The organism is Undibacterium sp. GW821-FHT11B02 (assembly GCF_058808955.1).
Genome location: NZ_JBXASD010000003.1, coordinates 403,700 through 460,071, shown reverse-complemented (window position 1 = coordinate 460,071; position 56,372 = coordinate 403,700). Strand labels below are relative to the sequence as shown.

Annotated in this window: 60 protein-coding genes (1 of these 60 cut by a window edge); 40 read left to right on the top strand and 20 right to left on the bottom strand. The window is 49.9% G+C overall.

Annotation, left to right across the window (positions count from 1 at the left end; translation table 11 throughout):
* Position 1: 1 nt before the first annotated feature.
* Both AC1RVX_RS08260 and AC1RVX_RS08255 read left to right on the top strand, forming a co-directional pair.
* Positions 2–538 carry a hypothetical protein gene (locus AC1RVX_RS08260; RefSeq protein WP_493216089.1) on the top strand — a complete coding sequence of 179 codons (537 nt, stop codon included), beginning with the start codon at positions 2–4 and terminating at the stop codon, positions 536–538.
* A 3-nt stretch (positions 539–541) separates the two neighbouring features.
* On the top strand, positions 542–928 hold the full coding sequence (locus AC1RVX_RS08255) for a hypothetical protein (RefSeq protein ID WP_493216088.1): 387 nt from the start codon (positions 542–544) through the stop codon (positions 926–928).
* Positions 929–1,261: 333 nt separating this feature from the next.
* Here AC1RVX_RS08255 and AC1RVX_RS08250 read toward each other — a convergent pair whose 3' ends face one another.
* On the bottom strand, positions 1,262–1,414 hold the full coding sequence (locus AC1RVX_RS08250; protein ID WP_493216087.1) for a hypothetical protein: 153 nt from the start codon (positions 1,412–1,414) through the stop codon (positions 1,262–1,264).
* Between the two features lie 128 nt (positions 1,415–1,542).
* On the opposite strand from AC1RVX_RS08250, the gene AC1RVX_RS08245 reads away from it, so the two are divergent.
* Positions 1,543–2,040: an alpha-ketoglutarate-dependent dioxygenase AlkB gene (locus AC1RVX_RS08245; RefSeq protein WP_493216086.1), complete on the top strand. Its 498-nt coding sequence runs from the start codon at positions 1,543–1,545 to the stop codon at positions 2,038–2,040.
* A 6-nt stretch (positions 2,041–2,046) separates the two neighbouring features.
* Here the strand turns inward: AC1RVX_RS08245 and kynA are convergent, their stop codons facing one another.
* From kynA to kynB, 3 genes are read right to left on the bottom strand one after another with little or no spacing between them, the layout of a single operon-like run.
* Positions 2,047–2,898: a tryptophan 2,3-dioxygenase gene (kynA, locus tag AC1RVX_RS08240; RefSeq protein WP_493216085.1), complete on the bottom strand. Its 852-nt coding sequence runs from the start codon at positions 2,896–2,898 to the stop codon at positions 2,047–2,049.
* Positions 2,899–2,953: 55 nt separating this feature from the next.
* A complete protein-coding gene (kynU, locus tag AC1RVX_RS08235) occupies positions 2,954–4,231 on the bottom strand; it encodes a kynureninase (protein ID WP_493216084.1) in 1,278 nt (425 codons plus the stop codon).
* Positions 4,228–4,869, bottom strand: a complete 642-nt coding sequence (kynB, locus tag AC1RVX_RS08230) for an arylformamidase (protein WP_493216083.1) — start codon at positions 4,867–4,869, stop codon at positions 4,228–4,230. Before kynB ends, kynU begins: the two co-directional genes overlap by 4 nt.
* 363 nt (positions 4,870–5,232) lie before the next feature.
* Here kynB and AC1RVX_RS08225 point away from each other — a divergent pair, with 363 nt between their 5' ends.
* From AC1RVX_RS08225 to AC1RVX_RS08210, 4 genes are all read left to right on the top strand, one after another.
* The gene (locus tag AC1RVX_RS08225; RefSeq protein WP_493216082.1) at positions 5,233–5,712 is read left to right on the top strand and encodes an Lrp/AsnC family transcriptional regulator; all 480 of its coding nucleotides are present in this window, start codon (positions 5,233–5,235) and stop codon (positions 5,710–5,712) included.
* A 24-nt stretch (positions 5,713–5,736) separates the two neighbouring features.
* Positions 5,737–6,237, top strand: coding sequence for an NUDIX hydrolase (locus AC1RVX_RS08220; protein WP_493216081.1), 501 nt, complete (start codon positions 5,737–5,739; stop codon positions 6,235–6,237).
* Positions 6,238–6,272: 35 nt separating this feature from the next.
* Complete coding sequence (locus AC1RVX_RS08215) at positions 6,273–7,049, top strand: hypothetical protein (protein ID WP_493216080.1); 777 nt, start codon at positions 6,273–6,275, stop codon at positions 7,047–7,049.
* A 95-nt stretch (positions 7,050–7,144) separates the two neighbouring features.
* Positions 7,145–8,110: an MBL fold metallo-hydrolase gene (locus AC1RVX_RS08210; protein ID WP_493216079.1), complete on the top strand. Its 966-nt coding sequence runs from the start codon at positions 7,145–7,147 to the stop codon at positions 8,108–8,110.
* A 50-nt stretch (positions 8,111–8,160) separates the two neighbouring features.
* On the opposite strand, the gene AC1RVX_RS08205 is transcribed toward AC1RVX_RS08210, so the two are convergent.
* Entirely contained in the window at positions 8,161–9,159 is a 999-nt protein-coding gene (locus AC1RVX_RS08205; RefSeq protein WP_493216078.1) for a type II secretion system F family protein, read from the bottom strand.
* A gap of 561 nt (positions 9,160–9,720) precedes the next feature.
* On the opposite strand from AC1RVX_RS08205, the gene AC1RVX_RS08200 reads away from it, so the two are divergent.
* The 3 genes from AC1RVX_RS08200 (at position 9,721) to AC1RVX_RS08190 (ending at position 12,114) form a co-directional block, all read left to right on the top strand.
* On the top strand, positions 9,721–10,245 hold the full coding sequence (locus AC1RVX_RS08200; protein WP_493216077.1) for a glycine zipper 2TM domain-containing protein: 525 nt from the start codon (positions 9,721–9,723) through the stop codon (positions 10,243–10,245).
* A 101-nt stretch (positions 10,246–10,346) separates the two neighbouring features.
* Complete coding sequence (locus AC1RVX_RS08195) at positions 10,347–11,108, top strand: polysaccharide deacetylase family protein (RefSeq protein WP_493216076.1); 762 nt, start codon at positions 10,347–10,349, stop codon at positions 11,106–11,108.
* A 175-nt stretch (positions 11,109–11,283) separates the two neighbouring features.
* On the top strand, positions 11,284–12,114 hold the full coding sequence (locus AC1RVX_RS08190; RefSeq protein WP_493216075.1) for a M50 family metallopeptidase: 831 nt from the start codon (positions 11,284–11,286) through the stop codon (positions 12,112–12,114).
* A gap of 452 nt (positions 12,115–12,566) precedes the next feature.
* Here AC1RVX_RS08190 and AC1RVX_RS08185 read toward each other — a convergent pair whose 3' ends face one another.
* Both AC1RVX_RS08185 and AC1RVX_RS08180 read right to left on the bottom strand, forming a co-directional pair.
* Positions 12,567–14,372, bottom strand: coding sequence for a redoxin family protein (locus tag AC1RVX_RS08185; RefSeq protein WP_493216074.1), 1,806 nt, complete (start codon positions 14,370–14,372; stop codon positions 12,567–12,569).
* A 77-nt stretch (positions 14,373–14,449) separates the two neighbouring features.
* Positions 14,450–17,935 (bottom strand): EAL domain-containing protein, encoded by a 3,486-nt coding sequence (locus AC1RVX_RS08180; RefSeq protein ID WP_493216073.1) that lies wholly within the window; start codon positions 17,933–17,935, stop codon positions 14,450–14,452.
* Positions 17,936–18,887: 952 nt separating this feature from the next.
* Here AC1RVX_RS08180 and AC1RVX_RS08175 point away from each other — a divergent pair.
* The 4 genes from AC1RVX_RS08175 (at position 18,888) to AC1RVX_RS08160 (ending at position 25,959) form a co-directional block, all read left to right on the top strand.
* Positions 18,888–21,200 (top strand): RHS repeat domain-containing protein, encoded by a 2,313-nt coding sequence (locus AC1RVX_RS08175; RefSeq protein WP_493216072.1) that lies wholly within the window; start codon positions 18,888–18,890, stop codon positions 21,198–21,200.
* Positions 21,197–22,663 carry a hypothetical protein gene (locus tag AC1RVX_RS08170; RefSeq protein WP_493216071.1) on the top strand — a complete coding sequence of 489 codons (1,467 nt, stop codon included), beginning with the start codon at positions 21,197–21,199 and terminating at the stop codon, positions 22,661–22,663. The genes AC1RVX_RS08175 and AC1RVX_RS08170 overlap by 4 nt, the downstream gene beginning before the upstream one ends.
* Before the next feature lie 47 nt (positions 22,664–22,710).
* A complete protein-coding gene (locus AC1RVX_RS08165; RefSeq protein ID WP_493216070.1) occupies positions 22,711–24,999 on the top strand; it encodes an RHS repeat-associated core domain-containing protein in 2,289 nt (762 codons plus the stop codon).
* A gap of 660 nt (positions 25,000–25,659) precedes the next feature.
* Positions 25,660–25,959 carry a hypothetical protein gene (locus AC1RVX_RS08160; protein ID WP_493216069.1) on the top strand — a complete coding sequence of 100 codons (300 nt, stop codon included), beginning with the start codon at positions 25,660–25,662 and terminating at the stop codon, positions 25,957–25,959.
* A 244-nt stretch (positions 25,960–26,203) separates the two neighbouring features.
* On the opposite strand, the gene AC1RVX_RS08155 is transcribed toward AC1RVX_RS08160, so the two are convergent.
* A complete protein-coding gene (locus tag AC1RVX_RS08155; protein ID WP_493216068.1) occupies positions 26,204–26,380 on the bottom strand; it encodes a hypothetical protein in 177 nt (58 codons plus the stop codon).
* On the opposite strand from AC1RVX_RS08155, the gene AC1RVX_RS08150 reads away from it, so the two are divergent.
* The 3 genes from AC1RVX_RS08150 to AC1RVX_RS08140 are packed head-to-tail and all read left to right on the top strand — an operon-like array spanning position 26,379 to position 28,085.
* On the top strand, positions 26,379–27,113 hold the full coding sequence (locus AC1RVX_RS08150) for an RHS repeat-associated core domain-containing protein (protein ID WP_493216067.1): 735 nt from the start codon (positions 26,379–26,381) through the stop codon (positions 27,111–27,113). The two genes, AC1RVX_RS08155 and AC1RVX_RS08150, sit on opposite strands and share 2 nt — an antisense overlap.
* Positions 27,114–27,132: 19 nt before the next feature.
* On the top strand, positions 27,133–27,582 hold the full coding sequence (locus AC1RVX_RS08145; RefSeq protein ID WP_493216066.1) for a DUF8616 domain-containing protein: 450 nt from the start codon (positions 27,133–27,135) through the stop codon (positions 27,580–27,582).
* A complete protein-coding gene (locus tag AC1RVX_RS08140) occupies positions 27,579–28,085 on the top strand; it encodes a tetratricopeptide repeat protein (protein WP_493216065.1) in 507 nt (168 codons plus the stop codon). The genes AC1RVX_RS08145 and AC1RVX_RS08140 overlap by 4 nt, the downstream gene beginning before the upstream one ends.
* A gap of 109 nt (positions 28,086–28,194) precedes the next feature.
* Here AC1RVX_RS08140 and AC1RVX_RS08135 read toward each other — a convergent pair whose 3' ends face one another.
* Positions 28,195–28,374, bottom strand: coding sequence for a hypothetical protein (locus AC1RVX_RS08135; protein WP_493216064.1), 180 nt, complete (start codon positions 28,372–28,374; stop codon positions 28,195–28,197).
* Between the two features lie 203 nt (positions 28,375–28,577).
* On the opposite strand from AC1RVX_RS08135, the gene AC1RVX_RS08130 reads away from it, so the two are divergent.
* From AC1RVX_RS08130 to AC1RVX_RS08090, 9 genes are all read left to right on the top strand, one after another.
* Positions 28,578–28,934 carry a DUF4279 domain-containing protein gene (locus tag AC1RVX_RS08130; RefSeq protein ID WP_493216237.1) on the top strand — a complete coding sequence of 119 codons (357 nt, stop codon included), beginning with the start codon at positions 28,578–28,580 and terminating at the stop codon, positions 28,932–28,934.
* A gap of 369 nt (positions 28,935–29,303) precedes the next feature.
* On the top strand, positions 29,304–29,651 hold the full coding sequence (locus AC1RVX_RS08125) for a hypothetical protein (protein WP_493216063.1): 348 nt from the start codon (positions 29,304–29,306) through the stop codon (positions 29,649–29,651).
* Between the two features lie 300 nt (positions 29,652–29,951).
* Positions 29,952–30,398, top strand: a complete 447-nt coding sequence (locus AC1RVX_RS08120) for a hypothetical protein (protein ID WP_493216062.1) — start codon at positions 29,952–29,954, stop codon at positions 30,396–30,398.
* A 146-nt stretch (positions 30,399–30,544) separates the two neighbouring features.
* Positions 30,545–30,955, top strand: a complete 411-nt coding sequence (locus tag AC1RVX_RS08115; protein WP_493216061.1) for a hypothetical protein — start codon at positions 30,545–30,547, stop codon at positions 30,953–30,955.
* Positions 30,956–31,080: 125 nt separating this feature from the next.
* Complete coding sequence (locus AC1RVX_RS08110; RefSeq protein ID WP_493216060.1) at positions 31,081–31,377, top strand: hypothetical protein; 297 nt, start codon at positions 31,081–31,083, stop codon at positions 31,375–31,377.
* Positions 31,378–31,630: 253 nt separating this feature from the next.
* Positions 31,631–32,206, top strand: coding sequence for a hypothetical protein (locus AC1RVX_RS08105; protein WP_493216059.1), 576 nt, complete (start codon positions 31,631–31,633; stop codon positions 32,204–32,206).
* Between the two features lie 96 nt (positions 32,207–32,302).
* Positions 32,303–32,770, top strand: a complete 468-nt coding sequence (locus AC1RVX_RS08100) for a hypothetical protein (RefSeq protein ID WP_493216058.1) — start codon at positions 32,303–32,305, stop codon at positions 32,768–32,770.
* Between the two features lie 94 nt (positions 32,771–32,864).
* Positions 32,865–33,230, top strand: coding sequence for a hypothetical protein (locus AC1RVX_RS08095; RefSeq protein ID WP_493216057.1), 366 nt, complete (start codon positions 32,865–32,867; stop codon positions 33,228–33,230).
* Between the two features lie 128 nt (positions 33,231–33,358).
* A complete protein-coding gene (locus tag AC1RVX_RS08090; RefSeq protein ID WP_493216056.1) occupies positions 33,359–33,661 on the top strand; it encodes a hypothetical protein in 303 nt (100 codons plus the stop codon).
* Positions 33,662–33,818: 157 nt separating this feature from the next.
* Here the strand turns inward: AC1RVX_RS08090 and AC1RVX_RS08085 are convergent, their stop codons facing one another.
* Complete coding sequence (locus AC1RVX_RS08085) at positions 33,819–34,187, bottom strand: VOC family protein (protein ID WP_493216055.1); 369 nt, start codon at positions 34,185–34,187, stop codon at positions 33,819–33,821.
* Positions 34,188–34,427: 240 nt separating this feature from the next.
* Between AC1RVX_RS08085 and AC1RVX_RS08080 the strand changes: the two genes are divergently transcribed.
* Positions 34,428–34,673: a hypothetical protein gene (locus AC1RVX_RS08080; RefSeq protein ID WP_493216054.1), complete on the top strand. Its 246-nt coding sequence runs from the start codon at positions 34,428–34,430 to the stop codon at positions 34,671–34,673.
* A gap of 256 nt (positions 34,674–34,929) precedes the next feature.
* The gene (locus AC1RVX_RS08075; protein WP_493216053.1) at positions 34,930–35,463 is read left to right on the top strand and encodes a hypothetical protein; all 534 of its coding nucleotides are present in this window, start codon (positions 34,930–34,932) and stop codon (positions 35,461–35,463) included.
* Between the two features lie 93 nt (positions 35,464–35,556).
* On the opposite strand, the gene AC1RVX_RS08070 is transcribed toward AC1RVX_RS08075, so the two are convergent.
* The 3 genes from AC1RVX_RS08070 to AC1RVX_RS08060 are packed head-to-tail and all read right to left on the bottom strand — an operon-like array spanning position 35,557 to position 37,092.
* Complete coding sequence (locus AC1RVX_RS08070; protein WP_493216052.1) at positions 35,557–35,832, bottom strand: hypothetical protein; 276 nt, start codon at positions 35,830–35,832, stop codon at positions 35,557–35,559.
* 38 nt (positions 35,833–35,870) lie between these two features.
* On the bottom strand, positions 35,871–36,404 hold the full coding sequence (locus AC1RVX_RS08065) for a chromate transporter (RefSeq protein ID WP_493216051.1): 534 nt from the start codon (positions 36,402–36,404) through the stop codon (positions 35,871–35,873).
* Complete coding sequence (locus AC1RVX_RS08060; protein WP_493216050.1) at positions 36,397–37,092, bottom strand: chromate transporter; 696 nt, start codon at positions 37,090–37,092, stop codon at positions 36,397–36,399. The genes AC1RVX_RS08065 and AC1RVX_RS08060 overlap by 8 nt, the downstream gene beginning before the upstream one ends.
* Positions 37,093–37,196: 104 nt before the next feature.
* Here AC1RVX_RS08060 and AC1RVX_RS08055 point away from each other — a divergent pair, with 104 nt between their 5' ends.
* Together AC1RVX_RS08055 and AC1RVX_RS08050 are read left to right on the top strand one after the other, a co-directional pair.
* Positions 37,197–38,120: a LysR family transcriptional regulator gene (locus AC1RVX_RS08055; protein ID WP_493216049.1), complete on the top strand. Its 924-nt coding sequence runs from the start codon at positions 37,197–37,199 to the stop codon at positions 38,118–38,120.
* 102 nt (positions 38,121–38,222) lie between these two features.
* Entirely contained in the window at positions 38,223–39,479 is a 1,257-nt protein-coding gene (locus AC1RVX_RS08050; RefSeq protein WP_493216048.1) for an alkaline phosphatase family protein, read from the top strand.
* A gap of 23 nt (positions 39,480–39,502) precedes the next feature.
* Here AC1RVX_RS08050 and AC1RVX_RS08045 read toward each other — a convergent pair whose 3' ends face one another.
* Positions 39,503–40,354, bottom strand: coding sequence for a YihY/virulence factor BrkB family protein (locus tag AC1RVX_RS08045; RefSeq protein ID WP_493216236.1), 852 nt, complete (start codon positions 40,352–40,354; stop codon positions 39,503–39,505).
* 77 nt (positions 40,355–40,431) lie between these two features.
* On the bottom strand, positions 40,432–40,578 hold the full coding sequence (locus AC1RVX_RS08040; protein WP_493216047.1) for a lmo0937 family membrane protein: 147 nt from the start codon (positions 40,576–40,578) through the stop codon (positions 40,432–40,434).
* Positions 40,579–41,011: 433 nt separating this feature from the next.
* On the opposite strand from AC1RVX_RS08040, the gene AC1RVX_RS08035 reads away from it, so the two are divergent.
* From AC1RVX_RS08035 to AC1RVX_RS08010, 6 genes are all read left to right on the top strand, one after another.
* Complete coding sequence (locus tag AC1RVX_RS08035) at positions 41,012–41,368, top strand: hypothetical protein (protein ID WP_493216046.1); 357 nt, start codon at positions 41,012–41,014, stop codon at positions 41,366–41,368.
* Positions 41,340–41,996 (top strand): TolC family protein, encoded by a 657-nt coding sequence (locus AC1RVX_RS08030; RefSeq protein WP_493216045.1) that lies wholly within the window; start codon positions 41,340–41,342, stop codon positions 41,994–41,996. The genes AC1RVX_RS08035 and AC1RVX_RS08030 overlap by 29 nt, the downstream gene beginning before the upstream one ends.
* A gap of 85 nt (positions 41,997–42,081) precedes the next feature.
* Positions 42,082–43,281, top strand: a complete 1,200-nt coding sequence (locus AC1RVX_RS08025) for an MlaE family ABC transporter permease (protein ID WP_493216044.1) — start codon at positions 42,082–42,084, stop codon at positions 43,279–43,281.
* 11 nt (positions 43,282–43,292) lie between these two features.
* Positions 43,293–44,144: an ABC transporter ATP-binding protein gene (locus tag AC1RVX_RS08020; protein WP_493216043.1), complete on the top strand. Its 852-nt coding sequence runs from the start codon at positions 43,293–43,295 to the stop codon at positions 44,142–44,144.
* Positions 44,129–45,073 (top strand): MlaD family protein, encoded by a 945-nt coding sequence (locus AC1RVX_RS08015; RefSeq protein WP_493216042.1) that lies wholly within the window; start codon positions 44,129–44,131, stop codon positions 45,071–45,073. The genes AC1RVX_RS08020 and AC1RVX_RS08015 overlap by 16 nt, the downstream gene beginning before the upstream one ends.
* The gene (locus AC1RVX_RS08010; protein ID WP_493216041.1) at positions 45,070–45,726 is read left to right on the top strand and encodes an ABC-type transport auxiliary lipoprotein family protein; all 657 of its coding nucleotides are present in this window, start codon (positions 45,070–45,072) and stop codon (positions 45,724–45,726) included. The genes AC1RVX_RS08015 and AC1RVX_RS08010 overlap by 4 nt, the downstream gene beginning before the upstream one ends.
* 136 nt (positions 45,727–45,862) lie before the next feature.
* Here AC1RVX_RS08010 and AC1RVX_RS08005 read toward each other — a convergent pair whose 3' ends face one another.
* The 4 genes from AC1RVX_RS08005 to AC1RVX_RS07990 all read right to left on the bottom strand — a co-directional run bounded on the left by AC1RVX_RS08005 (position 45,863) and on the right by AC1RVX_RS07990 (position 48,119).
* Complete coding sequence (locus tag AC1RVX_RS08005; RefSeq protein ID WP_493216040.1) at positions 45,863–46,165, bottom strand: ElaB/YgaM/YqjD family protein; 303 nt, start codon at positions 46,163–46,165, stop codon at positions 45,863–45,865.
* Between the two features lie 391 nt (positions 46,166–46,556).
* Positions 46,557–47,093, bottom strand: coding sequence for a ferritin-like domain-containing protein (locus tag AC1RVX_RS08000; protein WP_493216039.1), 537 nt, complete (start codon positions 47,091–47,093; stop codon positions 46,557–46,559).
* A gap of 216 nt (positions 47,094–47,309) precedes the next feature.
* Positions 47,310–47,543: a hypothetical protein gene (locus AC1RVX_RS07995; protein ID WP_493216038.1), complete on the bottom strand. Its 234-nt coding sequence runs from the start codon at positions 47,541–47,543 to the stop codon at positions 47,310–47,312.
* Positions 47,544–47,711: 168 nt separating this feature from the next.
* Complete coding sequence (locus AC1RVX_RS07990) at positions 47,712–48,119, bottom strand: PRC-barrel domain-containing protein (protein WP_493216037.1); 408 nt, start codon at positions 48,117–48,119, stop codon at positions 47,712–47,714.
* 379 nt (positions 48,120–48,498) lie between these two features.
* Here AC1RVX_RS07990 and AC1RVX_RS07985 point away from each other — a divergent pair, with 379 nt between their 5' ends.
* Positions 48,499–49,317 (top strand): hypothetical protein, encoded by an 819-nt coding sequence (locus AC1RVX_RS07985; protein WP_493216036.1) that lies wholly within the window; start codon positions 48,499–48,501, stop codon positions 49,315–49,317.
* 97 nt (positions 49,318–49,414) lie between these two features.
* On the opposite strand, the gene AC1RVX_RS07980 is transcribed toward AC1RVX_RS07985, so the two are convergent.
* On the bottom strand, positions 49,415–50,104 hold the full coding sequence (locus AC1RVX_RS07980; RefSeq protein WP_493216035.1) for an L-2-amino-thiazoline-4-carboxylic acid hydrolase: 690 nt from the start codon (positions 50,102–50,104) through the stop codon (positions 49,415–49,417).
* A gap of 301 nt (positions 50,105–50,405) precedes the next feature.
* Here AC1RVX_RS07980 and AC1RVX_RS07975 point away from each other — a divergent pair, with 301 nt between their 5' ends.
* The 3 genes from AC1RVX_RS07975 to AC1RVX_RS07965 all read left to right on the top strand — a co-directional run.
* A complete protein-coding gene (locus AC1RVX_RS07975) occupies positions 50,406–53,372 on the top strand; it encodes an eCIS core domain-containing protein (RefSeq protein ID WP_493216034.1) in 2,967 nt (988 codons plus the stop codon).
* A 114-nt stretch (positions 53,373–53,486) separates the two neighbouring features.
* Positions 53,487–55,997: a DUF4135 domain-containing protein gene (locus AC1RVX_RS07970; protein WP_493216033.1), complete on the top strand. Its 2,511-nt coding sequence runs from the start codon at positions 53,487–53,489 to the stop codon at positions 55,995–55,997.
* Positions 55,998–56,129: 132 nt separating this feature from the next.
* Positions 56,130–56,372, top strand: the 5' portion of a protein-coding gene (locus AC1RVX_RS07965) for a GNAT family N-acetyltransferase (RefSeq protein WP_493216032.1). 426 nt of this gene lie beyond the right edge of the window; the window shows 243 of its 669 coding nt (coding positions 1–243); it begins with the start codon at positions 56,130–56,132; its stop codon lies beyond the right edge, outside the window.

The window sequence follows — 56,372 nt, the reverse complement described above, 5'->3', positions numbered from 1 at the left end:
CATGGCTGCCGCAGGAGGGGCTAATGCTTGGAGTAAGGCTGGTAAAATAAGTGCTGTGCGTGATGCGGTGCAATTGGCGACCCTTGAGCAACAAGCAGCAGACTTAACTATGTTTAATCAAAAGTCTGCAGCACCGGCTAGCGGGTCTGTTCAATTTGGGCAAATTGGTGTTTCACCTGAATTCAGTAATGCCGGTCGTTTTAAAGGGGCGTTAGTTAGTGATGTCGCTAAATCCATCCGATCTGGCGAGATTGCCGTTAGCGATATTCAAATCAATACCATTCGGTGGGGTGGACAGAGGGTAGCTGTCAACAATCGCTCACTTACTGCTTTAAGTGAAGCGGGCCATTCGCCTACAAATATAGTTGATATTACGAGCGCGATCAGCAAAGATTTGGGAAATTCAGATAATATTTTTGCAGTGATGCAAAGGTTACGTGAAATGAATTTCAAACCATCCCCGCAGATTGGAGTAAGACCTCTTGGTAGTACGAGGCAAACACCTCCTGCCTATATCGTGAAAATTCTTGGAGAATAAACAATGAACGAAATCACATATCCATTTGAATTGATTCCGAGTGCTTATGGAACAAAATTGAAATTTTATGGTGAAGAAGAAGGGCGGTGGACTATTGACTTAAATGTACAAATGCAGAAAGATGTTTCCGAAAAACGGATTCAGCTTACATTTATCGGCGTGACGCAAGCGCGGATAAACGACGATTTTGATCGACATATTTCAGGTAAATATCTATTTATGCAGATTGGCAATAGCTCATGGGTGGACTGTTTTCTGGATTCTTATGTTCAAGAATTCGGAAAGAGCCTTCTTCCTGTCGTCAAGAACATGCAACACTTCATTGTACGGGGTCATGAGTCATCCATTGGTATTTTAGCTAGAAAAGTTGAGTGTACGACCATCAATTGATGGGATCTAGAATTTGAACCGATATATTTCTTTTAGGACTTACGCAAAACCGCCCCAGCTGCGTTGCAGCTCCTAGTCGTACTAAAGTACTGTCTTCGTCGCTGACGCCTTGCTGGGACAATTTTGCGTAAGTCCTATCTTTGATAGTGCAGAAGAGGTAAATCGTTTGTTGCATGAGAAATTAAATAAAAAATAAACAGCCCAAACACCCGAAGCACTGAGGTGTACTGTCAATAGCGGACACTCATGTTCTAAGCTGCCTTGATTGCCAAGACGTGTGTAACGCATTGAATTTTTGATACCTTGCATCTTGCAAAAAAAGTATTTTCATGATTACATGAAGCCCTTGTTCCCTATGCCTGCATAGTCATGGCGGGGAGCAGCAAACCTGTTCAATTTATTTTGCCCGGACTTCATGCGCCCCATCCCCCATATCAGGATTTTCCTGCCCCATTTATTCGCCAGCTTGCTGGCGGGTATCTCCATGCCATCACTCGCTGATAATAATGGCCGTGATCAAGTCAAAACATTCGCCTCAATCCAATAAGGCGATTATGCAAGCACCTTCCATTTATATAAAACACGATTTTCTTTCTGCTGCGGATGCTTTATTCATGCAACTCAAGAATGAAGTCATCTGGGATGAAAGAATGCGCGCCCGAAAGACGGCCAGCTTTGGTGTTGCCTACGACTATTCGCAAATAGAATATGAAGCCGCGGAGATGCCGGATTTCTTGCAGCCTATCTGCCAAGCGATAGAAAGCGAGTTGGGTTTCTTGCCGAATAATTGTCTGTTGAACTTTTACACCGACGGCAATTCATCCATGGGTTTTCATTCAGATTCCACCGATGATTTGGCAGAAGGAAGCGGTGTGGCCATCATTTCGCTTGGCAGCCAGCGCCATATCACTTACCGCAATAAGGCTGACAAAACCCAGGAATTTATCTGCCCGCTACCGCCGGGCAGCCTGTTGTATATGTCAGCAGCAATTCAAAACGACTGGTTGCATGCGATTCCCAAGGAGGTCGGGGCAGGTGAGAGGATCAGTATGACGTTCAGGAAAATTCTGAACAAGGCTGAGTCAAGGCTCCTGCAGAGCCTTGATCGATAAACTGGCTTACAGCGCCGTCCTCAAAGCAAACAATTCCGGGAACAGGACTACGTCCAGCATCTTGCGCAGGTAGCTGACGCCGGGGGTGCCGCCGGTGCCGGTTTTGAAGCCGATGATGCGTTCTACTGTGGTGACATGGCGGAAGCGCCAGATGCGGAAGGCGGTTTCCATGTCTACCAGTTTTTCTGCCAGTTCATACAATGACCAGTATTGCTCTGGTGTTTGATACACCTTCAGCCAGGCAGCCTTGACGGATTCATTGGCGACCACACCCTGTGACCAGTCGCCTTGCAGGCGTTCTGCGTCTATCGTAAAGCCCTGGCGTGCCATCAGCATGATGGCTTCATCGTAGATGGATGGCGTGCGCAGTGCGGCATCCAGTGTGGCATGGATCTCGGGTTTGCTTTCATGTACCGCCATCAGGGTGGCTTGTTTATTGCCCAGCAGGTATTCCAGCTCACGGTATTGATGTGACTGAAAACCGGATGATGCACCCAGGTAAGGGCGGATGGCGGTGTATTCGCTCGGTGTCATGGTGGACAAGACATCCCAGGCATGCACCAGCTGATCCATGATGCGGGCCACGCGTGACAGCATCTTGAATGCCGGTGGCAAATCATTATTGCGGATGTGCTGGCGCACGGCATGCAGTTCATGCAGCATCAGCTTGATCCACAGTTCGCTGGTCTGATGCTGGATGATGAACAGCATTTCATTGTGATTGGGCGAACGCGGATGCTGGGCCGTCAAAATCTGGTCCAGCCCCAGATAGTCGCCATAGCTCATGGATTCGCTAAAATCCAATTGCGCGCCATGCCAGGACATAGGACATTTACCAGCTTGCTCGTTATTACTCATGATGTTTCCTTAAAATTCTTTGCACATAAAACCCTTGGCCACAGAGGTCTTAAAATCAAGTCACCGCATTCCGCTGTGCTGTCGTATCGTAATCCTTGCTGTCAAGAATTTCGCGCAAACCCTCTGCCGCATCCCAGACATCGACGTAGCGGGTGTACAGGGGCGTAAAGCCAAAGCGCATGATGGCGGGTTCACGGTAATCGCCGATGATGCCGCGTTGTATCAGTGCCTGTATCACCGCATAGGCGTGCGGGTGTTTGAAGCTGGCCTGGCTGCCGCGTTGCTGGTGCGGGCGGGGGGTCACCAGTTCCAGCGGATGCGTGGCACAGCGGGTTTCTACCAGGTTGATGAACAGGTCCGTCAGCGCCAGTGATTTTTTGCGTATGGCTTGCATGTCGGTCTTGCCGAAGGTATCCAGGCCACAGCCTACCATCGCCAGCGAGGTAATTGGCTGGGTGCCGCACAGGGCGCGGCGTATGCCCGGGGTCGGTATAAAGCCAGGGTTCATGGCGAACGGGCTGGCATGGCCCCACCAGCCGGATAAGGGGTGATGAAACGCTTCCTGATGGCGTGCTGGCACCCAGATAAACGCGGGTGAACCAGGGCCGCCATTCAGGTATTTATAGGTGCAGCCGACGGCGAAGTCGGCATGTGCCACATTCAACTGCACAGGCACGGCACCGGCAGAATGCGCCAAATCCCACAACATCAATGCACCATGCTGATGGGCGAGGGCGGTGACGGCAGTCATGTCATGCAAATAGCCGGTGCGGTAATTCACATGCGTGAGCATCACCAGCGCTGTGCTGTTATTGATGACTTGCGGCAGTTCATCCGGCGAATCGATCAAGTGAATCTGGTAACCACGATCCAGCCAGCGGGTAATGCCTTCCGCCATATAGATATCGGTAGGGAAGTTACTGCGCTCGGTGATGATGGTTTTGCGCTGGGTCTGTGGCGACTGTATCTGCAAGGCCGCAGCAATGGCCTTGAACAGGTTGACTGATGTGGTGTCCGTCACCACAACTTCATTCGCTTCGGCACCGATCAGTGGTGCCAACTGATTGCCCAGTGTGGATGGCAAATCAAACCAGCCAGCGGTGTTCCAGCTCTTGATCAGGTCGGTGCCCCATTCTTTGGTGATGACATCTTGCGCTCTTTGTAGCGCAGCCTTGGGGCGGGCACCGAGCGAATTGCCGTCCAGGTATATCACGCCGGCGGGTAAATCAAATTCTTCACGCAGGGCGGCCAGCGGGTCTTGCTGATCTAGCTTTTCGCAATCGCTGCGGTTGATTGCGGTGATAGTGGTGGTGGTGGCGGTGGTTTGTGTCATTGGTGCAGACTCCTGAGGATGGCGCGTACCGGGCTGGCATCCAGTCCGGCGAGTTTTAATGGCAGGCAAATCAATTCATAATCCCCGGCGGCGATGTCATCGAGGACGATGCCTTCCAGTATCGCCATCTCATGTGCTTTCACACGCAGATGGGCATCCAGGGTTTTGGATTCTTGCGGGTCCAGCGAGGGGCTGTCTATGCCTATCAGGCGCACGCCGTGCTGGGCCAGCAGGTCGATGGTGGCCGCTGCCACGCTGGGGAAATCGCTATCCCACTTCATCTGCGGTGCATTGACATAGGTACGGAACAATACCCGTTGTGGCATTTGTGCCAGAAATGGCTGCACATGTTCCGGCAAGACCTGGGCCACACCCATGCAATGGATGACGCGGCAATGGCCGATATAGGTGCTGATCGCTACTTCATCAATCGATTTGCCAGCGGCGTCGTAATGCGAAGGCGCATCACAATGCGCGCCGGTATGGGTAGACATGGTGATCTTGCTGACCTTGACCGGGCAGCCATCGGCAATCTGCCAGGTGGTTTCGGCACTATAGGCACTGTCACCTGGCCAGACCGGTATGCCAGGCTGTATGGGCGGGGTGATATCCCAGATATGTGGGGCGGGTAGAGACATGCTGACTCCTGTAAAAACATGCAGAGATTTTATGCCGTTTTGCCTGAATAGTTCTTGCAAATTGCCACATTAAAAACTATATTTATAGAATAAACTGCGTCAAATTTGTTTAATATTGATAGATAATGCAGAAACTTCTTTGTGCGTCGCGCAAAGACACCATGTTGTTTGTGTTTTTGCAATTATTCAGCGAGTTGATACTCATTAGCCATAATAGAAGAAAAAGACCGCTCACCACAGAGGCACAGAGGAAGGAAAGGCTGCTTGCAATCAGTCTTTCCTTCCTCTTTGCATTTCTCTGTGCCCCTCTGTGCCCCCCTGTGCCTCTGTGTAGAGAGGTCTTATCCAAAATAGGAGAAACTGATGCAGCTCGACGCTACTGATCTTAAAATCCTCCAGCAGTTGCAGGCTGATGGCCGTATGAGCAATCAGGATCTGGCTGACAAGGTGTTCCTGTCGCCTTCATCTTGCCTGCGCCGCGTGCGTATGCTGGAAGAGGCCGGTGTCATCCATCATTATTGCGCCGTGATTGACGCCGCCACTGTCGGGCTGGAAGTGGATGCCTTTGTCCAGGTCACCATGCGGCGCGATGTTGAGCAATGGCATGAAAATTTTTCGCAAGCCCTGCAACAATGGCCAGAGGTCGTCGGTTCTTATATCATTACCGGTGACGCCAATTACCTCTTGCGCGTGCGGGCACGCAATCTCAAACATTATTCTGCTTTTGTGCTGGAACGCCTGTACAAAACCACAGGCGTGCTTGATATCCGTTCCAACATTGTCTTGCAGACGCTCAAGGATACGCAGCAGATCGCTACCAGCCTGCTGGTGGCAGCAGAATAATTTAAGTCAGAAAAAAACAAGCCTATGATTTCTTTTGACATTGATAATTACCGTTACAACCTGCGTGCTGCCGCCCTGATCCTGAATGGTGACAGCGTCTTGCTACACCAGATAGAAGGTGATGATTTCTGGTTCGTGCCGGGTGGCCGTGTGGATGCGGGTGAGCTTGCCGCCGCCACCATCGTGCGTGAAATGCAGGAAGAACTGGCAGAGGCAGTGACTTGTGAAAAACTGCTGTGGACCGTGGAAAATTTCTTTACCTATCGTGGCCAGAAGCATCATGAACTGGGTTTGTACTTTCTAGCCCGGTTGCAGCCAGAATCGCGTCTGCTGACCACACCCGGCCCATACAGCGGCACCGAAGGCAAGTTGAAATTGCATTTTGACTGGTTCAAACTAACAGATTTGCATCAACTGGACATCCGCCCATCTTTCCTGGCCAATGCCTTGGCCGAACTGCAACATAGTACGGAACACTTTGCGGAACACATTGCGCAACATATTGTGCAGCATGAAAGTGAATGATACGCTCTGCATAATTATTAGAAAGCGGGGTAGTGATGGTCATCGTCTGGGGGAAAAAACATGTTTTCAGCAAGCTTGGTTATGTTGCCGATTTTTGTCCTATCTGTCGCAAGCCCAGGGCGTTTGAAATCAAGCGCATAGGTCTGGCAGGCCATGTGTATTACATCACTGTCAGTCAGGGCGAGCTGGTTGGCTACGAACGTACCTGCCTGAAATGCAAGACCATCATGAATGCTGATCTGACGGATTATGCAAGCGTTCCCAAGAAGAATGAGCCCATGCCAACCCTGGTCAAAATGTCGAACCCACACATGCAGGAAGTGTTGAAAGACAGGCTGGCGCTGGAAGAGCGCATACGTAAGTCTCCCGAATCCTTAAAGGACGAAGACCGTTTTGCGCTCATCAGGACCCCTTTCTATCTCTTGTCACCCATGGTGGAAAGGCGGCTGGCCAAGGTCACGCTCGATCTGGAATTCTGGCTTGCCGTTGGTGCCAGCATTGTGCTTTTCAAGACACTGCCTAATCTGGCGGAAAAATACTTCCCGCAATATGCAGACAAGGCGCTGCTGGCAACCATGGTCATCAGTCTGCTGCTGGTGTTTTGGCAGGTACTGACATCTGGCAGCCGTTATGTAAGAAAACAGATCGTCCCCGTGCTGGCGATATCACTAAAACCCTTGCGTCCCAAAGTCAGCGAATTGAATGTCATCGTGCGTGACATGAAAGAACGCAAGCATAAGTTGGGGCGCAAGATCAAGGTGGCGGATATCCAGCGTTATCTGAATCAAACTGAGACGCAACCGAAGCGATGAGTCAGTAATGATTCGGCAGTGAATCGGCAGTGATCACGCAGTGAAGCCAGGGCAATCTGACGGGAAGCATGTGCAGCTACAAGAGGTAAGAGATCATGTCGAAAAAAGTATGCGAAAAAAATAGCTTGCTGAAAATTGCTGCTTCTTTGGCCGTGGCCTGTGGTGTGCTGGCTTCCACTGGTTCTGCCATGGCAGCTGTGTGCCAGCCGGGCAAGCTGGTGGTGCAGGTATTAGGCTCGGGTGGCCCAGAACTGAGCGATCAGCGTGCTTCCACGTCTTATCTGGTCTGGGTCGATCAAAAGGCCAGGATACTGGTTGACTTTGGTAGTGGCGCTGCGCTGAATTATGAAAAATCCGGGGCCAATCCGGCAGATCTGGATGCGGTCTTGTTTTCGCATTTTCATGTGGATCATACGGCTGATTTTCCGGCCCTGGTCAAGGGTTTGCCATTTGCCGGCTATGATAAAGAACTGCGTGTCTTTGGCCCACCCAAACGCGGTGTCTTCCCAGGCATCAAAGAATTCGTCCACGCCCTGTTCAACCGTGACACAGGTGCCTATGCCTATCTGGCAGATTATGCCGACCCCGATGTCAGCAGCCAGTTCAAGATGGAGCTGGAAGAAGTCGTTGCCAAAGACAAGGAAATCAAACGCTATACTATTGGTGACGATGTGCGTGTCAGCGCGGTCGCCGTCTTGCATGGCCCCGTGCCATCACTGGCCTGGCGGATAGACAGCAAGGATTGCAGCGTCACTTTCAGTGGCGACACCAGCAATAGCGACCAGGCGCTCGATCAACTGGCGCAAGGCACCGATGTGCTGGTTGCCCACAATGCCGCCCGCGAAAATGATCCCGATGAAGTGGCCCGCCTGCTGCACATGATGCCGACAGAAATCGGCCGCATCGCCGGTGCCGCCAAGCCAGGCAAGCTGGTCTTGTCGCACCGCATGAAGCGCACCCTGGGCCATGAAATGGAAAGCACCGCTGCCATACGCAAGAATTATGCGGGTACTATCCTGTTTGCGAATGATATGCAGCGTATTGTGGTTGGTGGAAAGTGAGTTTCGTCAAGGACTTACACAAAACTGCTATGGCTGCGTAAGTCCTTTGCTTATGGATTCAAAGGCGCATGCGGCATGAATGCCCCGCTTTTGAAAATGCTATAGGCCACCATGGCGGCGATCATGCTATAGATGACGCGGGGTATCCATTCTGCCACCACCCTTTGTCGCTGTTCCAGTTTGATGCTTTCTGTCTTGGCATAGCGTGTCAGCATTTCGGGCAAGCTGCCACTGGCTTCGCCGGTCTGCACCATGCCCTGCAAGGTACTGTCGGTGATAGTCGGCACGCTGCGCAAGGCGTCGCTGAGTGGCATGCCCTGCTGCACCAGCGGCAGTATGCGTGCCAGTTCCTGCCGTATCAATACATTGTCTGCTGCCTGCATGGCCAGTGGCAGGGCATCAAACATTGGCAGGCCCGCTTCCAGCAGCAAAGCCATGCTTTGCCAGAAATCAGCCAGGTTACGCTGCCTGTGCATGGCACCAAATACCGGCAGGCGCAACATCAGATGATCAGCCCAGGATGCTGACACATCCAAAGACCGCATCTGAAACCGGCGCAAGCCATACAGCCCGGTCATGATCACGGCGGCCACCAGGCCCAGCGCACGTATGGCCTGCCACAGATAGCCAGCCGTGCTCAGTGTACCGGCCACCAACTGGGGCAGGGGTGTCACAAACAAAAATATCAAAAACGTGAACCCTGGCATCATCAGGCGTGATCGTATGCCAGATAATTGCCGGGCTTTTTCGGTGTAATAGTCAGCCATGCGGCGGTACATCGGTGTCGGGTCCCCGGCGGCCAGTGCTGCACCCACCAGGCCCGCTTCCAGTGGCGTCCACAAGCCATAACGTAATCCTGCCTTGGCGATATCTTGCCCATTCTGCATGGCGCGCCGTGTGCCATCCATCCTTGCCTGATACCTGCCAGGCAGTTTGATCATGGGCAGTGCCTGTGCCGGGGCGATACCAGCTTTGCTGAGTGCCGCCATCTGATGCAGCATGTCGGCACGCATGCTGATCGGCATTGGTAGGTGAGGGGTGCTAGTCATAGACGGCATTGTGCCATGAAACAATTTTTTGTAAGTGCTATCTTGCGTGGAAGATACAGATCAAAACCACTAGAACTCATTTCATCAATAGGGATGAGATGCGTTTGCCTCATAACGTGGGCTGGCAAGGCGGACGAGGCAGTCAATAGCGGTGCTATTGATAACGAGTCCAACGCAGTCCAGCACGCGTTATGAGGCAAACCCTCCGGGAGCTGGCGATTCGGGCGCATTGCTACGTTGCGCCGCTTGCTAAGGCACCAGCCTTAGCTGCGCGTCACGCCTTGCACTGCATCCCGAATCGCCTTGCTCGCACTCATCTCTATTTATGAAATGAGTTCTAATAATCATGGTTTCGCACAAACAGCGTTTGAAGCTTGCCTAAAAGACATGTCAGCAGACCCTGATAGCGTTGGATCATAAAAATGTTGCATCTGGCAGTACTTTTACCGTTAAATCGTTACAAACGCTTACCTTTGTAACACCTTATCCGGTCTCCTTTTTTGCTGACCCATGCGTTAATGGAGCACGCACTACCTTTTTTCCATCATCAGGAGATCAAACATGGAACAAGCACAAACAGGCAAGAAAATTCATCCTCTGGTCGCTGGCGCAGCTTGCTCAGTCATACTGGTCAGCTTGCTGGGTGCAGCAGCCATCACTGGTGTATTGCCCAGTTCACATAGCACGACAGCACCAAACGCCAATACGGTTGCTACAACTGACAATGGTGTCAATGGTACTAATGGCCTTAATGGTCCTAATGGTGCCAACCTGGCCAGCAATGGCAACACCACATCCGGCATGAATACAATGCAGCCTGAACCACAATACGCCGCACCTGTCAGCCATCCAAAAGTGGCACAGAGCAGCCATAACAGCCAGCCAAGAACGTATAGCAACAATGCACCTGCCCAGCCTGTGGCCCATAATAGCCAGAACAGCGCCGTCGGCATTGGTGTAGGTGCTGTCGTCGGTGGTTTGCTGGGTAGCCAGGTAGGTAACGGCAATGGCCGCACCCTGGCCACCATCGCCGGTGCAGTGGGTGGCGGTTATGTTGGTAATGAAGTGGCCAAGCGTAATCCTTAGGCACAATCCATCAGCCTGATCAGTTTTTGATCTGGCCTTGGACATCAGGGGAGCCAGGCTCCCCTGATGTTTGTCTACTCTCTGAAACTGCAAAGTACACCATGATTTTCTCTCCGCGCCATCTTTCTTTTGCTGTCTACACCAGCCTGCTTTTTTGCCTTGCCACCGCCCAGGCAAAGCCGGTGGAAGTGCATGCACGGTTGGTGCCGCAAGCCAGCTCAGAAAAGCAGGTAGCCCTGACCCTGGATGCCTGCTCTGGCCACTTTGACGAAGGCTTGATCGCTTTTTTGATCAGCAAGCGCATACCAGCTACCATCTTTGTCACCAAAAAATGGCTGGATAAAAATCCCTATGGCGTCGCCATCATCAAATCAAACCTGGATTTGTTTGATGTTGAAGACCATGGCGAAAACCATATCCCCGCCATCATCGGCAGTGGCAGAACTGTGTATGGCATGGCTGGCGAGCCGGATGTCGCCCACCTGCAACGTGAAGTGACTGAAGGTGCCAAAGCCATCACCAGCACCATAGGCATTGCGCCACAATGGTATCGCGGTGCCAGCGCCCAATATGATGCAGAAGCGATGACAGAAATCAAGCGCATGGGTTACAAGATTGCCGGTTTTTCGCTGAATGCTGATCAGGGTGCCACCCTGCGTAAAAAAGCCATTGTCGAACAATTCAAACGCCTGCAAGCAGGGGATGTCATCATCGCCCACATGAACAAACCCAAATCAGATTCTGCTGAAGGTTTGTCATCAGGCTTGACAGAGGCATTGAAGCAAGGCTTCGTCTTCGTCCGCCTAGATCAGGCAGACATGCAAAGAACGCCAGAACGCAAGGCACTGCGCGACAAAACATAAATCGCGCCATTGCATATCGTAAACAGTAGGGTGCGCCACGCACACCGAATGCAGCCATGCATTAAAAAAAGGTGCACATGGCGCCCCAAGATTGCCATGCAAATACTCGGTTAACACCCAAGCATATGATAGCTGGTTTACTCTATGCCAGAGAATTTCTACCCTGGGAATACGCATGTCTGTCAATGACCGATCCATCTTTTCAAACACCGCGCTCAGTAATCGTGGCCTTGGCCACAGGCGGACGTTGCTGTCTTTGATGGCCGGGTTTTTCTTGTTGTGGGTAGCCTTGCCCTTGCTGTTTCCCAATCTGGCTTACCTGTTGGTGTGGCTGACAGCGCCGTTGCGGTACGTGGGCGTGTTTGTGCATGAGATGGGGCATGGGCTGGCCAGCTTGCTGACCGGGGGATCGTTTTACTGGTTCCAGATGGATGCAGATGGTGGTGCAGCGATTACCAGCAGTGGCTGGCAAAGCCTGGTCTTGCTGGGCGGCTTGCTGGGGCCGGCAGTGTGTGGCAGTGTGCTGTTGATGGTGTCAACCCGGGCAAAAAAATTGTGGATACCTTATCTGGTCTTGCTGCTGTTTTTTGCCATCGGCGGCTATTACATGATCAAGCCGGTATGGATGAGCAGTGCCGATTATCCCTTGCTGGCACAATGGCGTGTGGCACATTTGCTGGCTCTGCTGTTGCCGGTGGTGCTGATGGTGGCTTGCCTGTATTTATTGCGTGCCACAGATGCCCGGCAGAGGCTGGCCTTGCAGGTGCTGGGCATAGTCATGTGTTATTCCGCCTTCAGCGACACCAGCTACATCTTTCAATATGAAGCCCTGCGCAATGGCATGTATTCTGATGCACGGGTATTCGCCTCGCTGTTCTTGCCCTTTAGCGTGCAAGCCTTGCCCTGGCTGGCCTTTGTGTTTTTTGCGCTGTTGATCAGCGTGCTCAATTTTGCCTTGCTGGGCCTGGGTGTCATGCGGGCTTTGGCCTTGCCGCAGCCACGGTGACACCCTCGTGTCCTGAGTTACTAATTCGTTGAATAAATCCGGCGAGAATCGATACGATACGGCTTCGCAAATGCGCGCAAGGCACCAGCCTTGCTGTGCTTTGCTCCTTGTCTCATACCGATTTCGCCTGATTTATTATTCAACGAATTAGAACTCATTTCATAAATAGGGGTGAGATGCGTTTGCCTCATAGCGCGGGCTGGCAAGGCGGACGAGGCAGTCAATAGCGGGTCTATTGACAACGAGTCCAACGCAGTCCAGCACGCGCTATGAGGCAAACCCTCCGGGAGCTGGCCGCATCTACACTTCGCGGGCGCATTGCTACGTTGTGCCGCTTGCCAAGGCACCAGCCTTGGCTACGCGTCACGCCTTGCACTGCATCCCGAATCGCCTTGCTCGCACTCATCCCTATTTATGAAATGAGTTCTAGTAACTCAGGACACTAGGCCAGCCTAATCCGGAATCCAGTCAAAATAACCTATCATCATTTCTTCAAAGGTCTGTTCACCAAAGTGCACCGCGACTTTAGGATCGGGGTTGGCAGGGTTGTCGCTGGAATTGTCATACCAGGCAGTGGCGGCAAGGCGCATGCCCGGTTGCACATTGATGGCTTCTTTCAATTGATATACCGATTGCCAGTTGAAATCATATTTGGGAATATTCAACAGCAGGCTGCGCTTGCCAAGCTGGTCCACCAATTCTATCTTCCAAGCTTTGCCACGCAAGTGGGAATGTGGCATCAAGGCTGTCAGTTTGCCCGGCTTGCGGAACAGGAAGATGGATTCGATCTGGTGATTGGCGGCACCCGGTGGTATTTCAAACTTGGCATTGAAGGCAGATTCACTCCTGACTTCTTGTAATTTACCGTCGGCATTGCTGGCATCGTCAGCAAACTGGAAGGCGATTTTGGTCTGGTCAATTTGCTCAGTGCCGTTTGGCTGGTAATGAATCTGGAATTTCAACCAGGCCCCTTTGGGGATTTTCTTGGCCGCCCCTTCCGGGAAAGTCATTAATGGTGTGCCTGGCACCAGCCCGGTAAAAAAGCCATCGATGCCACCAGCCTTGCGTTTGGCATCAGGTTCTTCCAGAAAGACTAAAACATGGTGTACCACCTTGGGGGCGGATGGGCGTATTTCCATCGCCGTCACCCATTTGTCGGTGTCAAAATCTGTCTTCAGGTAGCTGTACTGATATTCAACCACACCTTGCGCAGGCACCGTATGTGGTTCAGCAATTTGCAGTACGGCGTCTGGCTTGACCATGTCCCAGCCTGCCACATAATTGCGTGGGGCAGGGGCTTCCTTGGCGTTGCCAGCGGGGCTGCCGGCTTTAAACCAATGGGACAGGTCGGCCAGTTCCTGTTCTGACAGGCTTCTGTCATTGGCCCAATGACCAACGCTGGCGTCGGCACCCCAGGGCGGCATGAGGCGTTTGCTGGTCATGTAGTCGATGATGGTTTTGCGGGCGGTGACTTGCGCATAAGTTTGCAAAGGCATGGGGGCAACGCCGCCGTCACGGTGGCACATTTCGCATTTTTGTGTGATCAGGCGGCTGATGCGGTTGTGATAGGTGACAGGCCGGTTTTGTGTCGCTTCGCCCGCATGGTCAGGCAACAGGCAACCGCTGGCTTCACTCTGTGGGGTGGTGATGTCTTTGCCAGCGAGATATTCTGTCAAAGCTTTGCGCAGCCAGGGTTTGCCGGGGGCGTCTTTGTGCACGCTGATGCCGTACTGGTCATCAATGGCACCACGATACAGCAGGGTGCCATGGTTATCGGCTAAAAATACTTCAGAAGTGGATGCTGCCCGCAAGGCATTGCTGATGGCGTGACTGGTGTCGAGTACCACGCGGCCCTGCAAGTTGCTCCTGGCAGCCCCCTGTTTTGCTTCAGCGTCTGCACCTGCGCCCGTACTCATACCAGAATACGGGCTGACATCGATATACACAAAATTAAAACCTTGCGCTGTGTATTCTTTTTCCAGTTCCGCCAGGCGCGGTGCATACCGTTGTGATACCGGGCATTCTGCATCACGCATAACGATGATGGCACCACGCTTGCCAGCCAGTTGCGACAAGATGGCTTCACGGCCATTGACATCCTTGACGCTGACATCGGCCAGGCGTTCACCTACACGGTAACCAAAACTGTATAAGGGTGCAGGTTTGCTTTCTTTGGCTACGGCTGCCTTACTGGCATCAGCATGGGCCAGCAACTGGCAAAACAGGACAGGTAAAAACAGGCTTAACACTGGTTTCATCTTGAGGCGCACTTTCAAAAAGGGGCGTCGGCAGATGGTAATTTACTTTGGATTATTTGTCATGCGAATGATTTTTTTCAGTCGCGTTGCGCCGGGTGCGCTGCTTCAAAATCAGCGATAGGCATGGGGCGGCCAAAATAATAGCCCTGATAGGCATAGCAACCCTGGCTGGACAGGTAGTCGCGTTGCTCGACATTTTCCACCCCTTCGGCAATGACAGACAGGCCCATGCTCTGGCTAAGGGCGACAATGGTGCGGGCAATGGCGGCATCATTCGCGTCACTCAGCACGTCACGCACAAAGGATTGGTCTATCTTCAACTGGTCCAGCGGCAGGCGTTTCAAGTACGTCAGTGAAGAATAACCCGTACCAAAATCATCCAGCGAAAAACACAGGCCAGCTGCTTTGAGTAATTCCATTTTACTGATGATATCTTCAACATCATCCACCAGCAGGCTTTCTGTCAGTTCCAGCTTAAGCAGATGTGGATTGGCGCCAGTCTCATGAATAATGGCCAGCACCCGTTCCACCATGTCAGGCTGGTGGAACTGGCGTGCGCTGACATTGACGGCAATGGTCAGATGGGCGCGCTGCGCTTGTTGTGCCCAACTGACCAGTTGCAAGCAGGCGGTTTGCAAGACCCAATAGCCCAGCGGCAGTATCAGCCCCGTGGATTCTGCCAGGGGAATGAATTCAGCCGGGGAAATCATGCCACGTTGTGGATGCAGCCAGCGCGCCAGCGCTTCAACACCGATCAGCTCGCCATCATGGTTGACCTGTGCCTGGTAATACAACTGCAGTTGCTGGTTGCGCAGACCCTCGCGCAATTCTTTTTCCATGGCAGCACGCGAGGTAACCACGGCCTGCATACCAGGATCAAAAAAGCGCAGGGTATTACGACCGGCGGTCTTGGCGGCGTACATGGCCAGGTCAGCTTGCTTCATCAATTCATCAGAGCCGGTGTTATGGTCCGCAATCAGGGTGACACCTATGCTGGGTGTGCTATGGCATTCATAGCCTGCCAAGTCATACGGGTGATTCAATGATTCCAGAATTTTTTTGCCAACCATTTCAATCTGGGTGGCGGCTTCGTTGGGTGCCTCACTTAAATTTTCCAGCAAGAGTACAAATTCGTCACCACCAATGCGGGCGACAGTATCATTTTCACGCACGCAATGAGTCAGGCGAAAAGACACTTGCTGTAACAGCAGGTCACCTTTGTGGTGGCCCTGGGTGTCGTTGAGGGTCTTGAAATTATCCAGGTCGATATACATCAGCGCGCCTTTGTGACCGCTGCGGGCGCAGGCAACCAGTGCCTGTTGCAGCCGGTCTGTCAGCAGGCGGCGGTTGGGCAATCTGGTCAGCGGGTCGTAAAAGGCCAGATGCTTGATTTCATCTTCTGCCGCCTTGCGGGTCGTGATGTCGGTCAGCGTGCCGACATAGTGCAATAACTCATGGTTGCTGCCATACACGGCGGTGATGGTCAGCCATTGCGGGCTGATATGGCCATCTTTGTGACGGTTCCAGATTTCTCCCTGCCAGCTTCCTTCTGTTTCCAACTGGTGACTCATTTCTTCAAAATAGACAACATCATGCTGGCCGGATTTTAATAAATCCTGAGTCTGGCCGATAGCATCTTCTCTTGTATAACCCGTGATTTCGGTAAAGGCGCGGTTGACTTGCTGTATCACCCGGTCAGCATTGGTGACAAACATGCCTTCATGCGATTCAAACACGGTGGCGGCCAGATGCAGGCTCTTTTCTGCCTGCTTGCGTGCTGTAATGTCACGCACAAAGGCAGGGAACAGTTCCTGGCCTTGCAGATAGCGTGCCGACACTTCCACATCGATGATACGACCATCCTTGCGCCTGTGTCTGGCCTCAAATTGCTGGCTGCCTTCGTGACGTAGCATATTGATGCGCTCATGCACGGATTTGCCATTGGTTTCGTCAAATACATCAACATCAGCGATGTTGAGGGCAAGCATTTCTTCGCGGGTATACCCCATCATGGTACAGGCGGTTTCGTTGATTGCCACCAGATCGCCATCCTTGTTGATCAGCCAAAAGGCATCCATTGCCGTCTGCAAGACCAACTCATCCAGATCAGTCACGCGCTTGCGTTCGGTGATATCTACTGCCAACCCGCCCATCTGGGGTTTGCCATCAAAACCTGTGAAGACAAATTTATTCACCAGCCACCAACTGATGGTGCCATCGGCATTGGTGGATGGCCAGACGGCTTCATGCTGCTCACGCGTTTCCAGCAAGATCAGATCATTGTCATGATAGCTGTCTGCAACACTGGCGGGCCAGAGTTCATGATCTGTCTTGCCTATCACTTCTTGCATGGAGATGTTGAAGCGGCGTAAGAAATTATCGCTGACAAACTGGTAGCGCCCAGCGGTATCTTTAACCCAGGCAACGATGGCGCTATTACCCAAAAAGGCACGGAACTGTTCGTCACTGTGCTGCTGAGCCTTCAGCACACGGTTAAATTCGTGGGCAACAGCCTGTAATTCTTCCGGACCCTGAATCGGTGCTCTGGCACCCAGATTGCCTTTGCTGACTTCCCGCGCAACATCGGCAAGATCGGTGATTGGCTGTGTGATGCGTCTGGCAAAGACAATCGCGACCAGCAGCAACAAACCTATCATCAATAACACCAGGGCGATAGACTCCATAGCGCGTTTGCGGGATTCGGCAAAAACCGTATTGGCCGGTACACCGACAAAGGTGACCAGCCCGTATTCTGGCAACGCCGCTACTGAAAAAAAGCGTGTTACGCCATCTACGGCCAGGCTCTCAAATTCTCCATTTTTTATTTCCACAATACGTCTGGCGGCGGCTGCATTGGGGCGGGTGCCAATGACCCCATCTGGGTCCTGGTTACGCCAGAGCATGATGCCATCATCACGAAAAAAGCCGTACCGGCTGGCATCTGGCAAAAATTGCGCTGGGATGCCTGGATCATAAAAACTGACATCCAGCGACATCAATACCACACCGACTATCTGCTGCGCTTCATTCCAGATCGGCAAGCCCAGGGTAGTGGACCACGGGCTGTTGTTGCTGTGGCGGTGGGGCGGCGAAATGCTCAAGCCTTTATTGCTGACAGTGGCTTGTATATCTTCTGCCCTGACCATATCGGTCATACGGGCATCTGCGCTATTGCTGCCAGGTTTCGCACAAAGAATGATCCCCTGCAAGTCAGTCAAAACGATGCGGGAAAAGGTGGGGCTAAGATTGGCCAGACTTGCCAGCCTGGCCGGACAGTCCGCCATCGACAATTGCCGTACTGCTGGCAAGCTGGCAATGCCAGACATCACCAGTTTTGCCTGCGCCAGCTTGCTCTTGGTATTGTTCAGCGTGACGCTGGTCATGGTCCGCAGTGACGTTTTGGTATTGGCGGTTGACTGCTGAAAATCGTGATAGATACCAAAGCCGACAGCCGCCACCAGCGGCATCGATACCACCAGCACCAGCATCAGCAAATAATTGCGGATTGATCTTGCCGGCACGGGTGGCAGATAGCTTACGGTCTCTTCACGGCGCTCTGTCATTGTGTTTTTCCGTAGTCCTGATGGGAACACGAGCCATACATATGATTATGCTGCAAAGCAATTTGTCTATCATAAGCGGTATTTAAGCGGTATGTAAGCCGCTGCCTGTGTCCATTTTGCATGGTTTGCAATTCTTTACAACTGGAACATGCACCACCCATGCCAGTAGGCAGAACTGCCTATCTTGCGCAAAGACCAGGCGTGCCAGACTACAGCTTGCGGAGTGGAATTTACTGTTCATATTAGCATCACCCATGGCACTTTTGTTATCCATTCCCCCGTCCGTCACAGTTCAGATCAACAAAGCCTTTTAAATTGAACCAGGGCTTGTCAAAAGCCAATTTAGACCGGGATGCAGGGTGATTTTGTTTGACACCAATATGAAATTTGAAAATGCATTTTCGTATCATTTTCTGGCTTAGTTGCTTCATGGTCTGGTAAAACACCTCTGCTCAAGTCCCGCTTCATCAACCTGAACCCCAGCATTCATGCGGGAAATGGCCCGGCTGCGGATGTGTAATCAGAGATTTATTGGCAGACGGCAATATTGAAAATGCTTATGCATTTCTATTCTAAATAGTATTGAATCCAATGCGAATCCGGCTAAAAATGGTACATAGGCTTTGCGCGTGTGTGTCTTCAACTCTGTCCTGCCTGATGGTGTTGATCTACATCGTCATATCGATCACAGCCTAAAGATCATGCATCTCTGATGTATGAATTCCTTCATGTGTCACATTTCAAAAATTCTATTATGCATAAATTAATATTTTTCATGTGCTTGCTGTTGCTTCAGTCAGTGGCGAGTGCATTTGATGGAAGGGCGCCTGGCCCCAAGATTGGTTGGGCGGATCTAGATGGTCACGACCCACTTTTTAGTACGGCGGACCAATACTGCAACTTTAAAACTAAAGACAATACAGATCCTTTTCGTGTATTTGGTATTGCCCCTGTGGGCGGCCCCTACCCAAATAACGATGAACAGAAGACCTGTGTAGGGCATCAGATAGATGCACAAGGCAATCCCGTTGATCTGGCGTTTTTTTTGTTCTATACCTATAAACTCAGAATCTGTCCAGGTGGTAGCCATCTCAGCGACGATAAAACCGACTGCAACTGTAGCACCGGAGATGATTATGTCAACGGCCAATGTGCGAAGCGGGACTCGGATAAACCAGACCCGAATAAACCGCCTCCACCTATTCCATGTTGTGGTAACCCGATTGTTCCGGCAAATGCCAGCAAAATTCAAATTGAAACCGACATCAAAGTAAGCGGCGAGCTTGGGTTTGACCGTTACTACCATGGCGATATGCTCAACATTGACGAGGCAACGGTACGTTTGTATGGGCGTCACTGGGTGACCCCTTTTGACTCAAAAATTTTACAAGAGTCTGTACGTGTAAATAGAGGGCCGGATGCAGTCTGTTTTGCCAGTACCATTGACGCCCATTCATTTTGCGCGGACCAGTCACAAAAACTAACTGGCCTGGTTGTTCCAGACATTGTGTCGGTAACAAGCCCAAATAGTGGCCGTCACTTGTTCAGCATGGCAAATGGTGTTGGTACGCCAGATGTGGATATCAACAGCCGACTGATTGCGACAACAGACAGCAACAATACAATCGCCTGGACCTACACCGACGGTGATACCGAAAATGTTGAAAAATACAGCGCAGAAGGCAAGCTCTTGTCCATCACTTCCCGTGCTGGCACAACACGCACGCTGACCTACAGCACGGGCACCAGCAATGACACAGCAACCGCCAGATGGCCAGCCGATGCACCCGCTTGTGACAATGTGCAATCAGGCGCAGTGCTGCCAGCGGATCGCTTGCTGTGCGTTACCGATAATTGGGGCAGACAGATCCAGTTTGAATACGACACCGTTGGCCGCATTGTTAAGCTCATCGCACCAGATAAAGCAGTGTACACATACCAATATGACGGTGCGTCAGGCGGGTGTGCTAGCTATGATGTCAATAATCTGGCTTGTAGTGCAAATAACCTCACCAGTGTGACCTACCCAGACGGCAAACAACGTATTTATCACTACAACGAAAGTGCATGGATTAATGGCGGCTCTTCTTGCCGTGGCAATAATGTAGGCAATGGTTTTGGCACGCTGCCAAACGTGTTGACTGGCATCACAGATGAAAACGGCGTGCGCTTTGCGACCTGGGCTTACGATTGTGCAGGTAACGCGATCATGTCTCAACATGCCGGTGGTGTAGAAAAGGTGACCATCGACTATGGCTTCAGCTCTATCCAAAGCGCGCATTATGTGAAATATTTTGGTGGGACGAATGACAATCCGACTACCAATGGAACCACTTACGCTTATAACTGGATTGTTGGTGTTCCTAAATACCGTGGTACCTATGACCGTTGCGCTGGTTGCCCCGCAACCAAAGGCCACGGTTACGACGCCAATGGCAATCTGACCAGCAAATATGACTGGAAAGATATCGGCACATCCTATGATTTTGATATGTCCCGTAATCTGGAGATACGCCGTACAGACGCATTCAATACTTCACAGCCATTAACGACGACCACATCCTGGCATGTAACCTATCGCCTGCCTGTGCAAGTCAACGAACCATTGCTGCGCACGACTTATACCTATGATGCCAAAGGCAATCTGCTCACCAAAACCACGCAGGCAACCACCGATGCAAATGGTAGCCAGGGTGCCAACGCCAGTGTGACAGGCACAGCACGTACCTGGACCTATACCTACAACGATGTCGGTCAAGTCTTGACGGCGACAGGCCCACGTACCGATGTCGTGGATCAAACCAGCTATACCTATGACGCCAAGGGTAACCTCAGCAGCATCACCAATGCCGCTGGCCATGTCACGACTTATGCCAACTATGACGGCAATGGCCGTGTAGGTCAGATCACTGATCCAAATGGTTTGGTCACAACTCTAACCTACACACCACGCGGCTGGTTAAGCCAGCGTGCAAGCAATGCTGACGGCGTGACCGAAACCACCAGCTATCAATATGACGCAGCAGGCCAGATGACCCAGGTCACCCTGCCAGACAACAGCAGCATCAGCTACACCTATGACGACGCCCATCGCCTGACAAAAATCAACGACAGTCTGGGCAACAGCATCAACTACACACTCGACAACATGAGCAACCGTATCAATGAAACCGTCACCGACAGCGCTGGCAATTTGACACGTCAAATCAGCCGTGTATATGACGGCTTGAATCAATTGCAAAAAGTGACAGGAGCCACACAATGAACCACTTCCTGAATCCATCCATGTCAATCAAAATGCATCGCCCGGTAATCAGCGCAATGGCGCTGGCCGTGGCTGCCCTGTGCAGCCCAGTTCAGTCCCAAGCGCAGTCCACCGTGTATCAGTATGAATACGATAGCGTTGGCAACGTCAGCAAAATTACCAATGCTCTTAATGCCGTTACCCAGCAAAATTATGATGCCTTGGGTCGCCTGCAGTCGCAGGTTGATGCCAATAATCAAACCACAAGCTATCAATACGATGGCCAGGGTCGCCTGGTCAAAGTGACAGACGCGCGTGGCCTTAATACCTTATACGCGGTAGATGGCCTGGGCAATCAATTAAGTCTGACCAGCCCGGACACCGGCACAACAAGCACGACGGTGGATGTTGCCGGCAATATCCTGACCCGCACAGATGCCAAAAACCAGACCACCAGCTATGCCTATGACGTGTTAAACCGCATCACCCGCGTCACCTATAGCGATGGCAGCATCATCAATTACAGCTATGACCAGGGCAGTAACGCCAAAGGCCGCCTGACACAAATCAGTGATGCCAGCGGCACCATCCAGTACACCTATGACAGCCGTGGTCGTGTACTGACTGAAACGCGCACCATGAGCGGCACTGGGTATGTGACTGGCTACCAGTACGACACTGCTGGGCGCATCAGCAGCCTGACCTACCCAAATGGCCGTCAAGTCAGCTACACTCGCGACGGTTTAGGGCGCATCAGCCAGATCGATACCACTAAAGACGGCATCACCATGACCGTCCTCAGTCAGACTGTGTATCGCCCCTTTGGTGGCGTACAAAGCTATCACAACAGCGCAGGCCAGACCTATAGCCGTACTTTTGATGGTGATGAGCGTATCGCCAGCTACACCCTCAACAGTAAAGTGCAGGCCATCACCTACGATGCCGCCAATCGCATCACTTCCATCAATGAAGTCAATAACCCCAACCGTCAGATTAGCCACGGTTTTGACAGTCTAGACCGTCTGACCAGCTACACCACCCCACAAACCAGCCAGACGTTTACTTACGATGCCGTTGGCAATCGCACGGCCAAGACCGTAGATGCCGCCAATACCAGCTATAGCTACGACATAGCCAGCAATCGCCTGACCCAACTGACCGACAGCCAAAGCAAAACCATCAGTACAGACGCCAACGGCAGCATCACCAGCAATGGCAATACCCAGTTTAACTATGATGCAAGGGGCCGCATGACAGCAGTCACCACCAGCACCGGTGTCGTCCAATACACCATCAATGCACTGGGGCAGCGGGTACAGAAAGCTGTGCCAGCAAATGGCAACAATGCCGCGACCAGCACCCTGTATCACTACGATGGCGGCGGCAAACTCATCAGCGAACACAGCGGGCAAAGCGGACAAAGCGGACAAAGCGATGTCGATTACATCTACCTGGGCGATATTCCTGTGGCAGTCATCAAGTAAGACAGCGCATTGCTGTCTATGACCAATCAATGAGAAAAAGCAAAAACATGAATTCAAATTTACGACCCTTGCGCAAGGCATGGGGCAGCTTGCTGCTGTCAGTAAGCAGTGCAGCCCTGTTAAGCTGCTTCACCGCCCCCGTCGCTGCACAGACCACCCCAAGCACCCCCAGCGTCTTCAACGTCTTTAGTGGCGGCAAAATCACCCTGGGCGACACCGTCAACACCCAGGCATACTGCAACCCCGGGTTTTATGACAGCCCCCAGGTCAATGTCACTGCAGCCAACCTGCTGGGTACCCAACTGTGTAAAAACAGCAGCACCACCAGTACAGCCGCAGCCACCACCATTGCCGCCAGCGGTGCCAACGTCAGCCGCCTGACCCTGCCGACCTACCTCAGCACGGCTAACCTGCTGGACGTCAATTACGCCAACAGCGCCCAGGTCATCGTCAACAACGGCAGCACCAGCACCACGCTTAATGGTGCAGGTCAACTAACCGTCACCAGCAATAGTGGTGGCAGCACAGCATCCCAAACCCTGACCGTTAAAGTACAAGGCAGCACCCTCAGCTTACCAGCAGGGGAATACGCCAAAGTCACCACCCAGGCCGGTGGTATTTTGCACTTCCAGGGCGGCGGTGTCGCCACCCGCATCAAACAACTCAATGTGGCCAACTGCAATGGCACCACCATGGAGTTTGAACCGGGCGATTATTATATTGAAACCGCCAACTGGCAACAAAGCTGCCACCTTACAGTCAGCCCAGCTGCCAGTGGCAACAACGCCACCAGCGTCAACCTCTATTTTAAAAACGCCTTCACCCTCAATGCAGGCCCCACCTGCTGGAACATCAGCGGCACCTGTGGCAGCAGCATGGGCAATACCCAAATCCAGGCGCAACAACCACAAAAGCTCAAGCTGTTTCTGTATAGCGGCAACTTCACCACCGTACAAGGTGCACAGATCGCTGCCGGTATTTATGTAGACCAGGGCGATGTCAACCTCACCAGTGCGAATAACTTTGCATTGATTGGAGAAGTGTTTGCCAACAACATCGCCAGTACCAATGGTGGGCCGGCTGCGTTTGTGTATAGTCAGGTGCTTAGTACTGCAACGGGTGGAACCACCACCACACCGCCAACCATCAGCCTGTCACCTGCCAATGGCAACTTCATTGCTCCGGCCAGCATCAGCCTGACAGCTGCGGTAACAGCGGCCAGTGGCAACAGCATCAGTCAGGTGCAGTTCTATCAGGGGACGACACTGATCGCTACAACGACCACACCGACAGCAACTAACGGCAGCAGCTACAGCGTCAACTGGACCAATGTGACGCAAGGTAGTTACAGCATCACAGCCAAGGTAACCGACAACGTTGGGGCAGCAAGCACCTCAGCACCAGTAGCGGTGAATGTGGCGGCGTATATACCGAGGGTGTATGATATCCAGACAGATCACATCAACACACCGAGAGTGATTACAGACTCAAGTGGCAATGAAGTCTGGCGTTGGGACAGTGCACCATTTGGAGAAACTGCACCGAATGAACAGCCGACAGCGGCGACGAATAAGTTTACGTTTAACTTCCGCTTTCCGGGACAGTACTTTGATGCGGAGACGAATCTGCACTATAACTACTTCAGGGATTATGATCCGCAGGCGGGGCGTTACGTTGAAAGTGATCCGATTGGATTGGGTGGGGGGATTAATACGTACGATTACGTGAACGGACGGCCCTTTGCGTATCATGACAAATTTGGCTTGGCTCCAGGTACAAATATGGGAGGTGGTGATTTTGGTGGAGGAGGGTTTGGATCGGGAAATGTAAATAACGGAAATTCAAATAGCAGTGGAGCGACATCGAATGGTGGGATTCCATCTGGTGCGATTAGTTTCATGAATTTCTTTAAACAGAACGTTTCTCCGGTGCATGATCACGCGGGTACTCCTGTGACTATGAATATGCAAATTGGCATCGGTCGGCAATATCACGGTCTTATGAAAGGTGGTACTGTAGAGTACGGCTTCGGATTCGACACCAATGGTAAATGGGGGCTCTATCAAAAGTATTGTGTGGTTATAGGGCCTGGCTTATATGCTGGAGGTGGCCCAACAGTTGGAGTAGGTGCGGGAGGTGTTGATAAGGGATGGTCTGAATCTTATGGTGGGATGATGGTTACCCCGCACGGAAGTGCTTCAGTAGAATTTAGCGATGGTAATCCTAGCTACAGCATTGATCCCAAAGGAAAAATATTTACAATTAAACCGCAAGTTGGCATTGGGTCTGCTTGTGGCGGAATGAAATGCTGGACGGAGTATGTCTATACAAATTAGTAATTTCAATTTAGTATATTGAAATAATTTCTTTAATATATCTATGTATAAAAAATCTAAATCATTATTGATGGTTTACAAGATTGTGGCTTTAGTATTTGCAATTGCATTACTAATGATAGTATTCCATGTATGTTTCGATATTGATATTGCCTCATATACACTTCCTATTATTGGAGTGCTATGGCTCTTTGCTTTTTATTATTCACATAAGCATATATTTTTTGAAAAAAATGGGGACATTGATAAAAAGAAAGAGTAGATATTTACCTTGTTCAGTGTTTAGTTGACCAATAGCACCACATCCGATTTGCGTTGTTGGGATACCCCTAAAATCTTTTGCATTCTGAATAAAATTCAATTCTATATGCGGAGATGCAAAGCGATTTGCACTCTTCTGCGAATGTGCTCAGTGCTAACTGGACTGAGCACATTCTGAACATTGCCAGGCAAAGTCAATGTTCAGGCACCGATAGGGAAAAGGACGAGACCAAACAGATGACAAGCCTGACCGCTTCTGTTTGGTTTTTTTTTCGTTTCATCAGAAGGACTAAAGTAAATTTCTGAATGGACAAGTAGCAGCCCCGTGCATGGACAACATGCACCAAGTGTAGCCGCCTGACCCTGCCGACCTACCTCAGCACCAGCAATTTGCTGGATGTGAATTACGCCAACAGCGCCCAGGTCATCGTCAACAATGGCAGCACCAGCACCACCCTCAACGGAGCCGGGCAACTAACCGTCACCAGCAATAGCGGCGGCAGCACAGCATCCCAAACCCTGACCGTTAAAGTACAAGGCAGCACCCTCAGCTTGCCAGCAGGGGAATACGCCAAAGTCACCACCCAGGCTGGTGGTATTTTGCACTTCCAGGGTGGCAGTGTGGCAACCCGCATCAAACAACTCAATGTCTCCAACTGCAATGGCACCACCATGGAGTTTGAACCGGGCGATTACTAGAACTCATTTCATCAATAGGGATGAGTGCGAGCAAGGCGATTCGGGATGTAGTGCAAGGCGTGACGCGTAGCAGGCTGGTGCCTTAGCAAGCGGCGCAACGCTGCAATGCGCCCGAATCGCCAGCTCCCGAAGGGTTTGTCTTATAACGCGCGCTGGACTGCGTTGAACTCGTTGTCAATAGACCCGCTATTGACTGCCTCGTCCGCCTTGCCAGCCCACGTTATAAGACAAACGCATCTCATCCCTATTGATGAAATGAGTTCGATGAAACCGCCAACTGGCAACAAAGCTGCCACCTCACCGTCAGCCCAGCCGCCAGTGGTAATACCGCCACCAGCGTCAACCTGTATTTTAAAAACGCCTTCACTCTCAATGCAGGCCCCACCTGCTGGAACATCAGCGGCACCTGTGGCAGCACCATGGGCAATACCCAGATCCAGGCGCAACAACCACAAAAGCTCAAGCTCTACCTGTATAACGGCAACTTCAGCACCGTACAAGGGGCACAGATTGCTGCCGGTATCTATGTAGACCAGGGCGATGTCAACCTCACCAGTGCGAATAACTTTGCATTGATTGGAGAAGTGTTTGCCAACAACATCACCAGTACCAATGGTGGGCCGGCTGCGTTTGTGTATAGTCAGGTGCTTAGTACTGCAACGGGTGGTAGTGGAGCAGGAAGCAACACCCCACCCAGCATCAGCTTAACGGCCAACCCGGCCAATGCAACAGCACCAGCAACCATCAACCTGAATGCGACAGCGACAGATACCGATGGTACCGTAAGCACCTCAGCACCAGTAGCTGTGAATGTGACAGCGTATATACCGAAGGTGTATGATATCCAGACAGATCACATCAATACACCGAGAGTGATTACGGATGCGGCTGGCAATGAAGTCTGGCGTTGGGACAGTGCACCGTTTGGGGAATCGGCACCGAATGAGCAGCCGACGACAGCGACAAATAAGTTCACGTTTAACTTCCGTTTCCCGGGGCAGTACTTTGATGCGGAGACAGGTCTGCGCTATAACTACTTCAGGGATTATGATTCGCAGGCGGGGAGGTATGTGGAGAGTGATCCGATTGGGTTGGATGGGGGAGATCAATACGTTTGGGTATGTCGGTGGAAGTCCTGTATTTATAGTAGATAAGTATGGTTTGCAAGCTGACATGAATTTGTTTCAGCCAGGTTCACAGGAATGGAAAAACGCAAATAATATAACACCTATTCCAGGCACGTATATCGTAGCTAGTCACGGTAACGAATACTGGGTAGTTGACCATTCTGTTGATCCGGAAGGTAAAGGTATATTGGCCGATAAATTAGCAGAACGAATTCGTGACGACCCCAAATTTAAAGGGAAAAAGAGCATATTCATACTGGCTTGTGAAGTTGGGAAGAATAGGTCTGGAGAGGATGGACGTCCTACAGATAGGAATTATGCTCAAGATGTAAGTAATGAAATGGGTATGGATGTAACTGCGCCTGATCATTTAACTTGGATAAGGGGAAATGGCACTTACTACACAATGGGATCGAAAGATTTGCAACATAAAATACCAAACCCCAAGGACCCAGGGAAATTTACTACTTTTAAATGTAATTGCGAAAAAAAATGAAAATACTCATATGCTGTTTCTTTATTTCATTGCTGTGTATTTCCCCCGTTGTGTTTTCTGGTGAAGATTTAATCAAGAACGAAATCGGTGTAAAAGGACAGTTTCGGGTAGACGAAAATGGGATAAAAATACCAGTACCTGATCTTCCTTCTGGACAAGATACAATGCATCTTTCGAAAAAAGAGCTTGAGGTTTTGATTAAAAAAGCTGAACAGGGAGATGTGGTTGCCGCGACAGCCTTAGGTATGCGTTATGATCTCTTGGATAGGCGCTATGATAAGGCTGTCTACTGGATGGAATTTGCTGCAAAAAAAGGCTATCCGCTAGCACAATATAATTTGGGGCTATTGTTATTGCGGTTTGATTCAGAGGACAAGTTTGACGATGCCATAAAATGGTTGGAATTAGCAGAAAAAAACGGTATGTCTGACGCAAGATTTGACATAGATTCTGCTTTGAAACGTAACAAAAAAAGAAATGCCGTAAGAGAGAATAAAAAATAAATTCTAAAACGCAGTTATTCGAATCTGCAAAAAATAGGAACTGTAAAAATAACTGTGTAAATTCTCTTTGAACTATTGGTGAGCGTTGATGCGCTCACCAAATTTTATATCAAAGCGATTCAATGCTTTGCGTCAGTGTTGTATATGCATAGTCCATTTCTTCGCAGCCTGCTGTATCGTCATGTGCACTACCTTCATGGATTGCACAGGTCATCGTCAACAACGGCAGCACCAGCACCACCCTCAACGGTGCAGGGCAACTGACCGTCACCAGCAACAGCGGCGGCACCACAGCATCACAAACTAGGCATACAAAAAAATGCAAAATATGCGGAATCCTTCAAGAGAACGCCTTGTGTGGCGGGCGTAGTAACGGATCAATTAAGTCCGACTACCTTATTGACAACTACCGATTCCCCTCTGAGGTGAAAATTGCAAACGGATAAAAACTACATAGACGATTACCCTTCTTGTGAGCGAACCTACGCAACTATGGCGATCTTTTCTAGGGACGAAAGCCCGGCAGTGATATCTGAATTTTTGGGCATTATGCCCAGTCGCACAACGATATTCAATCCCGAAACCAAGACTATCAACGCGTGGTTTTTGACGACAAAGGGGCAATTGAATTCTAAAGATTGTCGGAGACACATTGATTGGCTGTTAGACATTTTTTCCCCGTTGGCGCATAAGATCACAGAGTTACAAAAACGAGGAATAAAGTTGGAAATTAGCTGTTTTTGGAGCTCAGCAACCGGAAACGGCGGTCCGACATTGTCGGTGAAACAAATGACCAGAATGATTCCGTTGTCTGTTGATATTTGGTGGGATGTTTGGATGTCAGAGTGAACGAAGGATTCAAAGCAGGTGTCATGTAAATGCACAGATGTTGCTGCTGCTCTGTTCCGCGTTTGATTGGTCGAATATATTCCGCCTTTAGCTGCATTTTTTCGGTTAAAAGCGGGTTTTCGATGGACGCCGATATCGAAATATCCAGATGTATTTATCAAAAAATTTGGTGGTAAAACTAACCCTTCTACGCCAACAGCGCCCAGGTCATTGTCAACAACACCAGCACCACCCTCAACGGTGCAGGGCAACTGACCGTCACCAACAATAGCAGCGGTACAATAGCGTTTCAAACACTGACAGTCCATGTGCAGGGCGTCACCCTCAGGTGGACTGTTCCTGCAAATGCTGCTGCTCCATGAGGAACTTATGAGTGATTTTTTTGCGTACCTGTTTAAAATGGCAGGGCTTCATGATTCGATCATTAATACATTTGTTTGGGATTCTTCGCGTCGGACAATTGAATTTCAATTTGAAGATATGTATGCCAACTTTCATGGCCTGCCTGAGTATCCTGCTCGTCAATCTGGCACGATAGTTTTACATGGGGTGAGTGATGTGGTCATTAATATAGAAACTAACGAACAGTTGCGAGTATTCGAGTGCTTGCCAATAGAAGGGAGGACGGATATGCTTCAGATGACATTTTCGCCTTGTGGAGCAATGAGATTCCGTTTCAAAAAGGCCGAATATCCTCCGTCATTGTTGAAGGCGTAATTTCACCAAACCTCAAAAACTGATGTTTCGGGTGTTGCGTTGGGATAGTGTGCCGTTTGAGCTATAGGGGGTTACATGAATTTAAAATTCAGATGGCTCAATATTCTGTCCAACCTTGATTTTTGCAGGTTGGGCGGATTTTTTGATAGGCACCAAACATCAAAGCACCTGGTTTACTCAATGACAGGAAATTTTCTCATCTGGCAGTATAAATTTTGCGTAACTCTTCTGGTTGTATGTTGTTGGTGGTACTGTCCGAGGCTGTTACTCAGAAGTTCGATACAGAGAAAAGATTATTGAATGCCTAAAGAAAATTTTTTTCCGTTAAATATCAAATACTTTTTCGTTCGTAAAAAACTGTTTTTGATATTTCCCTTATTATTAGTGGCAATAATATCCGTCATTTTAATTTGGCCGTTCTGCAGTTATTCTTGTCGCGCGCATGCGCTCTACAAGAATAAGATTTTTTTTGAGCTTAGAGATTTTGTTGCTCAAAATAAGACAACTTCAAGTGCTCAAATTAATGCTTCTAAACCTACTTTTTCAAATGATTTTATACATAAGAACGGGGTTGAGTATTGGGATGTGAGTGAAGGTGGTGTGATCACAGTAAAGAGCATCGACGGGAAAGTAACATTGATTGCGAAACCAGTTTTTACAGAAAAGGGAATGCAATGGACTTGCAGCTTTCATCCAGCTCCCATTGAAATATATCAATGCCCCTCTTCTGATTCGGGGGCGCATTAAACAGAAGATTGGTGACGTGTTAAAAATAAAAAACGGCATTTCAGTAAAAGCCACTCGCTCAATCCTGTGGATACGAGTGGTTTTTTATATGTGAAATTTTCGATAAGCTACCTAAAAAATTCAGATGTAAAAACCAATATTTAGCTATGACTTATTTTAAATTAATTCGAATTATTTTCGGCATATCGGTAGCGCCTGTTGTACCCGGCTTGATATTTGCAATTCGTGATTCATTTAACCCCAGCCCTTTTGGAGCTGCGTTTTATTTTGGTTTTTCCGCACTGCTGGGATATCCAGCAATGGTGTTATTGGTACTGCCTTCGTATTGGTGGCTATCTCGTCGTCGAACTCTAACATTTCCTCTTTTTCTATTATTGGGGCTAATATTGGGGACCTTCATTTTCGTATTTATCTTTTTTATCGGTCTGATTGGGGCAGATTGGGAAGCGGCTCAAATGAGCTTTATGTCATCGATGGGATTTATGCTCGTGAGTAGCCTATGCGGAATGATTGTGACTGGATGCTTTTGGATAATGGTGCGTCCAGACAAAATGTGATTTGGTCGTTTGGTAGAAGAAAGACTGGAAACGTACTCGATAAGTAAAAAAAATGACAATCTTCCTCGTATAAAAACACAAAAGGAAAAAATCAAAATATTGAAGAAAATGTGCGAGGGAAATAAATGAGCCATACAACTACCACTCATTTGCTTGTACCAAATATTAATGAAACGGAATTTCAATGTAAATCAACAGGTCCGTTCCTAATAGATGAAGAGATATGGACACCGGCTCGGGATGTGGGGCTTGGCGGGGTTTTTTATGACTATATTCGTAATTCAGCTAATGTAATTTTGGGAGTTCGTTATTGGTTGATCGATGAAACGGTTTTTGATCACCATCAAGTATTCAAATTTTTCCTGAACGATTCCCGCTTTTTTTTTCGACAAAAACGATTCTTTCGTGAACATACTCTTTGATAAAACAAGTGTTTTTGACTTTGAGAATAATTTATTATTCATAGACAATGCTCAAGATTTTGGCGGTGAGAGTGTAATAAAAAATGGAAAAAAATATGGGATTGCATTTCAGAGAACCTGTGACAAGATTTGAGAGGGAGGGCACCAATTCCCTCTTCTCAGTGGGTACTACTGACGGATGGTAAAATAGCAAAATTCCCTCGCCCTAAACTTGTGCTCTTTCGAGAGTAAATATTTTTAAGACCCAAGATATATGAATAAAACAGCGGTCATGCAATATTCAATTTTGGCACCCTTGTGCCTGGTATTGCTTAGAGCGTCTCCCATTGGTTTAACATTTACTTTTGTATTAATTGTTATGCCTTCCTTATTTATTATTTGGGGAATATGGGTAATTTTTTCCTTGCGCGCTTGTCTTAATAATTTTAGAAACAAGCTGTACAGTAAAACGGTGATGCCACTAGGTTCTTTTTGTTTATTTATGCTGTTTTTATTATCACCTCTCAGCTTTCTATATCGTTGCTACGATGCAGGCGATATATTGCATTTCTTTGTTATGCGATCTGCTTACCTGGAAAAAATTGCACATTTACACTCGACAACCGAACCAAAATTAATTGTGTTCGATCGCGGCGGAATGATTGGCGCATCTGCTGGATATATTTATGACGAGAGTGACGAAGTAGGGCTACCAAGAGGCAGACAATCTGCCAACTGGAAAAAACGTGCCGACAATACGGAACTAGCTTGTAATGAATTCCAAGCACGGCCTTTTTTTGCAGGGTTATCGGTCACAAAGCATTTCTATTTAGCTGGCTTTGGTTGTTAAATGGAAAGCTTGGGTTAGGGCCTACATTCATACATTTCCTTGGTGTAGAATTGTCGTAATGTAAGACCTGCGCCTTTTTGCAAAAAGCGAAGTACGATGAAGGAAAATAATAAATTAGTGATGAGGCGGCCAGTGCTGGTATTAATTGCGTTTTCCCCAATCCCTCTTTTGTTAATGATGGAGTATAGCTTCATCTTTACATTGATTAGATTGCCTGAAATGCTGCTGGCATATTTGATATTGCTTAGCCTGTCGCTGCTACTTGCGCTAGCCGTTTTTTCTTATCGGAAGAAAGTCTCAGTTTTCAGGTCTCTTCTAACTGGAATTTTGATTGGGCAGATATGTGGGACAATGTCATTAACCATAGCAAACCTATTTATTCCAAATGGAATAAAAAGAAATTTGGCAAGCTTAAAAAGGGATGGGATTGTAGAGCTGATGTTAACGGACTCCATTGTTGCAGCTATTCTAGGCGGTTGGTTACTTGGTGGAGTCGGGTTTTTATTATATCGGTTCTTGGAACGGAAGTTTTTAACGCCTGAGAATTTGCTGGTGTCAGAATAGTTGCCGGTTCATCTGATGTGTGGAAATCATATCGGTGAAGAAGGACCATTTGTGTGGGTACGCAGTTTTCAATCGTCGGTAGCGGAGAATGTGAATGAAAAAATCTAAGTTGACAACAATGCTTGTTCGATTTGGAGTAGGTTTCATTTTAGTGTTTAGCAGTGCTTTTCCTTTGGCACATTATTTTGCCACTCAAAGTGAAGCTTTTCAAAAAGCAGAAAGTTCCTTATCAAATGCCAATGACGTATCAGATTTAATTGGTCCAATTGTATCGGTGCATTTGCCTTGGTTTGAGGAATTTTCTATCGAAGAGCATGAAAACGGTGGGCAAAGAAATGGAAATGCCTTTTTCACACTTGTTGTAAAAGGCAGGGATCGCGAAGTAAAGATGCATGTTGTTTTAGAAATCGAATCCAATGCTTGGATCGTTAGTTCAGCAACCATCCTGAATAATGTTTGAGTGATATCTTTCACTACGGTTTCAGGAATGGTTGGGCTTTCAAATGAAGCACTTAAAAATATTCTTGGCCAGTGATACATGGGGACATATTCAGTAAAGATAGCCACTTCAGCAATTAGGAGTACGCGATGAGCGATGCATGGAAGCTTATAGACAAGCTTGGGAAGATAATTTGCGAAACGGGTCGTTTGACTATTATTTTTGCAACCCTCGGAATCGTGAAAGCACCAAAACTTGGTAGTGGACAATTTGATGATGATTCAAAAAAAAGGCCAACGTTGTTAATTCAAATCGTCGGCTTTGTATTAATGGTGCTTCTTGATAATATCTATTTCTTTGCGGGTGTTGCAGTGTGGATCGCCATATTCATAAGCGCTGTCCTAATTGGTGTTGCCATTTTTGGTCCAATTCCACAGATTCATGAATGGTAAAAAGCATTGAGTAAAAAAATAGACAGGACAGTGTTCGATTGACCCCGCTGACGCACGCTGGCCACAGATCGTAAACAGGTTCTAGTGCTGGGGCGCTTAGGCGATCCATGCCAGTGATACGCTGGCATATCCTCACCCAAGCTGCGGCCCTGGCCTGTCAGGCCGTAGCACGATAGGCGCGGCTTGATATCGCCACCGAATTGCCATCGGGGTCTTTGACATTCGCAAAAGAATACCCGTTGGCCTGATGCGTGCTGCCAAAGACCAGGCCACGTTGCGCACATTGTTCTTTAAAACTCTCGATATCCTTAACGCTAAACATCAGCTTCACACCAACCTGACCAAGCTTAACGGTCCTGGCAGCTTGATGAATCAGGATGCTGGCACCAGCGGCGGGAGAATTAAGTTCGATTAAACCCTCGACCATCTCCCCGGTGGTTTCAAAGTCAAAGAACTTGCGATAAAACTCAGCCGTAGCCGACGGGTTTTTCGCATAAATCAGGATGGTGTTTAAAACGGCTGACATGGTGCTCCCTGTAAAATCTGGTTGAAATTTCGAAGCTCAATCGGAACTAGCAAGAGCCATTTGATGAGCGCTGGACGCAACTGTATCAAGGAAAGCTATTTTTTTCAGGGGTATTTGAAATAAAATTCAAAAAGTACAAAAATGTCCCGCTAAATTGCTGAGTGGTACCCCGCTATTGACTGCTTCGTCCAATGTGTCAGCCTGCGATTTTAGTAAACGTATCTCGCCCCCAGTGATGAAATGAGTTCTAATTATTTGGATTATCAGGATATGAATTTAGATGAGGCAAAGGTTTTAATGCAAGGCTGTGAATCTGTTAATTCGCGCCTTAACGATGTGGCGCTTATTATTGATAGTATTGAAGATCTTGAGATCAAAGGGAAATTGCGCAACGCACTGGGGATGGCAATGGGGGAAATATATATTTCCTTGATGCAGTCGATTGTTGAAAAATTTCCCGAATTGGACCCTGATAAGGAAAGGTAATTGTACCGATGACTCTTCGGGGCCAGCAGGTTGAGCAATGAATCAGGGGCAGATAAATTTTGATCACTGAGGGTATGCAAATTTCTTTAAGAGCGTCCGCGAAAATCTTAGCTATGGAAAAAGTTTTGGTAGCGGCATAGCTAATGCATAAATACATAGTTGCAATTCAGAATTGAGGGGCTATGCTTAGTTCCGCCAGACCTTGCTGGGACAATTTTGCGTAAGCTCTAACATAGAAAATTAAGGCTGCAATAAAATGAAAATAAGAAATTTATTGGTTTGTGTTGCAATCCTCGTCATGTGGTCATCTCAGTGTGTTCAGGCTGGTGAAAACAAAGACTTTAAAACGGTCGAAGCAGAAAAAAAGCTTGAAAATTTGTCGACTATGCTTGCAAGGGATGAAATTGGGAGCATTGAAGTAGTGTGGATGACGCCAACTGCAGTAATGGTTATTCCTATGTCTCCTTCATTATTGGATAGTAATCATGATGTTAAATTAAATATTGAGAAACTATCCTCGAAAAACAAAATGATGCAGGGGTTGATCTCTTCATTGAAAAATACGTCACTTAGAACTTTTGATAATCGCTGGGAAGAAGACATTAGGTGGAGAGTTAAATTCTTTGCGCAAAGTGATGGTCGTACAGTGTTGACGTTGTATTTCTCTGGTGGCTCGTATAAGGGGGATTCGCTTGGTGTTATAGACGATTCAGTGGTATATGTCAAAGGTGGATTATATAAATGGCTGTCGACAACTTTCTCGAACACTTTTGCAAATTTTCATAGATAAATAATTGCTCACTGAATGAGATCGTTAAAAAACTGTGCAAATAATTCTGGCTGATTGCCCGCATCTGGATAATTTATTCTTCAGCTCAACAACTCAATTTGTCACACCTTCATCTATCTGCTTCAAGGCTGAAAAAGGCACTGGTACTTTTGTTGCACCCAGCAACATCTCCCTGCCTTTTGCAGAGACTGTCACCAGGCCAGTACTGCCACCATCACAACTGATCAGGCCATCGGCGCAGGCGTCTTCCCAGATGCACAGGCGCGGGCAGGTGCTGTGCCAGGCGTCCAGCACTTCTGGATAGCTGCGCGGCTGTTGCTGTATCCATTCCAACATTTGCAGGGTCAGGCTGGTGTGGGCGTCGGGCATGATGTATTCCCCCTGAACTGAGTTGAGTGTAGATTCGCTTATATGATGTGCAGCATCCCTGCTGCGGCACCGGCGGCGATCAGGATGACCGGGTTAAGCTTGCTGCGCAAGACGATGATGGCAGTCAGCAGTGTGATCACGTCGGTGCGCCAGCTGGCATTGTCCAACTGGGTGAACAGGCAGGCTGTCGCCAGTAAGAAGCCGATGGAAATCGGCGCAAAGGTATCGCGTACTGCGCCTGTCAGGCGGGTGTTGACGTTTGATGTCTTCAGGCTGATGACAGACAAGGTCAATATGGTAGACGGGACGATGACTGCCAGGGTCGTCAATATGGCACCCGTCCAGCCAGCAATCAGCCAGCCCACCAAGGATATGAACAATAAATTGGGGCCGGGTGCCGCTTGTGCGATGGCATAGGCAGAGGCGAACTGGGTACTGGTGACCCAGTGTTTTTCAGTGACGACAAAATGACTGATGTCAGGTGCCATCATCACCAGGCCGCCGCCGACTGCCATCATCGATAACAGGGCCAGATGCAGGCACAGATCCAGCATGGGGGATTGGTCATCCATTTTTATCTTTCAGAAAATAAGCGGCGACGCTGCCAGGCAGTGCCAGCAAGACAAACACGACAATCAGACGCCATTTGAGCAATACCAGACCCGCAAAGGCCAGGGTCATCAACACTGCCTGTAAGCCAACCTGGCGGTTGCGCATGTTGCTTTTGCCCGGGCTGTCAGTTTCAGCAGTCTTGGCGGTATCAACAGTGTTACCAGTGTTGCCAGTGTTAACAGTGTTACTCGTCTTGCCAGCTTTACCAAACAGTGACATCGCCATCTTGACGGCGGTCGCCAGTACCAGACCTGCTGCCACTGCCGTCATGCCAGTCAGCGCATCTTGTACCATGGCGAGCTTGCCAAAGCGCTGATAGGCAACACCAAGCGCTATCACCAGCAGGAAAGGGGCAATGATCAGGCCAGCCATGGCAGCCAGGGCACCTGGTATGCCCGCATAGCGTTTGCCTATCATCAAGGCAACATTGCAGATCGTTGGGCCGGGCAAGACCTGGCTCAGGGCCAGATAGCGGGCGAACTCTTCTGGACTGAGCCAGCGGTATTGCTCGACGAGGGCGCGGTAGGCAAAGGGCATGACACCACCAAAACCAGTCAGGGCAATTTTTGAAAAGACAAAAAACAGGCGCATTGCTGACAAGCTGGCAGGTTCGGTCACAGCAATGGCGGGCAAGGGCGGATTCAACATAAGGTGCTCTCTTACGGCATGAAAATTTTTTCTATAAGGCTATCTTCGTACTTGCTCAATTAAAAGTACAATGAATTTATTTAGACCATTGATTCATTTTTCTTATGAAAATCGATATCCTCGGAGTACAGGCTTTTGTTGCTATTGCAGACCATGGCAGTTTTAACAAAGCGGCTGATGTGCTGCATGTCACGCAAACGGCTGTGACGCAGCGATTGCGCAATCTGGAAATTTTTCTGGGGGTGACCTTGCTGGAAAGAACCACGCGTTCTATCGCCCTGACCAGGACGGGGCAGGATTTTTTGCCGCAAGCCAGGCGTTTGCTGCAAGAACTGTCGGCAGCATTGACCGAGATACGCGAAACCGGCAAATCCCAGCGCGGTGATGTGTCGATTGCCTGTATACCGACGGCGGGCATACGTTACCTGCCGCAGGTCATTCGTGAATATTCGGCATTGTTCCCCGACAATCGTATCAAGATACTTGATCACGCATCGGTTGGCGTTGCCGAAGCTGTACTGCGGCGCGAAGCCGAGTTTGGCATCAACCTGGCTGGCCCCAATCACCCTGAACTGACCACCACGCCTTTGCTGCAAGACCAATTTGTGCTGGTCTGCCGCGACGACCATGCGCTGGCCAGGCGCAAGAGCATCACCTGGGCACAGTTACAATCACATCCGCTGATTTTTGCCGGACAGGCAAGTGGTAACCGTGCCTTACTCGATGGTTATCTGGGGAGCGAAAGCATGCAAGGTGGCCAAGGTGGGCAAGTTGGACTGAGCCTGCAGATTCATTACGAAGTGCAGCGCAACTCCACCGCCCTGGGTCTGGTCGAGGCCGGTATTGCTGCCGCCATTGTTCCCAATCTTGCCATGTTAAAAGGTACTTATCCCCGTCTGCGGGTGATCAAATTGCAAGACCCGGTCATTTCCAGAACCCTGGTCCTGGTCGCCCGCAAGGCCGCCCGCCTGTCACCAGCGGCACAGCTTTTGTATGACATGATTAAGAATAGTCGGATCGTCAAATAAGGCAATAGTAAGTCCTATTCCTCACAAGCATCGTCGTTCACGTCATAATATGGGCGCTCGACAATTACTCCATTCACTTGACGTAGTACTTTTTTTGCCGACATGATGAAATCCTTCTACGCAAAAACCTTTATCCCTATCTTCATCGCCCTGTCTGTGGCAGCTTGTGCACCAGCGTCGCAAAAAACTGCTGCTGCTGACATAGCAGACAAGCGCGATTACCATCCGGTCATTCTGGTATCAATAGACGGCTTCAAGCCTGATTATCTGCAACGGGGTGTCACACCCACGCTCAATGCGCTGGCTGCCGATGGTGTGCGTGCTGAGGCTATGTATCCTTCTTTTCCCTCGATTACCTTTCCCAATCATTACACCTTGGTGACGGGCTTGCGTCCTGACCACCACGGCATAGTCGGCAATAGCATGGACGACCCCAGCATCTCTGGTGTCAGATTCAAGCTAAGTAAGCATGACGCTGTTGTTGATCGCCGCTGGTGGGATGAGGCGGAGCCGGTCTGGGTCACGGCAGAAAAGAACAAGGTGGCTACCGGTGTCATGTTCTGGCCTGGTTCAGAAGCGGCCATTCATGGTGTGCGTCCATCTGAATACCGCACTTTTGATGATAAGAAAAGTCCGGCTTACAGGGTTGATACCATGCTGGGCTGGCTGGACAAACCAGTCGCCACCCGTCCACAGTTTTTGACGCTGTATTTTGATCAGGTGGATCATGCGGGACATGAATATGGCCCTGATACGGCAGAGGTAACAGAAGCGGTAGCGAGTGCTGATGCAGCTATCACACGCCTGATGGCGGGTTTGCGTGCACGGCATATTGACGCCAATGTTGTGGTTGTGTCCGATCATGGCATGGCGGCGACCAGCGCTGAACGCATGGTGCAACTGGACCAGATCGCCAATCCGTCGCTCTACGACGTGGTGACCTATGGCAGCTATGCAGGCATAGACCCGAAACAAGGGCAAGAAGACGTGGTGGCCAAAGAGCTATTGAAACCGCATGCACATATGCAGTGCTGGAAAAAAGAAAACATACCGGTGCGTTTTCATTACGGACAAAACCCGCGAGTACCGCGTTTTATCTGCCTGGCAGAGGTGGGCTGGTTGATCGTTCCCGATGCCAGTGCCGCTGCCAAGCCCGGCAAGGGATCGCATGGCTACGATAATCTGAGCAAAGAAATGCAGGCACTGTTTATTGCCAACGGCCCCGCCTTTAAAAAGGCCGTGGTGCTGCCAGCATTCGACAACGTTAACGTTTATCCCTTGATCATGAAACTGATCCACGTCCCAGCCTTGCCGTCGGATGGAAAGCTGGAAGCTGTTCAAGGAGCCTTAGCGCCGTAAGTGGATGTTCCACGTCATGCCTGCTAAGGCGATGCATGGGGAATAAGTTCGACTGCGCGCAAGCTGCCCAGGCTGTAGGCATATTGGCGGGTGAATTCTGCGCCCAGCAAAAAGATCTGGGCAGAATAGTACACCCATAGCAGCAGGGCGATGATAGAGCCAGCAGCACCAAAACTGCTGGCGACTCCACTATTGCCGATATATACGCCGATCAGTAATTTACCTACGTAAAACAGGCTTGCCGTGCCCGCCGCACCAACCCAGACATCACCCCATGACAGGCGTACCTGGGGCAGCATCTTGAAGATGACTGCAAACAGCGACGCAATCACCACGAAACCTATGCCCGACGACAAGGGCAGCAATACCAGCGCCACTACCGTGCGGCTGCCTTGCCAGTAATGTTCCAGCGCCGCCAGCAGGGCGCTGACGACCAGAGACACCAGCATCAAAAATGCCAGGACCAGTATCAGTCCAAACGACAGCAGGCGCGTGCGTAAAAATTGCCATAGACTATTGCTGCGGCTGGGTGGCACTTGCCAGATTTCATCCAGGCTTTCTTTCAGTTCGGCAAACACGCTGGTGGCACCGATCAACAGCAGTACACTGGCGACCAGGGTGGCGATACGTCCTTCATCCACATTGTGTGCACCGGCCAGCAATAGCTGTATGGCGGCTGCTCCACTTTGGCCCACCAGACCACGCAACTGATTGAATAATTGCCCCTGGGCGGCTTGTTCGCCATAAAAAAAACCGGCGATGGCCAGCACCAGTATCAAGACGGGTACCATGGAAAACAGCGTATAAAAGGCCAGCGCTGCGCCTTTGCTGGCAGCGCGATGGCGTACCCATTCCAGCACGGCACGACCAATCATGCCAACCAGGGCCACCAGCAGGCCGGGGATGGCCCGCGGTTTAGTCAGCCATGGTCGTAGTACACGATACAGCAGGGTCAAAGGCCTCTGCCGCTGATCAGGCGCAGCAAGATCATGATGATGGCAATCACCAGCAAGACATGGATAAAGCCACCGATGGTGTAGGCAGACACCATACCCAGCAGCCACAAAATGATTAACACAACAGCGATGGTATAAAGCATGATTTTCTTTCTTGAAGTAGGTTAGGTCAACACATCCTGGTAAGCCGGTGAAAAATACCCGACTTGCCGCTTTGACGGTAGGCTTTAGCTTGTAAGAAAAGTCTGTTCTGGTCTGTTAGCTAGCGCACAGATCGCCCCTGTTTTTTCTGCCACGCTTCAATACGGTTGATGATGCAAGCAGCCTGTCAGCATGCCATGCTGAGAGCTGTTTTCCAGTGCCAGGATAGACAGAATATTTGCGCAAAATCGCTCCAGCATGTTTCGGCAGCGACATCCACACAGTGTATTCACGGTTTCTGTGTCGTTGCTGGAGCGGTTTTGCGCAAGTATTTTTCCGGACCAAGCCTTGTTATGGGAAAGTGTCAGAACTCATTTCAGTTTCACGTTATGCGGCAAAAGCATCTCACCCCTATTGATGAAATGAGTTCTAATCATGCTGACAGGTACTACGCCGCCCGGCCAGACGCCAGTGCCGGAAACAGATGGAGTACCGTTGACTGAAACTGCACATAGTGCCAGTGCGACGACACATGTTGATGCTACTGCCAGCAACGCAACTAACCCCACTAACGCCAGCAACAACCAGCCCCCACCAAACTCACCAAACCCACCAAAAGCGCCCATCACGCCATACAGCCGCTGGACTCGCCCCGTCATCATCGCGGCGGTCATTGCTGGCCTGGTCGTGTTTGTGGTCGCTGGTTTTTATATACGCAAACTGGTGATGGCCAGTGCAGACAGCAAGAATCAATGGTTGACAGGTGTCGCCTGGTTTTCAGGTAACGGGTAATCAACTGCAGCAACTCAACCTGTCTGCAGTCGCCACCGGTTTGCCTGCCAGCCTGTTACATCGCCGCCCGGACCTGGCCAGTGCAGAAGCGCAACTGGCCGCCGCCAATGCCAACATCAGTGCCGCCCGTGCTGCCTTGTTCCCCAGCATCAGTCTCGGCTCATCACTAGGCATTGCCAGTGACAGCCTGCATGGCTTGTTGAATGCACCAGTCACTACCTTCAACCTGAGCGCTGGGCTAACGCAAGCCATCTTTGACGGTGGCCGCCTGCACGCCCAGGTCAGTATTGCTGAATCACGCCAACGCGAGTTGTTGCTGGCCTACCGCAAAGCCGTGCTGGCAGCGTTGGCCGATGTGGACAACGCCCTGGCTGCCAGCCACCGCAGCCAGCAGCAGGAAACCCTGTCGCAAGCTTATCTGCAAGAAACAGAACAAGCCCTGCATTTATCAAAAATCCGCTATCGCGCCGGTGCTGATGATTTGCTGGTTTTATTGGATGCCCAGCGTAGCCGTTTTCAGGCGCAAGACCAGTTGACACAACTACGACTGAACAGGTTACAGGCGAAAATTAGCTTGTTTAAAGCCCTGGGTGGAGGATGGCAAGAGGGGCAATCGGGTGTCAGATGACATGATGAATTGAGTACGCTAGCGCACAGATAAAACCGCTGTGCAATGGCAGGCTGCATGTATGAATACTTCATGATAAGTCGCCATGCCACCCAGCCCCACTGTCATACCTGACGTTACCAATAAACCTGCTGAAAGCAGCGCTGTCAACGCCGCTACATCTGCTTTCCACTCCACCCGCCTGCCTGCCCGCATTCAGCAGACGACACCTGGCAACTTACAACTGTCCGGTAGCTGGACCATCTGCCAGTTGGGCAATGTCATGCGTCAACTGGATTCCTTATTGTTGCGCCATTCGGCGGTCATACAACTTGATGGCCAGCAAATTCAAAAGATAGACAGCATTGTAGCCTGGGTCTTGCACACTCGTCTGCAAAAGCTGCGTGACAGTGGCACGCAGATCAGCCTGCAGGGCTGGCCTGATGCCTATCAACATATGCTGGACGGTTTGGGTGATATACCCGCTGCGGCAGTGCCGGTCGTCAACGCCAACAGCTTGCTGGAAAAAATTGGCAAGGTGACAGTGAATGTCTGGCATGACAATCTGGCCTGGCTGAGTTTTGTTGGCACGATTGCTGTCGGCATGCTGGCTTTGTTACGGCATCCTGGCCGCTGGCGTGGCCGCGCCATTTTGCACAATATCCAGATTGCCGGGTTTGATGCTCTGCCCATCGTCGGCATTACCTCGTTTTTACTCGGCATCGTGATTGCCTATCAGGGCGCAGACCAGCTCAAACACTATGGTGCCAATATCTTTGTGGTGGAACTGGTAGGTTACGCCATGCTGCGCGAATTTGCACCGCTGATTACGGCCATCATCATCGCCGGACGTTCCGGTTCTGCTTATGCAGCACAGATAGGCACGATGGTGGTGACGGAAGAAATTGACGCCCTGCAAACCATAGGCATACAACCTGTTGATCTGTTGGTGATCCCCAAGCTGATGGCGTTGATACTGGCCTTGCCGCTGCTGACCCTGTTTGCCGACTTACTGGGCGTGATGGGCGGCATGCTGATGGCCAGCAACCAGCTGGGTGTCAGCCCGCATGAATTCTTGCTGCGCTTTGCGACTGAAATTCCACTCAAGACCTTATTGATCGGCATCGGCAAGTCAGTGGTATTTGCCATGGTGATTGCCACCATAGGTTGTTATCAGGGTTTTCGTACCAAGGGCAATGCCGATAGTGTGGGCCGCCAGACCACGCGCAGTGTGGTGCAGGCGATTTTTATCGTGATCGTGCTGGATGGCGGGTTTTCAGTCATCTTTAATTTACTGGGACTGTAATGACAGCAGCCATGCCCGCGCCCGCACCCTTGCCAGTAAGCGATGACTACGTGATTCAAATGCGCCAGGTCTGTACCCGTTTTGGCGACAAGGTCGTGCATGATGGGTTGGATCTGGATATACGCCGTGGCGAAATTTTTGCTATCGTCGGCGGCAGCGGTTCTGGCAAGTCCACGCTGCTGCGTGAAATGATTTTGTTGCACACACCAGATTCAGGCTCGGTCAGCATTTTGGGCTGTGAACTGGCAGACATCAGCGATGCAGATGCGGCGGCATTGCGTCAGCGTTGTGGTGTGATGTTTCAAAAAGGCGGCCTGTTTGGCACCCTGACCGTCAGCGAAAACATAGGCTTGCCACTGCGTGAACATAGCGATCTGGATGAAGCCAGCATCAACGATATCGCTGCCTGGAAATTATCCTTGAGTGGCTTGAAGCCAGAGTCAGCCGCCTTGTACCCGGCGCAACTCAGCGGTGGCATGTTAAAGCGCGCCGCACTGGCCAGGGCGCTGGCACTGGACCCTGAACTGTTGTTTCTGGACGAACCCACGGCGGGCCTGGACCCGGCCAGTGCTGGTGGTATTGATACACTGGTGCGGCATTTGCATGCCCTGTATCAACCCACCATCGTCATGATTACCCATGACCTGGACTTGTTGTGGCAAGTAACGCACAGGGTAGCGGTGCTGGGTGAAGGCAAGGTATTGGCAGTCGGCTCCATGGAAGAACTGTCGCAGATGCAGCACCCTGTCATCCGCGATTATTTTGATGGGGCACGGGGCAGGGCAGCGCAGGAACAGGCTCAAGCACAAACGCCCGGGCAAACAGAACAGACGACAAAGGACCGCCCATGGAAACCAAAGTAAATTATGCTGCCGTCGGTGCCTTTGTGCTGGCGCTGGGGGCCTTGTTTGTGGCTGCCGTGCTGTGGCTCTCAGTCGGCTTGGGCAGGCGTACGCAGACTGTCTTGTATCAATCGGTGGTGAATGAGTCGGTGGCGGGGCTGAACCTGGATGCACCGGTCAAATACCAGGGCGTGAATGTCGGCAAGGTGCATGCGATCAGCCTGGACCCGGCCAATCCGCAACAGGTGCAACTGGTATTTGCGATTGCTGCCGGTACCCCCATCAAGACAGATACCGAAGCCGTCCTGAAAACCCAGGGACTGACCGGCATCGCCTATGTAGAACTGAGCGGCGGTTCACCCGCTGCACCGCCATTGCAGGCGCTGGGCGGACAAGCCTATCCCCAGATACGCACCAAGCCATCTTTAAGCGCCCGGCTGGAAAATGTCCTGAGTGCCGTACTGGCCAACCTGGACCGCACCGCAGCCAACGTGAATGCTATACTGAACGAAAGCAATCGTGCGGCCTTCAGCAAGATATTGCAGGATACGTCAACCGTGATGGATACACTGGCTTCGCAAAAAGAAACCATGCGTGCAGCCATTGCCAATGCTGCCATCACCACCAATAATACGGCCCAGGCCAGCGCCAAATTGGACGCCTTGTTCCAGCGCGTAGGCAAGAGTGCCGATGCCGTCGCCGCCATGGCCGACAAGGCAGGCAAGGCCAGTGACAGCGCAAAAACTGCCGTGGATCAACTGGGTGGTGGCGTGCGTCAGATCAGCAGTGATACGCTGCCAGAAATACAAAGACTGATGGCAGAACTGACGACCCTGTCGGCATCCCTGACACGCCTGATTGAGCAGACTGAACATAACCCCAGCAGCCTGATCAGGGGGCGGCAGGCAGCTCCGCCAGGGCCAGGAGAATTGAAAGGAACAACGCCATGAAGCGCATCCACTTCGCCAAACTAATGCCTATGCTGGTATTGTTGACCGCTGGCTGTTCTGCCCTGCAACCGGCCAACGTGCCGGTGGCTTCAGTGTACAGGCTGGATGCAGGGCCGGATACCACTGCGGCTGCCAAAGACGGTGCCTCAGGTAAGCTTGCAGGCAATCCACCGGCCAGCATCCTGATAGGCAACATCCGCGCCGCTGCAGGTTTTGACAGCAACCGCATGCTGTTTATGCGCCAGCCGCATCAGATTGAAGAATTCCAGCAAAGCCAATGGCAAAAACCACCCGCAGCCATGCTCATGCCCCTGGTCACCAGCGCACTGGAATCCAGCGGCTTATTCAAGGTGGTGTTGCAGGCACCCAGCGCCATGCAGACTACCTACCGGCTGGACCTTGAAATACGCAGCCTGCAACAAGACTTCACCAGCACCCCCAGCCGCGTCCATTTCGTCCTGCGTGCCCATCTGTCCAACAACCAAACCCAGCAAATCACCGCCTGGCGCGAATTCGAAGTCAACATCGCCACCGCTACCGAAGATGCCTACGGCGGCGTCCTGGCCAGCAACCAGGCCGTTAGCCAGGCGTTGCAGCAACTGGCGGCGTTTTGTGCAGAACAGTTAGGGCCAGGGTCAGAACCAATTAAGTAATCTGAACAAATTCGGACAAGAAAAAAGCAGCCTTGATATGCGGCTGCTTTTTTCGTGACACACACGTACAGATTCGTTACTGGGGCTTATGAAAAATTGTCCCAGCAAGGCTGCGGCGGTTTTGTGTAAGTCCTGGTTACTTGCGACAGCACAGCATACCCACCAGCAAGCCCGCCGCAGCAGCGACACCGATGCTGCTCCAGGGGTTTTCCTTGACATAGGTATCAGTGCAAGTGGCCATCTGTTTGCCAGTAGCCAGCGCCGACGCCTGCACCTCTTGCGCCTTCATCATGGCTGCATCCAGCAACTGCATCCCATGCAACCGCGCCTCCTCGGCTTTTTCGCCAGTCAACGTAGCCGCCGCACTAAACAGCGCTTGGGCATCCTTGAGCAGCACTTTGATATCGTCATTGACGGCTTTGATGTTAGATTCGAGCATGATGGTTTTCCTTTTGGGTTTGTGAGGGAACTACTAAATCTGGGGTTGGTATTGTTGCTGTTGATTTTGTGTTGTAGCCGTTGGTTTTGACGTTGCATTTGACCTTCAACCGCTTGGGACGAAGCCATTTGTGTAATGCAGAAAATGGAAAGAGAAGGGCCGATGTCTGAGCGTAGCGAGTTTCGGACCTTCCCATTTTTTGCATTACATAAATGGGCACTCCCGTAGGGAGCGAGTCTGCGGTCGCCTTTCTTTGATTCCTTTCTTTGGCGAAGCAAAGAAAGGAATTCGGCCGCCGGGCCGAGACCCGGCCTGTACCCACGAAGCGCAATCGCTTTAATCAAGGTACTGCGTGCAACCGGCAAGCCAACCATGTGCAACGCCCAAGCCACTACGCCAACAAATCCCTCATATCATCCGCATGTTCCTCTTCCTTCGTCATAATCCCCACCAACATATGCCGCGTGGTTGGATCACTATCGCCTATCTTTTCCAGCATCTGGCGGTACGACTCAATGGCAACTCTTTCCGCGATCAGATTGGCCGTCAGCATGCCCTTGATATCATCGGCATCATCATATTCGGCATGGCTGCGTGCCATCAGCGTGGCCGGATTGAAATCGGGTTTGCCATTCAATTGCACAATGCGCTCTGCCAGCAGATCTGCATGCGCCTGTTCTTCTACCGCATGCTGTAAAAATTCAGCCTTGATGGGGCCATTGTGCACGCCGGTTGCAGTGTGATAGTGGCGCTTGTAGCGCAATATACAAACCAGTTCAGTCGCCAATGCGCCATTGAGCATATCGATGACATCATTGCGGTTGGCCTGGTAGCCCGCAGTGACGGCACCGTCATCCAGGTTTTTAGCAGCTTCGCGAATGGCAGTTGTATCCAGACCGCTACGCTGGGCCTTGTTAACTTCATGCATAATGTTCTTTCTGTAATCGGTTCAAAAACTAATGCACCCGGCCCATGCTGCACGCGGGCAAAAATGCGCAAAGCCTACGGACGCGACATGACGATCTATAGGACTTACGCAAAATTGTTCCAGCAAGCTTAGCGACGAAAACAGTACCTTTAGTACATGGTCTTGCCAAATGCGGGAGCCGCAATGCAGCTGGGGCGGTTTTGCGTAAGTTCTATGCTACTTGCTGGCCACGGCTTGTACATAACCAGGCAGGGCTTTTTGCGGGCTGGACCGTATCATCATGGCGACTTTGCGGGTGTCTGCCAGTACTTCATTGACGGCCACTTCCAGCGTGTACACTTTTTCTTCGGCGTCGCGCAGAGGCTCAGGTGTTTTGAACAAATGCCTGCTACGTTTTGCTAACGCTTTTTCATATACTTCAAAGGCGAAATGCATTTCGGTATAGTCCATGATATTCCCTCCATAACTAGTTATTGCCTACGGTTGGTATTGATGCTACAGCCGCCACGGTAGGCAGCGTTGGCCGTAATCTCATTCTGTGTTACTTGTATCTATGTTGCCTGAGATAGTTTCAAGCGGCTTCAAGCGGGCTTTCACACGCCTGAATCACATCGTTGTTTAGTTTCTTGGGTTGTAGTACCCATGCACTTCATTAACCCAGGTCTGGTCAGCCATGTCTGGCCATTGGTCACTGTCAAAGCCCGGTGCTTTTTCGAAAATGTCTTTGTCAATATTCAGGACAAAGCGCTTGTTGACAGGGTCCAGGGTCAGTGCAGACCACGGGACGGCAAACAGTTTTTCACCTATACCAAGCAAGCCGCCATGTGCTACCACGGCATAGGCGACACGGCCAGTGCGCATGTCCAGCATGATTTCCTTGATGTCGCCCAGATGTTCGTCTGCCTGGTTGACGACATTGTCGCCAGTCAGAGTTTGTGCCCCCATCAGTTCAGGACCCGGACCCTTGATAGGGCTGGCACTGCCGCCGCCGTTGATGCCATAACCATCCAAATTTCCGTTAATCATTTCAAATCCTTCACGTTGAGTCGAGACTTGAGTATGTCTGGAAATTTTTTATGCTTCGGTTCGATAGCACACATAGAAAGATTATTCTTTGTATCTCCGTGATTTCTGTTTTTGCGGATCATTTTTTTGGGCGCATATACGATGGCCACACTTTGCAAAGACTTTCAACTGACAATTGTCTGAGGGAAATGAATGAACAAATTTGATTGACTTACCATTTTTGTTTATGGTTATATTTATAATTAAATTATAATCGCCTGGATGTCTTAGGCCCGCCTGTGACATCGACTGGAACTTCATCGCGGCACGGCCCGCCTGCTCAGACAGGACATGATTTGTCCGTGCTTTTCTCTCTGCTTTTTTTGCAAAGGAATTCGATATGCACGTGTACCAAAAAAATGACCAGTGGATAGCTGGCGAATATCCCGCCATCCTGGCGATAGGTGATTCGTGGTTCTGGTATCCGGGCAATAATATTCTGCAAGCCCTGATACGCAACAAGTCACTCAGTATTGATTATTCGAATATCCAGGCGCTGGGCAACAATGGCGCCTTGCTGCAGGAATATGTCGGCGCAGGCAAGTACGCCGCCGACTTCGAACATAATCTGACCGCCGATGTCAGAAAATACTATAACGTCTTCATGATCAGCGGTGCCGGTAACGATGCCATCGATTACAAGCTCGCCCTGAAAAAAGACTGCACCAACATCACCGACCCCAAAGCCTGCCTGGACCCGGATGGTATCGATAACCTCTTGCGCAAAGTGGCCACCGCCCTGGGCGGCCTGGTACATGAAATACGTTGGGCATACAAAGATGCCGTCAGGCAGGTCCGCCCCATTTTCATACATGGTTACGATTACCCGACACCAGACGGGCGCGGTTTTGACCCGCTCAACATCCCCATCGCCGGTCCCTGGCTAAAACCTGCCCTGGAGGCGGCCAAGGTAAAAAATGACCCCATCTTTCGTCTGGCCGTCGTGCATGAACTGATAGACCGCTTGAACGCACTCTTCAAAACCTTTGACGACTGGCGCAACGACGTGGTCTACATCGATTCACGCGGCACACTCAGCACCGGTGTCGACTACCAGAACGACTGGGCAAATGAAATGCATCCCACCCCGTCCGGCTTTGACAAAATCGTTGAGCAGCGCTGGATACCGATTTTGCGGCAATGGGGGATAGCGAAGTAAGTGGCGGTGTACGTAAAAGACGGTGCGTCTGGTGCACCGTCTTTTATATCGATATAAGACAGGTCAAAAGTGCATGGCCTGAAGCACACACGTCGTCTTAGTCCGACGGGAGCCGCGAGAACCGGAAATCGCAGTAGCTCGCGCCGCCAGCCAGGGTTTGTGTTCGTTCCAGGCGGATGCCTCGCGCTGCATAGGCGACGAAATCAAGCCCACAAATGTTCGGCAAAATTTCTTTATCTCCATGGCAAGCTGCGAATTTGCAAAAGCCGCATGCTTTGTAGTTGATGCCAAATTCAAAGTTGTCGCCCGGGCCTGGTTCGACGAAATCGTAGACGAAATCTTCCGGGAATTCTTTCTGATGGTTTTGGGTAGTGCTCTTTGTCGCCTGCTCGCGTAGCAAAGCCTGATTTTCTGGCGACATGAATTGACGCCCCGCAGCGAGACGTTCCGCTTCGGGCTCAGCAAGCAATTGCGCCTTGTAGGTTTCTCGTTCGATTTCGCCGATGACGGACAACGGCACCCCGTGTCGCAGCAGCACCCGGCTGATCGCCATAAAACCCAGAAGACGCATGAAGAAATCGCTCATGCGACTTGCCGTACCTCCGACATAGGGCATTTGGGTGAGCACGATATTAAATTCGTCCATCACCTCTTGCCTGATCCCATCCATATTGGACAGCTGCGTGCGCTCGCACAACATCGCTTCGGCAAGCTCAAGCCGATGGCGCATGGCAGCCTCCATCGCACCGCGATGCGACTCGTAAAAAGGATGGATGATCTCAGCCATTGGATACCTCTCTAATACAACTAAGCTATTGCAAACATGCCCGAAGGAGTTGGTATTTTACATCTAACCTGACATTTGAATTGGTGTGACACGCAGGATCTGATCAACCGACACCCTATGTATAGGCGAAAAGCAAATCTAGCTCACAAGATCATTTTTTTATGTGAGGTAATTGACAAAATTGCAAAAATAATCTACAAGGAATACTGATCCGTCTTGCGTGGCAAAAAACTGAATGCAGGCGTTATACAGTTGATTATTGGCCACCTGAACGACACAGCGCACCTGGATAGGGAAAGTCATGCCTGAGCGTATTCATCAAACTCGCAAAAAAGTCGATGGCGACCAGGGTAATTCGCTCGCCCAGCGTCAGCCTGTCGCGAAAACGCAATTGCAGTCGCAGCCGCAGGGTATTCAATTCGCCCAGGAAACTTCAACCGGGAATACTCCGGAATTTGCTGATCAACGCCGCCAGACCAGGCAGCTTAAAGCCTATGGCCACATGATGCAAAACAGTCCGCGTGCTGTGCAGCTACGGGCGATGCAAAACTTGATGAGCAAGCCTGTTTTGCAAAAAGCAGAAGATGAAGAGCCACTGCAAGAAAAATCTGCAAATGAGGGTGCAGCTCAGTTAGTCGCGCAAGCCAATCCTCAACCTGTGCCCAAACCCAACAACACCGGCTTACCCAATCAACTCAAGACAGGCATAGAGTCACTTTCCGGCATGAGCATGGATCATGTCAAGGTCAACTATAACTCTGACAAGCCAGCACAACTGAATGCCCATGCCTACGCGCAGGGCAGCGAGATTCACGTCGCACCAGGGCAAGAACAACATTTGCCACACGAAGCCTGGCATGTGGTGCAGCAGGCGCAGGGGCGGGTCAGGCCGACCATGCAGATGAAGCTGGGTGTGCCAGTGAATGATGACGCCGGGCTGGAAACTGAAGCGGATGTGATGGGGGCGAAGGCGCTGCAGGCGGGTACCGGCATGGGACGGCAGATTTCACAGCGTATGGTGTTGGATGCAAAAGAAGGAATGGGCCTGGCTAACCCGCAGGTTAGCCAGCAGCTGTCTGTGTCAGACAATCCTTCCATGCCGATTCAACGGTATACCACCAATCGAGTTGGCGAAGTCCTGCATGTCTATTTTAATGCACAGCTTTTAGGCAACTTCACATTGAGAACCTGCGGCTTGACATTGAACATGTTGAGTGAAACGCGGATAAGAAATGTAATGACGGATGATGAATCAACTCCGGCGACCCTGGTGGCAGAGTGTTTATTCCGCGATGGAGGAGATCCGATAGTGATGGCACCAGGGATCATTTTCCACTTTGGAAATTTGCTCACCTATGAAAGCGGGAAGTCGCATTTTGTCAATTTGGGGGCGATTAAATATCCTGGAAAGCCGCAAACTGACAATGTTGAATCAGAGATTAATCGATTCATTATTGAAGATTTGGGTAATGTTGACTATGCAAAAAATGTAAAGTCATTGGTACTGTCGAAGATAGAGGAAAAGGAAATAAGTCTGCAAGAAGGAAAGATCGAACTCATTCGGGATATTATTTCACGCTTCATCTTTGAGTCTGAGGATGATGCTGGCCATGTATTTGCCAGCAAATTTGCGAGTTTGCCAATCTTGTCCAGCAAATCCAGATATGGATATTTATTAAACTTGGCTTTAAATTTTGGATGTACCAAGCTTGCTGGGTTATTTCTGGCGACAGGCGTACCTTTGAATACCGTTGAACATGGCGAGTCAGTTTTTGTTTGTGCTGCAAAAAATAGAAAGAATCAAGAAATTGTTCAATTCTTGCTCGGAAATGGCTTTCATCTTAGTGAACTCATTGGCCGGAAAGACATTGCCCCCATTTTTAAAACAATGGCGAGATGTGAAGTGCTTGGCCCAAATATTCAGAATTATGAATCAGTCGTTGCCAGTGTTTTAGAGCGAAGCTGCGTCGACTTTATCAAGATAGATCAAGAAACAACCCCAGATAATTTAAAAAATCAAATTGCTATAGTTCTTGCAGGAAAAATCAATGCTTATAGAATTTTTCTTTCGAAATGTGTCACGGAAGGAAGCGACCTTGTACAAGCGGATATGGAGCAAATCTGTCAATCAATGCTTCCCTTCTTCGAACTGGACGAGCGCTCTGCAATTAAATTCTATGCTCACCTCTACGACGCAAAAGGAATCATAGAGGGTGAAATGGTTAACCTGGAAGGAATGCCTGCCGACCACGCCATACTTCAATATGCGCTTGGCATCATGAGTTCTATCAATAAAAATACTAGTCTCGCATCTGCTTTACTTCCTATGCTCATTCATGTATTGAAAGCGTTGGAAAGGAGCATTGATGTTCGCTTTATCAATACCTGTTTTGGTGATTTTGATACTGTACCTAAAATGATAGGTCACATGTTGCCGCGTATGAGGTCAGAAGTATCGGAAGGGCAGGGGCTATTGATATCTGGCGGATGGGACGCTCCGGAAGGAGAAAGAACGGGCCATAGTTTATATTTGACTGTCCCTAAATCGGCCCCGAAAGCATTGATTCATAACAGAGGTGAGGGAAATAAAAAGCATGCTAAAAGCTACGGAACGATGAACGTTTATCCCTATCTGGTCAATATGGAGGAGCGTGATTTGTTTGCATGGATAAGCAAATTATTGGTGGACGGAATAAAAGGAAATAAAGGAGGCGTACTTGAAAAACTGTATCAGGATGATCCTTTGGAATCTTCCACAAAATTGACACCGCAATCGGGTCAACTCGTTGGAAATTGTAGCGTTGCCAATCTGGAAAATGCTTTATTGGGCCTGCTGGAACTTCAATATCCTGAAGATGGGGTTAAAATTTTCAATTATTTGCAAAAATCGGTGAGGATGTATGCAGAAAGCCAGGTGCCTCAAAAATTATTGATCGCAACATCATCCAGTTCGATTATTACGATAAGTGGATCAGTTAAAGAAGCAAATCTGGAAAAACTCAAAAAGGCTTTTTTTGAGAAAGATGACGGGTTTGAAATCGTAAAACTTGTTGAGTCCGGCGCTGAACCTGTCCTGGCAATATTCAAGGAAAAACAAACCTGGCTGTGTTTGGCTTTATTACTTAAAGCTGACAAATTTGATGCACTCGCTGCTTTAAAAAAAGCGGGCGTACCAGCTAAAGAAATACTCGTTGAAGAAATCAAGACGCTCTTTCCAAGACCGCCTTTGGTTATCATGAACGTACTTGCTTTCTTTTATCCTGATTGATGAAGAAAATGATTCTGCACATCAGGTAATTGGATTGAGCGATGATCAGTATAAGCAGCAGTCAACAATAGTTAACAACAGCCGGATGACAGGTTATCTGAAAAATGGAACGCCATGGCAGAGCAAATACAAAGAAACCGTGAAAAAAAGAATGGCGACCAGCGAAGTCCATCGGTCCCGCTACAGGCTAAAGCAAAGCCGCAACAGCACAGCACACAATTAGCACAAGAAGCCCTCACTGAAACTGCCACACAATTTATCGATCAGCGCCCGCAAGCCAGGCAGCTCACGGCGTATAGCCACATGATGCAAAACAGCCCGCGTGCTATGCAGCTCAGGGCGATGCAAAACTTGATGAATAAACCTGTTTTTCAAAAGGCAGAAGATGAAGAGGCACTGCAAGCAAAATTTTCTGATGAAGGCACTGCCCAATTAATCGCGCAAGCTGATCGTCAAGCTGATCATCAACTCAATCCCCAACCCAACAACACAGGCTTGCCGAATCAACTCAAGGCAGGCATAGAGTCCTTATCCGGCATGAGCCTCGATCATGTCAAAGTCAACTATAACTCTGACAAGCCAGCACAACTGAATGCCCGTGCCTATGCTCAGGGCAGCGAGATTCACGTCGCACCAGGGCAAGAACAGCATGTGCCGCATGAAGCCTGGCATGTGGTGCAGCAGGCGCAGGGGCGGGTCAGGCCGACCATGCAGATGAAGCTGGGTGTGCCAGTGAATGACGATGCCGGGCTGGAAACTGAAGCGGATGTGATGGGGGCGAAGGCGCTGCAGGCGGGTACCGGCATGAGTGGGGAAGTGGTGCAGAATGCGGGTGCGGGGCAGGGTAGTGGTAGTCACAGCAAAGCTGACACCGGTGCGACGAAATATAGCGGCCTGGCTATGCCATATCAGTTGATACGTTTCAAGCCTGATCCAGGCTTGCTGAATTGGGTGGCCAGCTTTCTACCTGATCAAAAAGAAGATGAAATACTGGCGCAGGAAAAGAAAGTGAAAGAGTTTCTGGAGCAAATGAAAGAGTATGAAAATACTTCTCATGGTACGCAAATTAAGAGCCTGAGAGCAAGGTTCGATCTGATAGAAAAATCGACCGTTACAACAAGTGAATTTCCGGCTACCTTGCGTTCATTCAAAGAAATTTATTATCAGCTGGATCAAATCTCTACTCGACTTGCAAAATCCCTGGATCATTACGATAACGCCGCTGACAATTGGGTCGAGAAAGGCTACGAGGGGGCGAGTACATCGCTGCTTGTCCGTCTTGTATGCGATACCTACTTGGGTGTGAGCCAGGTATTTCAGACTGAAAAGAACAAAGAAGTCATGAGAGCAGCCATTCTTGGTGAGCTTGGCACATACAAGTTCCGCAATGCAGATGTACAACCGTGGCATCTGGAATTTGCAAGAAAACGGGTAGAGCAATTGACAAAGAATTTTAAAAAGATGCTGACTCGCATTCTTGTTGATTGGTCGCACCTTCGCCGTGAATTTGGGTTATCTGAAAACCTGCTCCATGTGCATCTGACGGGGTCGGATTATCATAATGACGGACAAAGCGTCAGTATCATTGAATCTGATGACGGGAAAAAAGTAGTGTACAAGCCGAGGTCGTTAAGCCCTGATATCAATTTTGGCGGTAAAGGTGCAGCTAGCGTACCTTCAGCGCTTAACCTGGGATTGTCAACGACCAAATTTTCTGAGAGAGAGGGTGGGGCAGAAAAATACGGTTACATGGAGCATCTGTCCAAGGCAAAATTGCTGACGGAAGAGGAAGCAAAAAAATATTATCGCCAGATGGGCAGCATGATAATCGCGACGAAGTTGTTTGGCGTAACGGACTTGCATCAGGAAAATATATTCACGAGTCGTGGTGGCGCGCCTACGATAGTCGATGCCGAGACCTCTTTTCTCCCCGATGTCATGATGTCTGAAGCGTGGGACGCAACTTTGATTCGTTCAACGCTCAGGGAATTTTCCAAAGATCGCTTACCAACGCCCAATTACTTTTATACCGCTGCAGAATTGGAGGCATGGAAAGTAGGGGGTAGGCGTGATGAGGACGAAACAGAACCAACTGGTGACTACATCGGCGAAGTGAGGTTGGCGTCATATCGGCCAGGTGGTAAATATAATTCAGATTTCACAGGGGGCATAGAAGATGCGATCGCGGTCGTGTATGACAACAAAGCATCGTTAATTAGCTTTTTGCAGGAACGGGTAAAGAGAATTCAGGCGGTGCGGATAGTGCCAATTGATACCCTTGAGTTTAAGGGTAGTATGGTGACCTATTTCAAGCAGCCTTTGAAAAGAGATGAATTGCTGGATTCTTTATTGGATAAAACGAAGGATGCGTTGACTAAAAAAGAATATGTCATGGCAGACGGATGTGACCAGACGATAAAGACAGGTATGAAAGCTGATTTCGATAACACCGATTTCCCGATTTTCAGATACGAGCCCAGTACGGATGAAGTGTTTTATCGTGGAACGGTCATTGCCAAACATCACCCAGGAATACAGGAGGCTATCGTTATCAGTGCAAATCACATCTGCGAAGCGAGCGTTGAGGAAGTGACCGCGGGGTTTTACGGGGAAATCTCTGATTGAGTGTAGCGAGCGGCACTAGGCGCATTGAAAACTTGGAAGCACAGTTGTACGACTGTACGGCGAACATCGCAGGCCAAAAATAGCGTCGCGCAGTAACTTAATCAGAGGTTCCCTGGATATATAGTTTTTCCAATGATGACTAAACCAAACATTTCAAATAACGTCGAACCAGAACTTATCGCAGGCTGGCTCAGCGCACGTTCTATTGCGCGTGGTTTACCGGCGCCCGTGTCTGATCATGGCGGATTACGTGTCGATACAGCACAAGAAACCGAGAACCGGCGCTATGTCTTTGCCGGGCCAGCAGATGGGATACGGGAACTGGCGCTGTCGATTGACACACCGTTCACTTACATCAAAATGTGTGGCCCTGCC

Coding starts and splice junctions, on each gene's coding strand:
- AC1RVX_RS08260 (WP_493216089.1), top strand. CDS start 2: ATGGCTGCCGCAGGAGGGGCTAATGCTTGGAGTAAGGCTGGTAAAATA.
- AC1RVX_RS08255 (WP_493216088.1), top strand. CDS start 542: ATGAACGAAATCACATATCCATTTGAATTGATTCCGAGTGCTTATGGA.
- AC1RVX_RS08250 (WP_493216087.1), bottom strand. CDS start 1,414: ATGGAGATACCCGCCAGCAAGCTGGCGAATAAATGGGGCAGGAAAATC.
- AC1RVX_RS08245 (WP_493216086.1), top strand. CDS start 1,543: ATGCAACTCAAGAATGAAGTCATCTGGGATGAAAGAATGCGCGCCCGA.
- kynA (WP_493216085.1), bottom strand. CDS start 2,898: ATGAGTAATAACGAGCAAGCTGGTAAATGTCCTATGTCCTGGCATGGC.
- kynU (WP_493216084.1), bottom strand. CDS start 4,231: ATGACACAAACCACCGCCACCACCACCACTATCACCGCAATCAACCGC.
- kynB (WP_493216083.1), bottom strand. CDS start 4,869: ATGTCTCTACCCGCCCCACATATCTGGGATATCACCCCGCCCATACAG.
- AC1RVX_RS08225 (WP_493216082.1), top strand. CDS start 5,233: ATGCAGCTCGACGCTACTGATCTTAAAATCCTCCAGCAGTTGCAGGCT.
- AC1RVX_RS08220 (WP_493216081.1), top strand. CDS start 5,737: ATGATTTCTTTTGACATTGATAATTACCGTTACAACCTGCGTGCTGCC.
- AC1RVX_RS08215 (WP_493216080.1), top strand. CDS start 6,273: ATGGTCATCGTCTGGGGGAAAAAACATGTTTTCAGCAAGCTTGGTTAT.
- AC1RVX_RS08210 (WP_493216079.1), top strand. CDS start 7,145: ATGTCGAAAAAAGTATGCGAAAAAAATAGCTTGCTGAAAATTGCTGCT.
- AC1RVX_RS08205 (WP_493216078.1), bottom strand. CDS start 9,159: ATGACTAGCACCCCTCACCTACCAATGCCGATCAGCATGCGTGCCGAC.
- AC1RVX_RS08200 (WP_493216077.1), top strand. CDS start 9,721: ATGGAACAAGCACAAACAGGCAAGAAAATTCATCCTCTGGTCGCTGGC.
- AC1RVX_RS08195 (WP_493216076.1), top strand. CDS start 10,347: ATGATTTTCTCTCCGCGCCATCTTTCTTTTGCTGTCTACACCAGCCTG.
- AC1RVX_RS08190 (WP_493216075.1), top strand. CDS start 11,284: ATGTCTGTCAATGACCGATCCATCTTTTCAAACACCGCGCTCAGTAAT.
- AC1RVX_RS08185 (WP_493216074.1), bottom strand. CDS start 14,372: ATGAAACCAGTGTTAAGCCTGTTTTTACCTGTCCTGTTTTGCCAGTTG.
- AC1RVX_RS08180 (WP_493216073.1), bottom strand. CDS start 17,935: ATGACAGAGCGCCGTGAAGAGACCGTAAGCTATCTGCCACCCGTGCCG.
- AC1RVX_RS08170 (WP_493216071.1), top strand. CDS start 21,197: ATGAACCACTTCCTGAATCCATCCATGTCAATCAAAATGCATCGCCCG.
- AC1RVX_RS08165 (WP_493216070.1), top strand. CDS start 22,711: ATGAATTCAAATTTACGACCCTTGCGCAAGGCATGGGGCAGCTTGCTG.
- AC1RVX_RS08150 (WP_493216067.1), top strand. CDS start 26,379: ATGGGCAATACCCAGATCCAGGCGCAACAACCACAAAAGCTCAAGCTC.
- AC1RVX_RS08155 (WP_493216068.1), bottom strand. CDS start 26,380: ATGGTGCTGCCACAGGTGCCGCTGATGTTCCAGCAGGTGGGGCCTGCA.
- AC1RVX_RS08145 (WP_493216066.1), top strand. CDS start 27,133: ATGAATTTGTTTCAGCCAGGTTCACAGGAATGGAAAAACGCAAATAAT.
- AC1RVX_RS08140 (WP_493216065.1), top strand. CDS start 27,579: ATGAAAATACTCATATGCTGTTTCTTTATTTCATTGCTGTGTATTTCC.
- AC1RVX_RS08130 (WP_493216237.1), top strand. CDS start 28,578: ATGGCGATCTTTTCTAGGGACGAAAGCCCGGCAGTGATATCTGAATTT.
- AC1RVX_RS08125 (WP_493216063.1), top strand. CDS start 29,304: ATGAGTGATTTTTTTGCGTACCTGTTTAAAATGGCAGGGCTTCATGAT.
- AC1RVX_RS08120 (WP_493216062.1), top strand. CDS start 29,952: ATGCCTAAAGAAAATTTTTTTCCGTTAAATATCAAATACTTTTTCGTT.
- AC1RVX_RS08115 (WP_493216061.1), top strand. CDS start 30,545: ATGACTTATTTTAAATTAATTCGAATTATTTTCGGCATATCGGTAGCG.
- AC1RVX_RS08110 (WP_493216060.1), top strand. CDS start 31,081: ATGAGCCATACAACTACCACTCATTTGCTTGTACCAAATATTAATGAA.
- AC1RVX_RS08105 (WP_493216059.1), top strand. CDS start 31,631: ATGAATAAAACAGCGGTCATGCAATATTCAATTTTGGCACCCTTGTGC.
- AC1RVX_RS08100 (WP_493216058.1), top strand. CDS start 32,303: ATGAAGGAAAATAATAAATTAGTGATGAGGCGGCCAGTGCTGGTATTA.
- AC1RVX_RS08095 (WP_493216057.1), top strand. CDS start 32,865: ATGAAAAAATCTAAGTTGACAACAATGCTTGTTCGATTTGGAGTAGGT.
- AC1RVX_RS08090 (WP_493216056.1), top strand. CDS start 33,359: ATGAGCGATGCATGGAAGCTTATAGACAAGCTTGGGAAGATAATTTGC.
- AC1RVX_RS08085 (WP_493216055.1), bottom strand. CDS start 34,187: ATGTCAGCCGTTTTAAACACCATCCTGATTTATGCGAAAAACCCGTCG.
- AC1RVX_RS08080 (WP_493216054.1), top strand. CDS start 34,428: ATGAGTTCTAATTATTTGGATTATCAGGATATGAATTTAGATGAGGCA.
- AC1RVX_RS08075 (WP_493216053.1), top strand. CDS start 34,930: ATGAAAATAAGAAATTTATTGGTTTGTGTTGCAATCCTCGTCATGTGG.
- AC1RVX_RS08070 (WP_493216052.1), bottom strand. CDS start 35,832: ATGCCCGACGCCCACACCAGCCTGACCCTGCAAATGTTGGAATGGATA.
- AC1RVX_RS08065 (WP_493216051.1), bottom strand. CDS start 36,404: ATGGATGACCAATCCCCCATGCTGGATCTGTGCCTGCATCTGGCCCTG.
- AC1RVX_RS08060 (WP_493216050.1), bottom strand. CDS start 37,092: ATGTTGAATCCGCCCTTGCCCGCCATTGCTGTGACCGAACCTGCCAGC.
- AC1RVX_RS08055 (WP_493216049.1), top strand. CDS start 37,197: ATGAAAATCGATATCCTCGGAGTACAGGCTTTTGTTGCTATTGCAGAC.
- AC1RVX_RS08050 (WP_493216048.1), top strand. CDS start 38,223: ATGATGAAATCCTTCTACGCAAAAACCTTTATCCCTATCTTCATCGCC.
- AC1RVX_RS08045 (WP_493216236.1), bottom strand. CDS start 40,354: ATGATTGGTCGTGCCGTGCTGGAATGGGTACGCCATCGCGCTGCCAGC.
- AC1RVX_RS08040 (WP_493216047.1), bottom strand. CDS start 40,578: ATGCTTTATACCATCGCTGTTGTGTTAATCATTTTGTGGCTGCTGGGT.
- AC1RVX_RS08035 (WP_493216046.1), top strand. CDS start 41,012: ATGCTGACAGGTACTACGCCGCCCGGCCAGACGCCAGTGCCGGAAACA.
- AC1RVX_RS08025 (WP_493216044.1), top strand. CDS start 42,082: ATGCCACCCAGCCCCACTGTCATACCTGACGTTACCAATAAACCTGCT.
- AC1RVX_RS08020 (WP_493216043.1), top strand. CDS start 43,293: ATGCCCGCGCCCGCACCCTTGCCAGTAAGCGATGACTACGTGATTCAA.
- AC1RVX_RS08015 (WP_493216042.1), top strand. CDS start 44,129: ATGGAAACCAAAGTAAATTATGCTGCCGTCGGTGCCTTTGTGCTGGCG.
- AC1RVX_RS08010 (WP_493216041.1), top strand. CDS start 45,070: ATGAAGCGCATCCACTTCGCCAAACTAATGCCTATGCTGGTATTGTTG.
- AC1RVX_RS08005 (WP_493216040.1), bottom strand. CDS start 46,165: ATGCTCGAATCTAACATCAAAGCCGTCAATGACGATATCAAAGTGCTG.
- AC1RVX_RS08000 (WP_493216039.1), bottom strand. CDS start 47,093: ATGCATGAAGTTAACAAGGCCCAGCGTAGCGGTCTGGATACAACTGCC.
- AC1RVX_RS07995 (WP_493216038.1), bottom strand. CDS start 47,543: ATGGACTATACCGAAATGCATTTCGCCTTTGAAGTATATGAAAAAGCG.
- AC1RVX_RS07990 (WP_493216037.1), bottom strand. CDS start 48,119: ATGATTAACGGAAATTTGGATGGTTATGGCATCAACGGCGGCGGCAGT.
- AC1RVX_RS07985 (WP_493216036.1), top strand. CDS start 48,499: ATGCACGTGTACCAAAAAAATGACCAGTGGATAGCTGGCGAATATCCC.
- AC1RVX_RS07980 (WP_493216035.1), bottom strand. CDS start 50,104: ATGGCTGAGATCATCCATCCTTTTTACGAGTCGCATCGCGGTGCGATG.
- AC1RVX_RS07975 (WP_493216034.1), top strand. CDS start 50,406: ATGCCTGAGCGTATTCATCAAACTCGCAAAAAAGTCGATGGCGACCAG.
- AC1RVX_RS07970 (WP_493216033.1), top strand. CDS start 53,487: ATGGCAGAGCAAATACAAAGAAACCGTGAAAAAAAGAATGGCGACCAG.